This is a genomic window from Streptomyces pratensis, from assembly GCF_037137275.1.
Classification (GTDB): Bacteria; Actinomycetota; Actinomycetes; order Streptomycetales; family Streptomycetaceae; genus Streptomyces; species Streptomyces pratensis_B.
This window is the reverse complement of record NZ_JBBBEN010000095.1, coordinates 1-56,568: the sequence shown is the minus strand read 5'-3', so window position 1 is coordinate 56,568 and position 56,568 is coordinate 1. Positions and strand designations below refer to the sequence as shown.

The 56,568-nt window shown below is 72.3% G+C and carries 49 protein-coding genes (1 of these 49 only partly in view); 29 read left to right on the top strand and 20 right to left on the bottom strand.

Features of this window, described 5'->3' with window-relative positions; translation table 11 throughout:
- Positions 1-822 carry the 3' portion of a polysaccharide deacetylase family protein gene (locus V9U70_RS21665; RefSeq protein WP_336677669.1) on the top strand. It extends 27 nt beyond the left edge of the window, so 822 of the gene's 849 nt are visible here — the last part of the coding sequence; its start codon lies beyond the left edge, outside the window; it ends in the stop codon at positions 820-822.
- Between the two features lie 84 nt (positions 823-906).
- Here the strand turns inward: V9U70_RS21665 and V9U70_RS21660 are convergent, their stop codons facing one another.
- Positions 907-1,569, bottom strand: coding sequence for a class F sortase (locus tag V9U70_RS21660; RefSeq protein ID WP_336677667.1), 663 nt, complete (start codon positions 1,567-1,569; stop codon positions 907-909).
- 326 nt (positions 1,570-1,895) lie between these two features.
- On the opposite strand from V9U70_RS21660, the gene V9U70_RS21655 reads away from it, so the two are divergent.
- On the top strand, positions 1,896-2,375 hold the full coding sequence (locus V9U70_RS21655; protein ID WP_336677666.1) for a hypothetical protein: 480 nt from the start codon (positions 1,896-1,898) through the stop codon (positions 2,373-2,375).
- 90 nt (positions 2,376-2,465) lie between these two features.
- Here the strand turns inward: V9U70_RS21655 and V9U70_RS21650 are convergent, their stop codons facing one another.
- From V9U70_RS21650 to V9U70_RS21640, 3 genes are all read right to left on the bottom strand, one after another.
- The gene (locus tag V9U70_RS21650) at positions 2,466-3,023 is read right to left on the bottom strand and encodes a hypothetical protein (protein ID WP_336677664.1); all 558 of its coding nucleotides are present in this window, start codon (positions 3,021-3,023) and stop codon (positions 2,466-2,468) included.
- 173 nt (positions 3,024-3,196) lie between these two features.
- On the bottom strand, positions 3,197-3,961 hold the full coding sequence (locus V9U70_RS21645; protein ID WP_336677662.1) for a bestrophin-like domain: 765 nt from the start codon (positions 3,959-3,961) through the stop codon (positions 3,197-3,199).
- Positions 3,962-3,974: 13 nt separating this feature from the next.
- A complete protein-coding gene (locus tag V9U70_RS21640) occupies positions 3,975-4,163 on the bottom strand; it encodes a hypothetical protein (protein WP_336677724.1) in 189 nt (62 codons plus the stop codon).
- 1,051 nt (positions 4,164-5,214) lie between these two features.
- Here V9U70_RS21640 and V9U70_RS21635 point away from each other — a divergent pair.
- Both V9U70_RS21635 and V9U70_RS21630 read left to right on the top strand, forming a co-directional pair.
- Complete coding sequence (locus V9U70_RS21635) at positions 5,215-6,033, top strand: SAM-dependent methyltransferase (RefSeq protein ID WP_336677661.1); 819 nt, start codon at positions 5,215-5,217, stop codon at positions 6,031-6,033.
- On the top strand, positions 6,030-8,204 hold the full coding sequence (locus tag V9U70_RS21630; RefSeq protein WP_336677658.1) for a putative bifunctional diguanylate cyclase/phosphodiesterase: 2,175 nt from the start codon (positions 6,030-6,032) through the stop codon (positions 8,202-8,204). The genes V9U70_RS21635 and V9U70_RS21630 overlap by 4 nt, the downstream gene beginning before the upstream one ends.
- 63 nt (positions 8,205-8,267) lie before the next feature.
- On the opposite strand, the gene V9U70_RS21625 is transcribed toward V9U70_RS21630, so the two are convergent.
- Positions 8,268-9,167, bottom strand: a complete 900-nt coding sequence (locus V9U70_RS21625; protein WP_336677656.1) for a LysR family transcriptional regulator — start codon at positions 9,165-9,167, stop codon at positions 8,268-8,270.
- 131 nt (positions 9,168-9,298) lie between these two features.
- On the opposite strand from V9U70_RS21625, the gene V9U70_RS21620 reads away from it, so the two are divergent.
- From V9U70_RS21620 to V9U70_RS21610, 3 genes are read left to right on the top strand one after another with little or no spacing between them, the layout of a single operon-like run.
- Positions 9,299-9,970: a succinate dehydrogenase gene (locus V9U70_RS21620; RefSeq protein WP_336677718.1), complete on the top strand. Its 672-nt coding sequence runs from the start codon at positions 9,299-9,301 to the stop codon at positions 9,968-9,970.
- A gap of 1 nt (position 9,971) precedes the next feature.
- Positions 9,972-11,921 (top strand): fumarate reductase/succinate dehydrogenase flavoprotein subunit, encoded by a 1,950-nt coding sequence (locus tag V9U70_RS21615; RefSeq protein WP_336677654.1) that lies wholly within the window; start codon positions 9,972-9,974, stop codon positions 11,919-11,921.
- Positions 11,918-12,664: a succinate dehydrogenase/fumarate reductase iron-sulfur subunit gene (locus V9U70_RS21610; RefSeq protein ID WP_336677653.1), complete on the top strand. Its 747-nt coding sequence runs from the start codon at positions 11,918-11,920 to the stop codon at positions 12,662-12,664. The genes V9U70_RS21615 and V9U70_RS21610 overlap by 4 nt, the downstream gene beginning before the upstream one ends.
- 118 nt (positions 12,665-12,782) lie before the next feature.
- On the opposite strand, the gene uvrA is transcribed toward V9U70_RS21610, so the two are convergent.
- From uvrA to V9U70_RS21595, 3 genes are all read right to left on the bottom strand, one after another.
- Positions 12,783-15,206: an excinuclease ABC subunit UvrA gene (gene uvrA / locus V9U70_RS21605; protein ID WP_336677651.1), complete on the bottom strand. Its 2,424-nt coding sequence runs from the start codon at positions 15,204-15,206 to the stop codon at positions 12,783-12,785.
- A gap of 131 nt (positions 15,207-15,337) precedes the next feature.
- Positions 15,338-16,453 (bottom strand): MsnO8 family LLM class oxidoreductase, encoded by a 1,116-nt coding sequence (locus V9U70_RS21600; RefSeq protein WP_336677649.1) that lies wholly within the window; start codon positions 16,451-16,453, stop codon positions 15,338-15,340.
- A 122-nt stretch (positions 16,454-16,575) separates the two neighbouring features.
- A complete protein-coding gene (locus V9U70_RS21595) occupies positions 16,576-16,791 on the bottom strand; it encodes a dodecin (protein WP_336677646.1) in 216 nt (71 codons plus the stop codon).
- A gap of 203 nt (positions 16,792-16,994) precedes the next feature.
- Between V9U70_RS21595 and V9U70_RS21590 the strand changes: the two genes are divergently transcribed.
- The 3 genes from V9U70_RS21590 to V9U70_RS21580 all read left to right on the top strand — a co-directional run bounded on the left by V9U70_RS21590 (position 16,995) and on the right by V9U70_RS21580 (position 20,111).
- Entirely contained in the window at positions 16,995-18,248 is a 1,254-nt protein-coding gene (locus tag V9U70_RS21590; RefSeq protein WP_336677644.1) for an extracellular solute-binding protein, read from the top strand.
- Positions 18,249-18,420: 172 nt separating this feature from the next.
- Positions 18,421-19,212 carry a GNAT family N-acetyltransferase gene (locus V9U70_RS21585; RefSeq protein ID WP_336677642.1) on the top strand — a complete coding sequence of 264 codons (792 nt, stop codon included), beginning with the start codon at positions 18,421-18,423 and terminating at the stop codon, positions 19,210-19,212.
- Entirely contained in the window at positions 19,209-20,111 is a 903-nt protein-coding gene (locus V9U70_RS21580; RefSeq protein ID WP_336677640.1) for a lysophospholipid acyltransferase family protein, read from the top strand. The genes V9U70_RS21585 and V9U70_RS21580 overlap by 4 nt, the downstream gene beginning before the upstream one ends.
- On the opposite strand, the gene egtD is transcribed toward V9U70_RS21580, so the two are convergent.
- The 5 genes from egtD to V9U70_RS21555 all read right to left on the bottom strand — a co-directional run bounded on the left by egtD (position 20,054) and on the right by V9U70_RS21555 (position 25,509).
- The gene (gene egtD / locus V9U70_RS21575) at positions 20,054-21,016 is read right to left on the bottom strand and encodes an L-histidine N(alpha)-methyltransferase (protein ID WP_336677638.1); all 963 of its coding nucleotides are present in this window, start codon (positions 21,014-21,016) and stop codon (positions 20,054-20,056) included. The two genes, V9U70_RS21580 and egtD, sit on opposite strands and share 58 nt — an antisense overlap.
- Positions 21,013-21,768, bottom strand: coding sequence for an ergothioneine biosynthesis protein EgtC (egtC, locus tag V9U70_RS21570; RefSeq protein WP_336677636.1), 756 nt, complete (start codon positions 21,766-21,768; stop codon positions 21,013-21,015). Before egtC ends, egtD begins: the two co-directional genes overlap by 4 nt.
- Positions 21,768-23,159: an ergothioneine biosynthesis protein EgtB gene (gene egtB / locus V9U70_RS21565; RefSeq protein WP_336677634.1), complete on the bottom strand. Its 1,392-nt coding sequence runs from the start codon at positions 23,157-23,159 to the stop codon at positions 21,768-21,770. The genes egtC and egtB overlap by 1 nt, the downstream gene beginning before the upstream one ends.
- Positions 23,156-24,535 (bottom strand): ergothioneine biosynthesis glutamate--cysteine ligase EgtA, encoded by a 1,380-nt coding sequence (egtA, locus tag V9U70_RS21560; protein WP_336677632.1) that lies wholly within the window; start codon positions 24,533-24,535, stop codon positions 23,156-23,158. The genes egtB and egtA overlap by 4 nt, the downstream gene beginning before the upstream one ends.
- A gap of 506 nt (positions 24,536-25,041) precedes the next feature.
- Positions 25,042-25,509: a type II toxin-antitoxin system PemK/MazF family toxin gene (locus V9U70_RS21555; RefSeq protein ID WP_336677630.1), complete on the bottom strand. Its 468-nt coding sequence runs from the start codon at positions 25,507-25,509 to the stop codon at positions 25,042-25,044.
- Positions 25,510-25,655: 146 nt separating this feature from the next.
- Here V9U70_RS21555 and V9U70_RS21550 point away from each other — a divergent pair, with 146 nt between their 5' ends.
- Together V9U70_RS21550 and V9U70_RS21545 are read left to right on the top strand one after the other, a co-directional pair.
- Positions 25,656-26,678 (top strand): LacI family DNA-binding transcriptional regulator, encoded by a 1,023-nt coding sequence (locus V9U70_RS21550; RefSeq protein WP_336677629.1) that lies wholly within the window; start codon positions 25,656-25,658, stop codon positions 26,676-26,678.
- A gap of 51 nt (positions 26,679-26,729) precedes the next feature.
- The gene (locus V9U70_RS21545; protein WP_336677628.1) at positions 26,730-26,996 is read left to right on the top strand and encodes a hypothetical protein; all 267 of its coding nucleotides are present in this window, start codon (positions 26,730-26,732) and stop codon (positions 26,994-26,996) included.
- Between the two features lie 102 nt (positions 26,997-27,098).
- Here the strand turns inward: V9U70_RS21545 and trxA are convergent, their stop codons facing one another.
- The gene (gene trxA, locus V9U70_RS21540; RefSeq protein ID WP_336677627.1) at positions 27,099-27,497 is read right to left on the bottom strand and encodes a thioredoxin; all 399 of its coding nucleotides are present in this window, start codon (positions 27,495-27,497) and stop codon (positions 27,099-27,101) included.
- 116 nt (positions 27,498-27,613) lie between these two features.
- Here trxA and V9U70_RS21535 point away from each other — a divergent pair, with 116 nt between their 5' ends.
- A complete protein-coding gene (locus tag V9U70_RS21535) occupies positions 27,614-29,050 on the top strand; it encodes a dihydrolipoyl dehydrogenase family protein (protein WP_336677626.1) in 1,437 nt (478 codons plus the stop codon).
- Between the two features lie 236 nt (positions 29,051-29,286).
- Positions 29,287-30,615 carry an MraY family glycosyltransferase gene (locus V9U70_RS21530; protein ID WP_336677624.1) on the top strand — a complete coding sequence of 443 codons (1,329 nt, stop codon included), beginning with the start codon at positions 29,287-29,289 and terminating at the stop codon, positions 30,613-30,615.
- Between the two features lie 7 nt (positions 30,616-30,622).
- On the opposite strand, the gene V9U70_RS21525 is transcribed toward V9U70_RS21530, so the two are convergent.
- Positions 30,623-31,510, bottom strand: coding sequence for a glycosyltransferase family 2 protein (locus V9U70_RS21525; RefSeq protein WP_336677623.1), 888 nt, complete (start codon positions 31,508-31,510; stop codon positions 30,623-30,625).
- 107 nt (positions 31,511-31,617) lie between these two features.
- Here V9U70_RS21525 and V9U70_RS21520 point away from each other — a divergent pair, with 107 nt between their 5' ends.
- The 3 genes from V9U70_RS21520 (at position 31,618) to V9U70_RS21510 (ending at position 35,718) form a co-directional block, all read left to right on the top strand.
- The gene (locus tag V9U70_RS21520; RefSeq protein WP_336677716.1) at positions 31,618-33,792 is read left to right on the top strand and encodes a phosphoinositide-specific phospholipase C-related protein; all 2,175 of its coding nucleotides are present in this window, start codon (positions 31,618-31,620) and stop codon (positions 33,790-33,792) included.
- Positions 33,793-34,003: 211 nt separating this feature from the next.
- The gene (locus V9U70_RS21515; RefSeq protein ID WP_336677621.1) at positions 34,004-34,975 is read left to right on the top strand and encodes a metallophosphoesterase family protein; all 972 of its coding nucleotides are present in this window, start codon (positions 34,004-34,006) and stop codon (positions 34,973-34,975) included.
- Positions 34,972-35,718 (top strand): 4'-phosphopantetheinyl transferase family protein, encoded by a 747-nt coding sequence (locus V9U70_RS21510; RefSeq protein ID WP_336677620.1) that lies wholly within the window; start codon positions 34,972-34,974, stop codon positions 35,716-35,718. Before V9U70_RS21515 ends, V9U70_RS21510 begins: the two co-directional genes overlap by 4 nt.
- Before the next feature lie 146 nt (positions 35,719-35,864).
- Here V9U70_RS21510 and V9U70_RS21505 read toward each other — a convergent pair whose 3' ends face one another.
- Positions 35,865-36,224 (bottom strand): tetratricopeptide repeat protein, encoded by a 360-nt coding sequence (locus V9U70_RS21505; RefSeq protein WP_336677618.1) that lies wholly within the window; start codon positions 36,222-36,224, stop codon positions 35,865-35,867.
- A gap of 147 nt (positions 36,225-36,371) precedes the next feature.
- Here V9U70_RS21505 and V9U70_RS21500 point away from each other — a divergent pair, with 147 nt between their 5' ends.
- The gene (locus tag V9U70_RS21500; protein ID WP_336677616.1) at positions 36,372-37,337 is read left to right on the top strand and encodes a pirin family protein; all 966 of its coding nucleotides are present in this window, start codon (positions 36,372-36,374) and stop codon (positions 37,335-37,337) included.
- A 196-nt stretch (positions 37,338-37,533) separates the two neighbouring features.
- On the opposite strand, the gene V9U70_RS21495 is transcribed toward V9U70_RS21500, so the two are convergent.
- Together V9U70_RS21495 and V9U70_RS21490 are read right to left on the bottom strand one after the other, a co-directional pair.
- Positions 37,534-37,800 carry a hypothetical protein gene (locus tag V9U70_RS21495; protein WP_336677614.1) on the bottom strand — a complete coding sequence of 89 codons (267 nt, stop codon included), beginning with the start codon at positions 37,798-37,800 and terminating at the stop codon, positions 37,534-37,536.
- Positions 37,797-38,405 carry a DoxX family membrane protein gene (locus V9U70_RS21490; protein ID WP_336677612.1) on the bottom strand — a complete coding sequence of 203 codons (609 nt, stop codon included), beginning with the start codon at positions 38,403-38,405 and terminating at the stop codon, positions 37,797-37,799. Before V9U70_RS21490 ends, V9U70_RS21495 begins: the two co-directional genes overlap by 4 nt.
- Before the next feature lie 750 nt (positions 38,406-39,155).
- On the opposite strand from V9U70_RS21490, the gene V9U70_RS21485 reads away from it, so the two are divergent.
- The 8 genes from V9U70_RS21485 (at position 39,156) to mnhG (ending at position 46,608) form a co-directional block, all read left to right on the top strand.
- Entirely contained in the window at positions 39,156-39,569 is a 414-nt protein-coding gene (locus V9U70_RS21485) for an SRPBCC family protein (protein ID WP_336677610.1), read from the top strand.
- 359 nt (positions 39,570-39,928) lie between these two features.
- Entirely contained in the window at positions 39,929-40,129 is a 201-nt protein-coding gene (locus V9U70_RS21480) for a hypothetical protein (protein WP_336677608.1), read from the top strand.
- Between the two features lie 436 nt (positions 40,130-40,565).
- Positions 40,566-43,418 (top strand): Na+/H+ antiporter subunit A, encoded by a 2,853-nt coding sequence (locus V9U70_RS21475; protein ID WP_336677605.1) that lies wholly within the window; start codon positions 40,566-40,568, stop codon positions 43,416-43,418.
- Positions 43,415-43,840 (top strand): Na(+)/H(+) antiporter subunit C, encoded by a 426-nt coding sequence (locus V9U70_RS21470; RefSeq protein ID WP_336677604.1) that lies wholly within the window; start codon positions 43,415-43,417, stop codon positions 43,838-43,840. The genes V9U70_RS21475 and V9U70_RS21470 overlap by 4 nt, the downstream gene beginning before the upstream one ends.
- A complete protein-coding gene (locus V9U70_RS21465) occupies positions 43,837-45,369 on the top strand; it encodes a Na+/H+ antiporter subunit D (RefSeq protein ID WP_336677603.1) in 1,533 nt (510 codons plus the stop codon). Before V9U70_RS21470 ends, V9U70_RS21465 begins: the two co-directional genes overlap by 4 nt.
- Positions 45,366-45,959 carry a Na+/H+ antiporter subunit E gene (locus V9U70_RS21460; RefSeq protein ID WP_336677602.1) on the top strand — a complete coding sequence of 198 codons (594 nt, stop codon included), beginning with the start codon at positions 45,366-45,368 and terminating at the stop codon, positions 45,957-45,959. The genes V9U70_RS21465 and V9U70_RS21460 overlap by 4 nt, the downstream gene beginning before the upstream one ends.
- Complete coding sequence (locus tag V9U70_RS21455; RefSeq protein WP_336677600.1) at positions 45,956-46,222, top strand: MrpF/PhaF family protein; 267 nt, start codon at positions 45,956-45,958, stop codon at positions 46,220-46,222. The genes V9U70_RS21460 and V9U70_RS21455 overlap by 4 nt, the downstream gene beginning before the upstream one ends.
- Positions 46,219-46,608, top strand: a complete 390-nt coding sequence (gene mnhG / locus V9U70_RS21450; RefSeq protein WP_336677598.1) for a monovalent cation/H(+) antiporter subunit G — start codon at positions 46,219-46,221, stop codon at positions 46,606-46,608. The genes V9U70_RS21455 and mnhG overlap by 4 nt, the downstream gene beginning before the upstream one ends.
- Positions 46,609-46,762: 154 nt before the next feature.
- Here mnhG and V9U70_RS21445 read toward each other — a convergent pair whose 3' ends face one another.
- Positions 46,763-47,641, bottom strand: a complete 879-nt coding sequence (locus V9U70_RS21445; RefSeq protein WP_336677597.1) for a potassium channel family protein — start codon at positions 47,639-47,641, stop codon at positions 46,763-46,765.
- A gap of 404 nt (positions 47,642-48,045) precedes the next feature.
- On the opposite strand from V9U70_RS21445, the gene V9U70_RS21440 reads away from it, so the two are divergent.
- From V9U70_RS21440 to V9U70_RS21430, 3 genes are all read left to right on the top strand, one after another.
- Positions 48,046-49,530, top strand: a complete 1,485-nt coding sequence (locus V9U70_RS21440) for a serine/threonine-protein kinase (RefSeq protein WP_336677595.1) — start codon at positions 48,046-48,048, stop codon at positions 49,528-49,530.
- Positions 49,531-50,114: 584 nt separating this feature from the next.
- Positions 50,115-52,949 (top strand): PQQ-dependent sugar dehydrogenase, encoded by a 2,835-nt coding sequence (locus V9U70_RS21435; protein ID WP_336677594.1) that lies wholly within the window; start codon positions 50,115-50,117, stop codon positions 52,947-52,949.
- Positions 52,946-54,697, top strand: a complete 1,752-nt coding sequence (locus tag V9U70_RS21430; RefSeq protein ID WP_336677593.1) for a ThuA domain-containing protein — start codon at positions 52,946-52,948, stop codon at positions 54,695-54,697. The genes V9U70_RS21435 and V9U70_RS21430 overlap by 4 nt, the downstream gene beginning before the upstream one ends.
- A 281-nt stretch (positions 54,698-54,978) precedes the next feature.
- On the opposite strand, the gene V9U70_RS21425 is transcribed toward V9U70_RS21430, so the two are convergent.
- Positions 54,979-56,568: catalase (locus tag V9U70_RS21425; protein ID WP_336677592.1), on the bottom strand; the 1,590-nt coding region annotated here is incomplete at its 5' end.

The window sequence follows — 56,568 nt, the reverse complement described above, 5'->3', positions numbered from 1 at the left end:
CGCCGCACGTTGCTGAAGGTCGCCCTCGGCCTCGGGGGCGCCACCGCGCTGCACCTGATCGCCGCGGAGCCTGCGTCCACGCCCACCCGCCCCGCACGGGCCACGGGCACTTCGCCGGCGGCCGCCGGGCCCCCGGCGGGCGTCCGGAGCCGCCCCCTGCCGTACCGGCTGGAACCCATGACCGCGAAGACCCCGCCCCGGTTCAGACCGGCCCGGCCGCCGGTGCGCACCCGGCCCTTCGAGCACCTGCCCGAACTCGGGCACGCGATGGTCCTCAGCTTCGACGACGGCCCCGACCCGCTGTACACCCCGGACATCCTCGCCACTCTCCGCCGCCACCGGGTCCGCGCGATGTTCTTCGTCTGCGGCGAGATGGCCCTGGGCAGCCGGGATCTGCTGCGCGAGATGGCGGACGACGGCCATGTGGTCGGCAACCACTCCTGGTCGCACCCGCTGATCCCGGAGCTCTCCCGCGCCTCGATCCGCGACGAGCTCGGGCGCACCAGCGAGGTCATCGACACGACGCTGGGAGCCCCGCCGCTGTGGTATCGAGCCCCGTACGGCGCGTGGAACCGCAACTCGTTCGAGATCGGGGCCGAGCTGGGCATGGAGCCCATGGCCTGGACCGTGGACACGCTCGACTGGACCACACCGGGCGCCCGCACGATCGTCAGCCGGGTGCTGGACGCGGCGGCGCCCGGCGTCGTCGTCCTCTCGCACGACGCGGGCGGCGACCGCTCGCAGAGTGTCACGGCCCTGGGCCGCTACCTTCCGCGACTGCTGGACGCCGGCTATCGCATCACGGTGCCGCACCGGGTCTGAGCCGGCCGCCGCGCCCGCACGACGGCGCCCGCCGGGATGCGCCCGGCCGCAGAAGGCGCCTCGTGCGGGCGGGCCCGCGAGCTGTCAGCGGGTGCCGACCAGCCGGGCGAAGACCACCACGTTCCCGTCGTAGCCCCCCGCCTTCGAGTAGCCCCCGCCGCAGGTGATGACGCGCAGCTCCGCGTGGCCCGTGTCGCCGTAGACCCGGGGGCCGGGGAAGTCGTTCTTGGAGAAGACCTCCACGCCGTACACCTCGAAGATGCCGACCCGGCCGTCGTAGCGGGCGACCTCGACGCGCTGCTCCTTGCGGAGGGAGCCGAGCCCGTAGAAGACCGCGGGCCCGGACATGTTGTCGACATGGCCGACGATCACGGCGGTCCCGCGCTGGCCGGGGGAGATGCCGTTCTGGTACCAGCCGGCGAGGTTGGGGTCCTCGGCGGGAGGGGCGTCGATCCAGCCGTTGGCGTCCAGGTGCACGTCGACGATCGGGGCGTCCACGTCGATGGCCGGGATCTTCACGCGCGAGGCCGGGGCGTACGGCAGCGGCTGCACCGGCTCGTCCTCGGCAGGCGGGAGCGGCGCGCCCTCGCTCAGGTCCAGGGAAGCGGCGGCCACGGGCTGCGGCGGGCCGGCGTCGCCGAAGCCGGAACCGTTGCGCATGAGGGCGAGGCCGGTGAGCATCACCAGGGCGACCGCGCCCCACGGCATACGTCTGGTCCGCTGGTGGCCGGCGTAGTGACGGCTCATGGTTCTCCCTTCGTCGCGACGCTGTGAACGTTAGGGGCGCTGCGGACGGGCGGCGATCAGAGAAGGGCGAACGGGTGGCGGGGCGGAGGGGGCCGCTTCGGGGCAGTGCCCATCGGAGTAATGAGCGGATAAAACTTCTGATGGCCTGTGACCTGCGGCTCCGTCAGGCGCGCCGGTTTTCGCTCGGCGTGTCGCGTCACCGGGGTGGAGCAGCGCCGAAGTGCGGGTTTTCACCGCGCTGGTGAGTGTTCGTCGTGGGAGGCGTTCTCGTCGATGCATTCCCGGAGGAGCAGCCTCCGGGGCGTTTCCCGCTGGAGGTTCACACGATGCGCGCTTCACGCGTTCTCGCGGTCACCGCGACCGCATTCGCGGCCGTCGGGCTCGCGGCCCCCATGGCCGCCGCCACCAACGGTCCGAGCAACGTCACCGTCAACCCGTACTCGGTCCACCAGGGCGCCACCATGAAGGTCACCGCGCAGGGCTGTGGTCACGGCGGCAAGGTCTGGTCGAACGCGTTCCCGACGACGGAACTCTCCGCGGGCGGTACCGGGTACGCCACGGCTCGCATCCGGCACAACACCACGCCGGGGCACTACCACCTCTCCGTGAAGTGCAGCGACAACGACCGCATCGCGACGCACAAGTTCACCGTGCTCGCCGGTAACGGCGCCCAGGGCGGTCTCGGCGGCTCGATGGGTCCCGACTCCGTGGAGATGCAGGTCGGCGGCGGCCTGGTGGCCGCGGCGGCCGTCGGCGGCGCGGTCTTCCTCGTGCGGCGCCGGCGGACGAGCCATGCGGCGTTCTAGGGCGTCGAACCTCCTGCCCGGCCCGATACGCCCGTCGCCCCGAGTCCTGGTCCAGGAGTCGGGGCGACTGCCGTGCGCCGCACGTGGGCGTCAGTGCCGGCGGCCGCTGCCGCGACGGCGTGCGCGGAAGAGGGCGCCGGCGCCGGCCGCGGCCACCAGGGCCGCCCCCGCCGCGACCTCCACCGTGCCGGGGGCGCCGGAGCCACCGCCGAGGCCGCCGCGTACGCCGCTCGGCGCGAGAGCGGTGGAGCTGACGGTCGGGGCGGTGGTGGGAGCCGCGGTGGGGGTGCTCGTCGCGCCCGCGGTGATCGCCAGGTTGACGTTCCGCGAGGTGCCGGTGGACCCGCAGGTGAAGGTCACGGCGTACACGGCGCCCCGGCGGGCGTTCGCGTCGACCGTCGCGGTCGCCGTGGTGCTGCCGCTCGGGATGACGGCCGTGCCGAAGATGCCCGAGGTGACGGTCGTCTCGCCCGCGCACCCGCCGGAGCCGAGGGTGACCCGGCCGCCCGGAGCGATGACCGAGGGGGCGATCGTCGGGTTGAACGTGCTGACGGCCCCGTCCGGTGCGGCGTGGGCAGCGGGCGGGGCCAGCAGCGCCAGAGTGCCGGCGCCGAGCAGGGCGAACGGTGCGATACGTATCGCGCGCATGGTGATCCTCCGGATTCCCCGAGGGGCAGCTGCGGAATGAATTTCCACATAGCAGGAAAAATGCACCTCGATGCCCGACACGCTAGGAGGGGGGCCCATCACCCGCGATCGGGGTCCGGCGAATGGGTCAGTCGGGTCCCCCGGCCGGCTCACCCGCCCGGGGGCCCGCGGCGTCAGCGCGTCGCCTCCGGGAAGAGGTCGAGGAACGGGGAGGCGGTGGCCGAGAGTCCCCGGCCGAAGGGGGAGTCGAAGTCCCAGATGAGGAAGAGCAGGAAGGCGATCAGCGCACTGAAGAGGCCTGCCAGGAGCAGTTCGCGGGACGTTCTGCGGATCTGGAGGGTGAAGATCAGTCCGACGGTCACCAGGGCGCCGATGATCAGACCGAACCAGACCACCCCGGGCATCGTCGCCCCGGCGTTCTGTGAGCGTGAACTGCGGGCGTCGTCCGCCGCCGCCACCTGGTCGACCAGCGGCTGGTAGGCCTGGCCCTCATGGTCGTTCTTCGGCCGGTAGTCGGTGACGTCGGCCCGAACCCGGTCCAACAGGTGGGCGCCCCGATCGGTGAGCTCCCCCCGCTCGGACATCACCTGCCACTCGTGGTGGACGACGTGGCCGACGTAGGCGTCCACGTCGGCACGGATGCGGTCCCTCACCTCGGCCGGGTAGACGGACGCACGGGACTGCACCTCGTGCAGCGCCTGCGCCTCCAGGCGTACCGACTCCTGGGCAGCGCTGCGGCCCTCCCACACTCCGGCGATGGCCAGGCCCAGCACGATCGCGTAGACCACGCCGATCATCATCGTCATGTACTCGATGACGTCGGGGGTCTGGGACGGGTCGTCGTCATCCCGGACCCGGCGGTTGTTCAGGATGGCGATGGTGAGGACGACCGCGCACGCGGAGGCCATGGCAATGCTCAGTACGAGCCATTCGGACATGTGTCTCTCCTGGTCAGCGGGGCGACCGTGGCCGCAGTACGGCGACGGCGAACACCGCCGGGGCGGTGATCAGCAGGGTCAGTGACACCAGCGAGGGCCCGCTCCGCGGCGCCGTGCGGGAGGGCTTGCGGTACGTGGGCAGCGCGACGGGCCGGGGCTCGGGCGGCTGCGGAAGCACCGTGGGCTTCGGTGAGGGCTTCACCGGGGGTTCGGGTGGCGGAGAGGGTTTCGGAGGCGGAGGCGGAGGCGGAGGGGCGGGTGGCGACGGTGCGGGCGGTTGCGGCGCCGGTGGTGGCGGTGCGGGTGGTGGCGGTGCCGCGACCGGTGGAGGCGGGGGCGCGGGCAGCGGCGGAGGTGGTGGGGGAGGGGGCAAGGGAGAAGGGGAGGGGGGCGGCGGCTCCGGAGGGAGCGGCGGCGGCCAGGGGGGCTCGGGCCAGGAGACCGCCGTGCAGTCGCCGTCACCTGCCACGGCGGTGGCGGTGCCGCCGTCGCCCTGCCCGACCGTGGCCACCGCGCAGCTGTCGGCGCTCGCGGGGAGCGGTACGGCTATCAGCCAGAGAAGTGCGGCGGCTGTCGAGAACCGCGCTATGCGTAATCCGAACACGACGGGCAGCATGAGCCCCGCCGCCGGGGAACACGCGCGAGTTCTGGATGATTCGCCTGATCGTGGGGGGTGGAGGGCGTGCTTGTTTGCGTCGTGTGTTCGGGTAGTCGCATTCTTGGTGACCTTCTTTCGAACGAGGTGCCGTTCGGCGTGCCGTGCCCGGTCGCCGGTCGGCCGGCGGGGCCGAACCGCGGAGTGGCGTGACGTGGCGGTTTACCGCTTCGCGGAAGGCCGTCCGTGGAACGGGAGGGCGACGTGCGCGCGGCGGCCCCTCGTGAAGTGGCCAATAGTCGCCCTCTTGGCCGAAATTCGATGGTCGAGCGAGGGTGTGCCACTCGGCGGAATCGACGGAACGCGGTGCGCCGATTCTCCACGCGCCGCCGCTTTTCCGTCCCATCGCGACAGTGACGCGGAAACGCCCAGGAGCCCCAAGTGGCCCCGAACCGCCGGGAAACGGCGCACGGTGTTCCGGTCCGTCGCGCTGTGCACACGCGCAGCGACGAACCGACGGTACATGCCACCGGAGTGTGACCAATAACGGATCGCTAATTTCCGTTTCGACTCGCTCTCTTGGCGGTCGATCAGTAGCCTCTGGTCAACACTGACCATGAACATGGCCGGATCGCCGTGCCGACTGTTGGAGACATCGATGGAGCGTCCCGCCTGGGCACCGCAGGGCATTGACATTTCAGTGCCGAGCGTGTCCCGCATGTACGACTTCTATCTGGGCGGATCGCACAATTTCGAGGTGGACCGGGAAGCCGCGCGCAAGGCCATGGAGTTCCTCCCGGGTCTCCCCAAGATCATGCAGGCGAATCGGGCCTTCATGCGCCGGGCCGTCCGCTACGCCGTCGGCACGGGCATCAGCCAGTTCCTGGACATCGGCTCCGGCATACCGACCTTCGGCAACGTCCACGAGGTCGCCCAGGCGGCCGACCCGGAGGCCCGGGTGGCGTACGTCGACCACGACCCGGTCGCCGTCGCCCACAGCGAGGCCGTCCTGGCGGACGACGACCGTGCCGTCGCCGTCGCCGCCGACCTGCGCCGGCCCAAGGACATCCTGACGGACCCCCGGATCACCGGCCTGCTCGACCTGGACCGCCCGGTGGCCCTGCTGCTGGTCGCGGTGCTCCACTTCCTCGAGGACGCCGACGATCCGCGTGCCGCGGTCGCCGAGCTGCGCGAGTCGCTCGCCCCCGGCAGCCTGATCGTCCTGACCCACGCCTCGTACGAGGGCATTCCGCGCACCCAGGAGGAGGCGGGCGGGGCGGTGGGCGTCTACCGGACCATTCGCAACCCGCTGGTCATGCGCTCGCGCGAGGAGATCAGCCGTTTCTTCGACGGCTACGAGATGGTCGATCCGGGACTCGTGTCGATGCCCGAATGGCGCCCCGACACCCCCCAGGCGCCGCAGCAGGAGGACCCGTTCGCCTTTTCGGGTTTCGCAGGGGTTGGGCGCAAGGCGTGAGCATTCCCGCCCAGACGTCCGGTGTGCCGGACACGGAACCGGACGGCCCCGAAGACCGGCTCCGCAGATTCGCCAGAATCTGGAGCCGGGCCATCTTCCCCCTGACGGCCACCTCGCTGACCCGGCCGGAGTTCGAAGAGCACCTGCTCCCCCTGGCGCGCGAACTCAACACCGTCCTGCACGCCCACCCGTTCGACGCCTCACCCGCCCAGCGGGTCGGCGCGGCCCTCGTGGACGTGCACTGCACCGATCCCGACGCGCTCAGCGCCACCCTCGGCGTCGTCGACTCCTACCTCGTCCTCTACTGCGGCGGCAGCGGGCCCGGCGCGCTGTCCACCGAGGACGGCCGGGCCCGCTGCGCCCGAATCCAGCACACGCTGGCGGCCGGATTCTGCCTGGCCCTGCGCGAGCGCACCCTTGCCGAGCAGGAGGCCATCGCCCGCTCGGCGCTGACCGCCCGCTCGCACGCGGAAGAGGCCCTGCACGCGACGGAGGCGCGGTTCCGCGCGGTTTTCAAGGACGCCGCCATCGGCATCGGCATCGCGGACCTGGAGGGCAACGTCCTGGAGGTCAACGACACCCTCACCAGGATGTTCGGAGGGCTGGAGCACCACGTCCGCAGCCACAAGGTGAACGAGTGGGTCCACCCCGAGGACTCGCCCCAGGTGTGGAAGTACTACAACGAGCTGGTGCGCGGCGAGCGCGACCACTACCGGGTCGAGAAGGCGTACTACCGCAACGACGGCACCGTCCTGTGGACCAACCTCACCGTCTCGTTGCTCCGCGACTCCGAAGGCCGCCCCGAATACCAGCTGTCCCTGATGGAGGACACCACCGAGCGGCGGCTGCTGAATCTGCGGCTGCGCTACGAGGCCACGCACGACGCGCTCACCGGCCTGCCCAACAGGACCCTGTTCTTCGAGCGGCTGGAGAAGGCGCTCACCGCTCGCAACGGCAGCCGTTTCGGCCTCTGCTACCTCGATCTCGACGGCTTCAAGGCCATCAACGACAGCCTCGGACACGCGGCCGGAGACCGGCTCCTGGTCGAGGTCGCCGACCGGCTCCAGAGCTGCGCCACCGCGCCCGGCGAGATGGTCGCCCGACTCGGCGGCGACGAGTTCGTGGCGCTGACCACCGGCCCCGACACGAGGAAGGAGGTGGACGAACTCGCCGGCCGGATTCTCGGGGCGCTGGCCACCCCCGTCCGCCTCGACGGCCGGGAACTGGTCGTCCGGGGCTCGATCGGCATCGTCGAGGGCCCCTCGGGGGAGCGCAGCGCCGCCGAAGTCCTGCGCAGCGCCGACATCACCATGTACCGGGCCAAGGCGGCGGGCGGCAACCGCTTCGAGTTCGCCGACGCCGAGGCCGACGCCCGTGCCATCACCCGGCACGGGCTGACCACCGCGCTGCCCGCGGCCCTGGACCGGGGCGAGTTCTTCATCGAGTACCAGCCGCTGGTGCACCTGGGCGACGGCTCCGTGCACGGCGCGGAGGCACTGGTGCGCTGGTGCCACCCCCAGCACGGGGTGCTGGGGCCCGACCGGTTCATCCCGCTCGCCGAGCACACCGGCCTCATCGTCCCGCTCGGGCGCTGGGTGCTGGAGGAGTCCGTCCGGCAGGCCAACTTCTGGAAGGAGCGGCACAGCGACGGCGGCCCGCTGCGGATCAACGTCAACCTCTCGCCGGCCCAGTTGCGCCACCCCCGGCTCGTGGCCGAGACGGTCGACGTGCTGGAGCGCTCCGGCCTCGAACCGGGAGCCCTGTGCCTGGAGGTCACCGAGTCCGCGCTGATCGGGGCCGACGACGACGTCCTCAAACCGCTGCGGCAGCTCGCCGAGATGGGCGTCGACATCGCCCTCGACGACTTCGGCACCGGATACTCGAACCTGGCGAACCTGCGTCGTCTGCCGGTGAGCGTGCTCAAGCTGGACCGCTCCTTCACCCAGGGCATGCAGCAGCACCCGGCGGACCCGGTGGACATGAAGATCGTCGAGGGCATCGTGTCGCTGGCCCACAGCCTGGAGCTGGCGGTGACCGTGGAGGGCGTCGAGACGGGGGCCCAGGCCGAGCAGCTGCGCCGGCTGGGCTGTGACACGGCCCAGGGCTGGTACTACGCCCGTCCCGGGGCCCCGGACCGCATCCACTCCCTGCTCCTGGCCGACGCGGTGTGAGCCGCCGCCGGTGTGTCCGGGGGCGGCGGCCCCGGGCACACCGGCCGAGGCGTGGCCCGGCGGTCAGGCGGGCGTCGGGCCGCCGTGCTCCAGCAGCATCCGCTGGAGCTCGCGGGCGGCCCGGGGCGGAGCCACGTCGCTGCGGTGCGCCAGCGCGATCGTGCGCCGCAGCCCCGGCCCCGCCAGCGGCGTCCTCCGCAGGTCGTGCCCCGCCCGGTTCGCGGCCATGCTCGGCACCACGGCGATGCCCAGCCCGGCCCGTACGAAACCGAGCACCGCGTCCATCTCGCCGCCCTCGACGGTGAACGAGGGCTCGAACCCCTCCGCGCGGCACGCGGCCAGTGTCAGCTCCCGCAGGTTGTAGCCGTGCCGGAACATCACCAGCGGCGCCCCCCGGAGATCCGCGATCCGGACCCGGCCGCCACGCCCCGGCGTGGGGCCCGCGGCCGAGGACACCACGACCAGATCCTCGTGGAGCAGCTCGACCGTGGTCAGCGCGGGGGAGGCGGCGGGCAGGGGCAGCACCACGAGGGCCAGGTCGAGAGCGCCGCGGGCCAGCTGACGCACCAGGTCGTGCGAGCCCCCCTCCTCCAACAGCAGCCGCACCCCCGGATGCCGGTCGTTGAAGGCGCGCAGCACGTCCGGCAGGAGGCCCGTGCACAGGCTCGGCGTCGCCCCCAGGCGCACACGGCCGCTGCGCAGCTGGACCAGCTCGGCCACCTCCTGCCGGGCGGTCTCGGCGTCGGCGAGGATGCGCCGGGCCAGGGGCAGCAGGGCCTCGCCCGCGTCGGTGAGGGCGATGTTGCCCCGGGCCCGGCTGAACAGCTCGGCGCCCAATTCGGTCTCCAGGGCCCGGATCTGCTGGGAGAGCGAGGGCTGCGACACGTGCACCGCCTCGGCGGCCCGGGTGAAGTGCCGGCTCTCGGCGACGGCCACGAAGTAGGTGAGCTGCTGGAAATGCATGCGCCGAGCCTAACCTCCCTCGATAGGTCACGCCTATGGACTTGAGCCGGACCATGTCTTGGACTGATCGGCGAGTGCCCCCTAGCGTCGTGTCCATGGCATTGGCAACGCGGACGGACCGACGGCCGTCGATGACGCGTACGCTCTGGGACTCGACCGTCGGCAAGAAGACGATCATGGCGGTGAGCGGCCTGATGATGCTCGGGTTCCTCGTCGCCCATCTGGCGGGCAACCTGAAGATCTTCTTCGGGCCCGGCGAGTTCGACGGCTACGCCCACTGGCTGCGCACCATGGGGGAGCCGGTCCTGCACTACGAGTGGGGGCTGTGGATCGCCCGCGTGGGGCTGATCGCCGCCGTCGTGCTGCACGGCGTCACCGCGTACCAGTTGAGCCGCCGCGACATCAAGGCCCGCCCGGCCAAGTACGTCCACAAGAAGCCCCGTGCCAGCTACGCCACCCGGACCATGCGCTGGGGCGGCGTCATTCTGGGGCTCTTCATCGTCTGGCACATCCTCGACCTGACCACCGGGACCGTGCACAGCGGGGACTTCCAGCCCGCGCACCCGTACCAGAACGTCATCAACACCTTCTCGAACTGGTACGGCAACGTCATCTACATCGTCGCGGTGCTCGCCATGGGCCTGCACGTGCGGCACGGCTTCTGGAGCGCCGCGCAGACGCTCGGCGTCGGCAGCGCGGCCCGCGACCGCATCCTGAAGACCCTCGCCAACCTTCTCGCCGCGCTGCTGACGGTGGGCTTCATCTCCCTGCCCGTCGGCGTCATGACCGGAATCGTGAGCTGACATGACCGCCTACACGCAGTACGTGACGGGCGATCCCGTCGCCGACACCAAGGCCCCAGAGGGACCCGTCGCCGAACGCTGGGACACCCGGCGCTTCCAAGCGAAACTCGTGAACCCCGCCAACCGGCGCAAACACACCGTCATCGTGGTCGGCACCGGCCTGGCCGGCGGAGCGGCCGGGGCCACGCTCGCCGAACAGGGCTACCACGTCGTGCAGTTCTGCTTCCAGGACTCGCCCCGCAGGGCCCACTCGGTCGCCGCCCAGGGCGGCATCAACGCCGCGAAGAACTACCGCAACGACGGCGACTCCATCCGCCGGCTGTTCTACGACACCGTCAAGGGCGGGGACTTCCGCGCCCGGGAGTCCAACGTCCACCGGCTCGCCCAGATCTCCGTCGAGATCATCGACCAGTGCGTCGCCCAGGGCGTGCCCTTCGCCCGCGAGTACGGCGGCCTGCTCGACAACCGCTCCTTCGGCGGCGTCCAGGTCTCGCGCACGTTCTACGCCCGCGGCCAGACCGGACAGCAGCTCCTCCTCGGGGCGTACCAGGCCCTGTCCCGGCAGATCGCCACGGGCAACGTCGAACTCCACGCCCGCACCGAGATGCTGGACCTCGTCGTGGTGGACGGCAGAGCGCGCGGCATCGTCGCCCGCGACCTGGTCACCGGGAAGATCGACACCTACTTCGCCGACGCGGTCGTCCTGGCCACCGGCGGCTACGGCAACGTCTTCTACCTGTCGACCAACGCCATGAACTCCAACGCCACCGCCATCTGGCGGGCCCACCGGCGCGGCGCGTACTTCGCCAACCCTTGCTTCACCCAGATCCACCCCACCTGCATCCCGCGCACCGGCGAACACCAGTCCAAGCTCACCCTGATGAGCGAGTCGCTGCGCAACGACGGGCGCATCTGGGTCCCCACGGCCAAGGGCGACGAACGCCCGCCCAACCGGATTCCCGAGGACGAGCGCGACTACTACCTGGAGCGCCTCTACCCGGCCTTCGGCAACCTCGTCCCCCGCGACATCGCCTCCCGGGCGGCCAAGAACGTCTGCGACGAGGGTCGCGGCGTCGGCCCCGGCGGGCAGGGCGTCTACCTGGACTTCGCCGAGGCCATCGGGCGCATGGGCCGCAAGGCGGTCGAGGCCAAGTACGGCAACCTCTTCGACATGTACCAGCGGATCACCGACGAGGACCCCTACACCGTCCCCATGCGGATCTACCCCGCCGTGCACTACACGATGGGCGGACTGTGGGTCGACTACGACCTCCAGACCACCGTCCCCGGGCTCTTCGCGATCGGCGAGGCGAACTTCTCCGACCACGGGGCCAACCGGCTCGGCGCCTCCGCCCTGATGCAGGGGCTGGCCGACGGATACTTCGTCCTGCCGTCCACGATCAACGACTACCTCGCCCGCCACCCGCTCGCCGACACCGTGGACGCCACCCACCCCGCCGTCGCGGAGGCCGTGGCCCAGACCGAGGACCGCATCGACCGGCTGCTCTCGATCGACGGCGACCGCACCCCCGACTCCTTCCACCGCGAGATCGGCGAACTCATGTGGGAGTACTGCGGAATGGCCCGCACGGAGGACGGCCTGCGCACGGCGCTCGCCCGGATTCCGGAGATCCGCGAGGAGTTCTGGACCCGCATCAAGGTCCCCGGCGCCGGCGCGGAGTTCAACCAGTCGCTGGAGAAGGCGAACCGCATCATCGACTACCTGGAACTGGCCGAGTTGATGTGCCTGGACGCCCTGCACCGCACGGAGTCCTGCGGTGGCCACTTCCGCGAGGAGTCCCAGACCCCGGACGGCGAGGCCGAGCGGCGCGACGAGGAGTTCTCCTACGCCGCGGCCTGGGAGTTCACCGACACCGGCCGGGCCCCCGTCCTGCACAAGGAAGACCTGGTCTTCAGCGACGTCCACCCCACCCAGCGGAGCTACGCATGAAGCTCACCCTGCGCGTCTGGCGCCAGCGACACGCCGAAGCGCCTGGCGCCATGGCCACCTACGAAGTCGACGGCATCTCGCCGGACATGTCCTTCCTGGAGATGCTCGACACCCTCAACGAGGAGCTCACCCTCGCCGGGGACGACCCCGTCGCCTTCGACCACGACTGCCGCGAGGGCATCTGCGGCGCGTGCAGCCTCGTCATCAACGGCGACGCGCACGGTCCGGAGCGCACCACCACCTGCCAGCTCCACATGCGGTCCTTCTCCGACGGCGACACCATCGACATCGAGCCCTGGCGCGCTTCCGCCTTCCCGGTCGTCAAGGACCTGGTCGTGGACCGCTCCTCGTTCGACCGGATCATCCAGTCCGGCGGCTACATCGCCGCCGCCACCGGCACCGCCCCCGACGCCCACGCCACTCCGGTGCCCAAGCCCGACGCCGACTTCGCCTTCGAGCACGCCGAGTGCATCGGCTGCGGAGCCTGCGTCGCCGCCTGCCCCAACGGCTCGGCGATGCTGTTCACTTCGGCGAAGGTCAACCACCTCAACGTCCTGCCGCAGGGCGCCCCGGAACGCGAGACCCGGGTGCTGGACATGGTGGCGCAGATGGACGAGGAGGGCTTCGGCGGCTGCACCCTGGCGGGCGAGTGCGCCACCGTCTGCCCGAAGGGCATCCCGCTGCCGTCGATCACCGCGATGAACAAGGAATGGCTGCGCGCCACCCGGAAGATCCGCCGCTGACGCGGGCGATGAGCGGCACAGGCATTGCCGTGGGGCCCCGGCCACTAAGCGCGGGGCCCCACGGCACCCGGACCGCCGCCCCGGCCGACCCGGGGCCACCGGTGCCGGACCGACGCGGCTACGGCGTGGACCGGCCCCGCCGCAGCGCCTTCGCCAGATACGGCGCCGTACGGCTGCCCGCCTTCCGCGCCACTTCGGCCGGCGGCCCGGAGGCGACGATCCGGCCGCCCCGGTCCCCGCCCTCCGGGCCCAGGTCGATGACATGGTCCGCGCCGGCCGCCACCGCCATGTCGTGCTCCACGACCACGACCGTGCTCCCCGTGTCCACCAGGGAGTGCAACTGCCGCATCAGCACCTCCACATCGGCCGGGTGCAGCCCCGTCGTGGGCTCGTCCAGCAGGTACATCGTGTGCCCGCGGCGGGTGCGCTGGAGCTCGGCGGCGAGCTTGATGCGCTGGGCCTCGCCGCCCGACAGCTCCGTCGCGGGCTGTCCGAGGCGCAGATAGCCGAGCCCCACGTCCGCCAGGGTGGTCAGCGCGCGTTCGACGGCAGGGGTCCCGGCGAAGAAAGCCGCCGCCGACTCCACGGTGAGGTCCAGCACCTGTGCGACCGTCAGCCCGCGGAGGGTGACTTCCAGCGTCTCGGGGTTGTAGCGCGCGCCGCGGCAGTCCGGACAGGGCGCGTAGGTGCTGGGCAGGAACAGCAGCTCCACCGAGACGAAGCCCTCGCCCTGGCAGGTCTCGCACCGGCCGCCCGTCACGTTGAACGAGAACCGGCCCGCCGTGTAGCCGCGTTCCCGGGCCCTCGGCGTCCGGGCGAACAGCTTGCGCACAGCGTCGAACAGACCGGTGTACGTGGCCAGGTTGGACCGGGGCGTACGGCCGATGGGCTTCTGGTCGACCTGGACGAGCCGGTCCACCGCGTCGAGCCCTTCCGCCGTCGCACAGTACCGCTCACCCGGCCCGGCCTCCTCGCCCGTCCGCCGGTCCGCCAATACCCCGGCGAGCACCTGGCCGACCAGGGTCGACTTCCCCGACCCGGACACGCCGGTCACCGCCGTGAACACCCCGAGCGGGAAAGCGGCTTCGACGCCGCGCACGTTGTGCCGTTCCACCCCGGTGAGCCGCAGCCACCCGGTCGGGCTGCGCGGCTCGCGGGCCGGTGCGGCCCCCTCGTCGAACAGGAACCGCCGTGTCGCGGACTCCGGCACCTGGGCGAGGCCCTCGGGCGGCCCGCTGTGCAGCACCCGCCCGCCGTGCTCCCCGGCCAGCGGCCCCACGTCCACCAGCCAGTCCGCGCGTCGCACGACGTCCATCTGGTGCTCCACGACGAACACCGAGTTGCCGGCCTCCTTCAACCGCCCCAGCACCCCGAGCAACGCTTCGGTGTCCACCGGGTGCAGCCCGGCCGACGGTTCGTCCAGGACGTAGACGACGCCGAACAGCCCGGAGCGCAACTGCGTCGCGAGCCGCAGCCGTTGCAGCTCTCCGGAGGAGAGCGTGGGGGCCGTCCGGTCCAGGCTCAGGTACCCGAGGCCCAGCTCCGTCACCGTGCCGATGCGGGCCAGCAGGTCAGCTGTCAGCACCCGGGCCGTCTCCTCGCCGCCCGCCCCGGCCAGCACGTCGGACAGGGCGGACAGCGGCAGCGCGGCCAGCTCCGCGATGGTCCGTCCGGCGAAGGTGACCGCCATCGCCTCCGGCCGCAGCCTGTTCCCGCCGCACACCGGGCACGGGACACTGGTCAAGAAGCGCTCCGCCTTCGCCCGCAGGGTGCGGCTCTTGGTGTCGGCGAACGTGTGCAGCACATAGCGCCGCGCGCTCATGTACGTGCCCCGGTAGGGGCGCTGGATGCGTCCGGCGTCCCGCACCGGATGCACCGTGACGACCGGCTGCTCGTCCGTGAACAGCATCCACTCGCGGTCCCGCGCCTCCAGCTCGCGCCAGGGCCGGTCGACGTCGTAGCCGAGGGCGTCCAGAACGTCGCGCAGGTTCTTGCCCTGCCACGCGCCCGGCCACGCAGCGATCGCCCCCTCCCGGATCGACAGCGAGGGATCGGGTACGAGCAGCTCCTCGTCCGTCCGGTGGACCCGCCCCAGCCCGTGGCACTCGGGGCAGGCCCCGGCGGTCGTGTTCGGGGAGAAGGCGTCGGAGTCGAGGCGCCCGACGCCCGGCGGATAGTCCCCGGCGCGTGAGAAGAGCATGCGCAGCGAGTTGGAGAGCGTCGTGACCGTTCCGACGGACGAGCGGGCCCCGGGGGCCGAGCGCCGCTGCTCCAGTGAGACGGCGGGCGGCAGCCCGGTGATCTCCCTGACGGCGGGTGCGCCGACCTGGTGGATCAGCCGTCGCGCGTAGGGCGCGACGGACTCGAAGTAGCGGCGCTGCGCCTCGGCGTAGATCGTCCCGAACGCCAGCGAGGACTTCCCCGACCCGGACACCCCGGTGAACACGGTCAGGGTGTCGCGCGGAATGTCGACCCGGACATCCTGGAGGTTGTGCTCGCGCGCGCCGCGCACCCGGACGTACGGATCGTGGGGGGAGTGCATGCGGGTCTGCTCCGTGGGGGTGGGGTGACGACGCCTGGGACGAACAGCTCGATTCTAGGAGTCGGCGCAGGTGGCGGCCTTGCGGGAGGCACCCCGCGTCGGCCCTGAGACGCATGCCGGGCGGCGTCGCGTCATCCCTGCGGGCGGCGGGGCGCGCGCTCGGAAGGCGCCCCCGGCTCGGCGAGGACCGCCGACCGCCGGACGCCCGTGCTCCCGTCGGCGCCCGGAGCGCTGTCCCCGGCCCGGAGGCCGGTGATCCGGGCGAGACGTCGCAGGGAGTCGATCAGGGCCTCGCGGTCGTAGGTGCTGGTGGTCACGAGCACCTCGTCCGCCCCGGTCTCCTTGAGGGCCTTCTCCAGTTGCTCGGTCACCTGGGCCTCGGTGCCGTGGACGTGCCCGTCGAGCCCCTGCTCGTAGAGGCGCCGCTCCCTGGCCGGCATGGGGAGCCGCTCGACGCGCTCTGCGGGCGCCAGGGGCGGGAAGACCCCGCGAGTACGGGAGTGGGCCATCGCCCACGCCTCCGGCATCAGCAGCCGGCGGGCCGCCTCCTGAGTGCCCGCGACGGCCACCGTGCCCGCGACGATCACCTCGGGACGCTCGGACCGGGAGGAGGGCCGGAACCCCCGGCGGTAGGTCTCGATGGCGCGCAGCATCTTCTCCCGGCCCCGCAGATCGCCGATGACGAGGGGAAGCCCGGCTGCCGCGGCGACGGACGCGCCCTCGCCGATCGCCAGGACGTACGCGGGGACGGCCAGCCCTTCCGCCGGGTGGGCGCGCACCCCGGGGTGGACCCGCTGGCCGCCGTCGATCCAGCCGAGCAGCTCGGCGAGCCGGCCGGGGAAGTCCTCGGCCTCCTCCTTGCCGTGGCCGAGAGCGCGGCGGACCCCCTCGGTGAAGCCCAGGGAGCGGCCGAGGCCCATGTCGATGCGTCCGGGGAAGAGCGCGGCGAGGACCCCGAACTGCTCGGCGACGACGAAAGGCCGGTGGTTGGGCAGCATGACGCCGCCGGTGCCGACCCGGATGGAGGTGGTCGCGGCGGCCACCGCGGCGGCCAGCACCGTCGGGGCCGATCCGGCGACGCCCGGTACCCCGTGGTGCTCGGAGACCCAGAAGCGGTGGTAACCGAGCCTCTCCGCCTCCTGGGCGAGGCTCACGGTGTCGCGCAGGGCCTGCGGGCCGTCGTGCCCCTCGCGCGTACGGGAACGGTCGAGGACGGAGAACCGCGTGGCGGCGAGGAGAGAACTCACGTTCTCTTCAACACCACCGCGCCCTCAGGATTCCCCTCCCCGCAAGCCGCGTGCCGCAGGGGGCCGGGGCGGGCCGTGGAGGGGTGGCCGTGCTCGCCGGACGGCAGGAGGAGGCACCCTGATCAGGTGGTCTCGTCGAGACGGAAGCCCACCTTCAGGCCCACCTGGTAATGCGCGATCTGGCCATCCTCGATGTGGCCGCGCACTTGGTCAATCTCGAACCAGTCGAGATTGTGCAACGTTTCCGCGGCTCTTGCGATGCCGTTCCGGATGGCCGCGTCGATGCCCTCCTCGGAGGTTCCTACGATCTCGGTGATCCGATAGGTGTGGTTTCCCATGGTTTGTCTCCTCTCGTCTGTCCACGGTGCCTCAATCCGGGACGTCTCGCGAGGGGGCAAGTCGCGCGAACCGGGACGAGCCAACTCCTTGACCTGGTGATTAGTCCATACCAAGATTCGGCCAAACACCCGTGCGAGCGCCGCCCGCAATCCCCCACACCGGGTCCCTGATTCCGTCGTGCCGTTTTGCAGAAGGTGACCACGTGAAGAACCGCATACTGGCCGGAGCCGTCGCGCTCGTCTCGTCCGTCACTCTCAGTGGATGCGGCTACTTCTCGGGGGCGGACGGCGGCGACCGGAAGGTGACCGTCTGGCTGATGAAGAACAGCGTCTCGCCAGGGTTCCTGGACAAGTTCACCCGGTCGTACGAGGAGGAGAACCCCTCGATCGAGCTGGAATTCACGATCCAGGAGTGGAGCGGTATCGGCCCCAAGGTCCTCTCCGCACTGGAGGGCGACGACGCCCCGGACGTGATCGAGGTCGGCAACACGCAGGTCGCGCAGTATGCCGAGAGCGGCGGTCTACGGGATCTGACCCTGGAGTCCATGCGGGACCTGGGCAGTGAGGACTGGCTTCCCGGTCTCGCCCAGCCCGGCAGCATCAACGGCGTGCAGTACGGCATTCCCTGGTACGCGGCCAACCGGGTGGTGATCTACAACAAGGAGCTTTTCGAGGAGGCGGGCATCGACTCCGCCCCGAAGACGCGCGCCGACTGGATCGCCGCCACCGAGAAGCTCAACACACCGGACACCCAGGGCATTTATCTGGCCGGCCAGAACTGGTACGTGCTCGCCGGATTCATCTGGGACGAGGGCGGCGAACTCGCAGACGAGAACGGCGGCGACTGGCAGGGCTCGCTGGACACCCCTGAGGCACTCGCGGGCATGGACTTCTACAAGGAACTCCAGGCGCTCGGCGACGGCCCGACCGACGCCGACGAGGAGAAACCCCCGCAGGCCGACGTGTTCGCCGAGGGTGACGTCGCCCAGATCATCTCCGTACCCGGAAGCGCGGCGCTCATCGAGCAGAAGAATCCCGAACTCAAGGGGAAGCTCGGCTACTTCCCCATTCCCGGCAAGACCTCCAAGGCCCCCGGCGCCGTCTTCACCGGCGGCTCCGACCTCATCGTGCCCAAGAACGCCGACGAGCGCACCGCCGGCATCGACGTCGTCAAGGCGCTGGCCGGCGAGAAGTGGCAGACGGAGCTGGCCCGCAGCATGAGCTACGTCCCCAACAAGCCGAGCCTGGCCCACGTCATCGAGGGCGACGAAGGCACCTCGGCGATGGCGAAGGGGGCCGTCCGCGGACGCGCCACCCCCAACTCGGTCCAATGGGCCAGGGTGGAGGCGGAGAACCCGATCAAGCCGTACATGACGGCGGTGCTCCAGGGCGGCGACCCGAAGGAAGCGGCGAAGACCGCCTCCGAGCGCATCACCGCCATCCTCGCCGGCGGCTGACCCGCCGCCGGTCGACCCGGCGGCGGCCCTGGGGATTCAGCCGTCGCACATCCCCGATCCCCACAGCGGTCATGTCGAATCCAGCCGGTGACGGAAGAAGTAGGGGGGCCGGGCCGTCGCACAGGGCGGCGGCCCGGCAGCGCCCCTAGCCGACCCCTCCCCGGAGACCGCCATGACCGTGCTGCCCAGCGCCCCGCCCCTCGCCTCCTCGCCCCCCGCCGGCCCGGTGGAACCCGCCTACCGCGTCTCCCTCGCGACCGGCCCGCAGGACGTACGCGCCGCCCAGCGCCTGCGTCACCTGGTGTTCGCCGGAGAGCTCGGAGCCCGGCTGGAGGGAACCGAGCCCGGCCTGGACAGCGACGCCTTCGACGCCCACTGCGACCACCTCCTGGTCCGCGAGACGGCCACCGGGGACGTCGTCGCCACCTATCGACTGCTGCCGCCGGACCGCGCCCGTAGAGCCGGACGGCTCTACGCGGAGGGCGAGTTCGACCTCCGGCGGCTCGCGCCGATCCGCCACGACCTCGTCGAGGTCGGCCGCTCCTGCGTCCACCCCGCACACCGCGACGGCGCCGTCATCGCCCTCGTCTGGGCCGGACTCGCCCGTTACATGGAACGCACCGGCCACACCTGGCTCGCCGGCTGCTGCTCGCTGCCGCTGGCCGACGGCGGGGCGCTCGCCGCCCGGAGCTGGAACACCGTCCGCGCCTCCCACCTCGCGCCCGAGGAGTACTGGGTCACCCCGCACCGCCTCTGGGACTCCTCCGGGCACGGTGAGGACGCAGGCACCCGCAAGGAGCTCCCGCCGCTGCTGCGCGGCTACCTCCGTCTCGGCGCCTGGGTCTGCGGAGCCCCGGCCCACGACCCCGACTTCAACGTCGCCGACCTGTACGTCCTGCTCTCGCTGCGCCGTACCGACCCCCGCTATCTGCGCCACTTCCTCTCCCTCGACCCCCTGCGATGAGCGCCCGCCCTCCCGCCGCGCGAAGCGCCTGGCTGCCCGCAGCGCCCTGCACCCCCGGCGGATGCGCCCGGCACGCCGGGGCGGTGCGCGCCCCGCTGCCCGCCGCCCTCCTGCTGCTGGCCGGCTGCACGCTGACCCTGGTCGGCGCGCTCCTCGCCCCGCTCGCCGCGCTGCTCGGGGCCCCCGCGCGCCGATGGCTGGCACGGGGCTGGGCGCGCGCCGTGCTCCGGGCCTTCGGCGTACGCGTGTCCCTACGGGGCCGCCCGGCCCAGCCCCCCACGGGCGGAGAGCTGGTCGTCGCCAACCACGTCTCCTGGCTCGACGTCCCGCTCATCGCCTCCGTGCTGCCCGGCCGCATGCTCGCCAAGAGCGAGATCGGCCGCTGGCCCGTACTCGGTCCGCTGGCCGCGCTCGGCGGCACCCTGTTCATCGACCGCGAACGCCTGCGCGCTCTGCCCACCGCCGTCCGGACCATCGCCGGAGCTCTGCGCTCGGGCTCCCGGGTGGTGGTGTTCCCCGAGGGCAGCACCTGGTGCGGGCGAGGGACCGGGGGCGTTTTCCGGCCCGCCGTGTTCCAGGCCGCCATCGACGCGGGCGCGACCGTACGGCCGGTCCGCATCGCCTACCGCACCGCGTCCGGGGCCGGCCAGCGGCCCGCCCGCGCCGTCGCGTTCGTCGGGGACGATCCGCTGGCCGCCTCCCTGTGGCGGGTGGTGCGGGCCGCCGGGCTCACCGCCGAGGCCGACGTCCTCGCCCCGATCCCCGCCCACGGCGAACCCGGCCGCCGGGCCCTGGCCCGCACCGCCCGCGCGGCCGTCCTGGGAGGCGGCGGCCGACCCGGTCAGACGGCCGTCGCCAGTGACAGGGCGAACCGGTCGGCCGAGTCCGTCCACCACTGAGCCAGCCTCAGCCCCGCCGCGGCCAGCTCCTCGCGCACGTCCTCCTGCCGGAACTTCGCCGACACCTCCGTACGCAGCTCCTCGCCGCTCTCGAACGGCACCACCAGGTCCAGTTCCCGGATCTTCACGTTCAGCGCCCGCCGGGCGCGCAGCCGCATCTCCATCCAGCGCTCCTCCCGGTTCCACACCGCCACGTGGTCGAAGTCGTCCAGAGGGAAGTCCGCTCCCAGCTCACGGTTGACGACGTTCAACACGTTCTTGTTGAAGGCGGCCGTCACGTGGGCCGCGTCGTCGTACGCGGCCACCAGCGTGGCCTCCTCCTTCACCAGGTCCGTGCCGAGGAGCAGCGCGTCGCCGGGGGACAGCAGCGAGCGCACCGATCGCAGGAACGTCGTCCGCTCCCGCGGCAGCAGATTGCCGATCGTGCCGCCCAGGAACACCACCAGCCGCGGCCCGGGCGACCCCGGCAGGGCCAGACCCCCCGTGAAGTCCGCGACCAGTGCGTGCACCGACAGCTCCGGGCGCTCGGCGAGCAGCGCCTCGGCCGCGCCGCTCAACGCGCTCTCGCTCACATCGACGGGCACGTAGGTGTGAAGCTCCGGCAGTGCGTCCAGCAGATGGCGGGTCTTCTCCGACGAGCCCGACCCCAGCTCGATGACGGTCCGCGCTCCGGACGCGGCGGCGATCTCCTCGGCGCGCTCCTGAAGGATCTCCCGCTCCGCGCGGGTCGGGTAGTACTCGGGCAGTCGGGTGATCTCCTCGAACAGCTCGCTGCCGCGGGCGTCGTAGAACCACTTCGGCGGCAGGGTCTTGGGACGACCGGTCAGACCGCTGAGGACGTCGGCGCGCAGCGCCGCGTCGGTCGCGTCCGCCGGCAGGGTGCGGGTCAGCTGGAAGGGACTCACGCTGAGGGCTCCTTGAGCGGGGTGAGCAGGACGTCTGCGGAGGTCGCGACCAGCAGGGTGCGGTCGGGGACCTCGCGCCAGAGCGGGTCGTCGTCGTAGGGCTCCGAGGCGACCGCGGTGGAGCCGCCCGGCGCCGACAGGTACCACAGGCTGTCGCCCCAGGCGGTGGCGGTGATCGTGACGCCGTCCGTGAGCAGCAGGTTGAGCCGGGAGCCGGGCGCAGCCGCCGCGACGTCGCGGACGGTCTCGGCGACGGCACGCGGCACTTCGTCCCCGGCGGCGACCCGGTGGCGCACCAGCGCCCAGACCAGTGCGGAGTCGTTGCGGGCGGCCAGCGACAGGAGTTCCTCCGCGGGCAGCGCGGCGGCGGCCGCCGCGAGCGACCCGGGCCAGCCGCGCACCATGCCGTTGTGGCTGAACAGGAGGCGTCCGGCGGCGAACGGCGCGGCCGCGGCCTCCCCGTCGGCCCCCGCCTCTGTGGCGTCGCGTACGGCGGCGAGCAGGGCGCTGCTGCGCACCACCCGGGCCAGGTCGAGGAACGTCTGGTCGCCCCATACGGGCCCCGGGCGCCGGTACCGCCCGGGTACCGGGTCGCCCTCCGCGTACCAGCCCACGCCGAAGCCGTCCGCGTTGACCGTGCCGTACCGCTGGCGGCGTGGCGCCCATGACTGCCGCACCAGTGAGTGCGCCGGTTCGAGGAGAAGCTCGCCGAGCGCCGTCGGCCTTCCGACGTACGCGATGTGACGGCACATCAGGCATCCCTCGCAGTCCGGAACCCGGCGAAGATCTGCCGGCGCACGGGGAGGTCCCAGTTGCGGAACGTGCCCCTGCACGCGACCCGGTCCACGGCGAACGAGCCGCCCCGCAGGACCTTGTGTCCCGGACCGAAGAAGACGTCCGAGTACTCGCGGTAGGGGAACGCCACGAACCCCGGGTAGGGCAGGAAATCGCTCGCCGTCCACTCCCACACGTCACCGATCAACTGCCCCACGCCCAAGGGGGTCCGGCCCTGCGGATAAGCCCCGGCCCGCGCCGGACGCAGATGGCGCTGGCCCAGGTTGGCCCGCTCGGGCGTCGGGTCCTCGTCGCCCCACGGGTAGCGGCGGGAGCGGCCGGAGACCGGGTCGTGGCGGGCTGCCTTCTCCCACTCGCTCTCCGTGGGCAGCCGCCGCCCCGCCCAGCGGGCGTAGGCGTCCGCCTCGTACCAGCTGACGTGCAGCACCGGCTCGTCGTCCGGCACCGACTCGGTCACCCCGAAGCGGCGACGCAGCCACTGCCCCGCTTCCCGGCGCCAGAACAGCGGTGCGGTCAGGTCGTGTTCACGGACCATGGCCCAGCCCTCCGGCGCCCACCAGCGTGCGTCGGCGTAGCCGCCGTCCTCGACGAAGCGCAGGTACGCCCCGCAGTTGACCGGGGAGGTGTCCAGGTGGAAGGCGGCCACGTCCCGGCGGTGCGCGGGCCGCTCGTTGTCCAGCGCCCACGGCTCGGTGGACGTGCCCATGGTGAAGGGCCCCCCGGGGACGAGGACTTCGGAGGGGAGCGCACCGGTCGCCTCGGGCGGGGGCGGGTCGGCGGCGGTGAGCGCCGCCGGGCCCGCACGGAGTTGGTGGGTGATCAGCATCGTCTCGTCGTGCTGCTGCTCATGCTGGGCGATCATCCCGAAGGCGAACCCGGCCCGCTCCAGCGGCCGTCCGCCTTCGTGCAGCGGCGTGCGCTCCAGGAGGTCCAACGCCCGGCCCCGCACGTCGCGGGCGTAGCGCCGTGCCTCTGCGGGCGCCAGCAGCGGTAGCGAGGGGCGGGAGGCGCGAGGGTGCTCGAAGGCGTCGTACAGCCCGTCGATCTCCGGACGCATGGCCTCCTGGCCGCCGACCGCGCGCAGCAGCCACTGCTCCTCCTGGTTGCCGACGTGCGCCAGGTCCCAGACCAGCGGGGACATCAACGGGGAGTGCTGGGCGGTCAGTTCGTCGTCGTCCACACTGTCGGTGAGCGCGGTCGTGCGTGCGCGTGCCCGCTCCAGGGCATCGAAGGCGCTTCGTCGCAGCGCCTGCGGATCGACGCCGGGTGGGGCCGGCAAGCCCGTGGCTGCGGGCCCCGCGGACCGGGCCGGGTCGAAGGCGTCCGAGTGCTCACGGTGCTCGGTCATGCGGAAGCCGCCTTTCCGGGGTGCGGCGGGCCGGGGGCCGGGCCCGCGGGCCCGGCCTGCGGAACGGGCGGCAGACCGGCGGCGGTCAGCAGCCCTCCGCCGGCCGGTTCGCCCGGTTCGGGCTGGTCGTCGGCCGGACAGCGCCCCCGGGCCACATAGCGGTCGGCGAAGACGGCCACGGCCTGGCGTACGGCCTCGCTCGCGCCCATCCGCTCCAGTGCCGGCAGCGCGGCGTCGAAGCAGGCGGTGGCAGCGGCACGCAGCTCCGGGTCCGTGAGGCCCTCGCGGGCGGCCGCCGTCCAGAGCGGGTTGCGCGGGGCCGCGGACGCCCCCGCCGTCTCGGCCAGCGGTTTCACCGTGCGGTACACGCTCTCGGCGGCCTCCGGGTCGTCGAACAGGGCGGTGGCGACGGCGACCGGCACCAGCCATCCGTCGGGGCCGCTCTGCGCGTCGATCATGCGCAGTTCGAGGTGACCGCGCGGCCGGACCGGGGGGAACAGCGTCGTGAGGTGATAGTCGAGATCGGCCCGGACCGGCGGGCGGGGGACACCGGTGCGCATCCACTCCCGGAAGGTGAGACCCCGCGGCACGTCCCAGGGGCCCTCTTCGCGCCGGATGCACATCACCGGCGTGTCCAGCACATGCGCGGCCCAGGCCTCGCGCGGGGCCCGCCCGCCGGGCGGCGCCAGCGTCCTGACCGGGTCGAGGTCCGTCCACAGGGCCTGCCGGGTGGAGCGCCACCCGCTCCTGCGGCCCTGGCGGAACGGCGAATTCGCGAACGACGCGACCAGCACCGCCCCCAACAGGTGCGCGAGCTGCCAGCGCCGACCGTAGCCCAGCGGCCCCGGCTCCTCCTCGCCCGCGTCCAGGCAGACCTGGACCGACGCGGAGGTGCACATCATGGCCCGTCCGGCCGGGCCCGAACGGTCGAGCGCCGCCTCCATCGCCTCGTACCGGGGCTCTCGCAGCCTGCGGCGGGGCCGCTGCCACGGATCGACGCCGAGCCCCGCCGCCGTGAGCCCCGCCTCCGCCAGCGAGGCCCGGACCGCGGCCAGGTCGGCGGCGGTGGTTCTGACGCACTCCATCAGTGATCCGGCCGGCTGTGAGCTGAGCTCCAACTGCCCGCCGGGCTCGAACGTCAGCGATGCGCTGAGCGGCAGCGCGCGGACCGCCGCGACAGCGCTGTCGAGCCGCTCCTGCGTGATCGGGAGGTCAGGGCGCGCCCGGTCGTGAATGAGCCATTCGAGTTCCACACCGACGCTGCGGGGCGGCCCGGTCTTGAAACAGATGCCGCGCAGTAGATCCTCCGCCGCGCCCTCGGCGAGCGGGGCGGCGTCCGGGCGCGAGCCCGTTGCGCCGGGAATGTCCGGGGGCATGTGGGGCCTCCTTCTCAGCTGCGTACCTACCACCAAAACCCGTACCCCGAGATCGCACAAGGGTGCCGCCGGGGCGGCGAAACCGGCTCGCGCCCCGGCGGGGACACGAGCAGCGTGCCCCGTATGCACCACACGGGGGCGGGCCGGGGAGCGCGCGGCCGCGGGGGATCGCGCGGCAGGTCCCGGACGGGCGTCGAGGCCGGGTGCTGTGGCGACGCCGCAGGTCAGAGCGTGTCCACCGCGGGGTTGCGGCTCCGGCCCCCGCGGAGCTGCTCGCGTCGAACGCGGCGCCTTCCGCACCGACCGGGGTGGCCCGCTCGCCCGTGGCGCCGGCCAACCCAGCGCCGGCCCAGGCCGCTCCCCGGACGCCCCGTGCACGGTGGGCTCCCTCGCCTCGCCGGCGCCGGGGCGGCCCGCCGACAGGCCCCGCAGGACGACCGCCGCATCGCGCCGAGCGGGTGCCTGCGGTCGCGGCCGCACCTTCGTGCGAGCTCCGTCGGCCCCGGTCAGCTCCAGCCGTAGAGCTCCCGCAGCCGCCCGGCCACCCGGTCGAAGCGCTCCCGGTCCAGCGCGCACGCCTCCCGGCGCATCCCGTCCTCGTGAACCCGCATGACCCGCTCCAGGCCGGCCCAGGACGGCCGCCCCGAGCTGTCCCACGGGCCCGCCCCCAGCGGTTCCCACTCGCTGTCCCCCTCGTGCTGCTTGCTGGTGAGCTGGACGGCGAGCAGCGTGCCCGCCGGCTCCCGGGCCACGACCAGCACCGGACGGTCCTTGCCGCGCCCGTCGTCCTCCTCGAACGGCACCCAGGTCCAGACGATCTCGCCCGGGTCCGGGGCGCCGTCGCGGTCGGGGGCGTAGGAGGTGCGGACCGGGCCCACGTCGTGCGGATCGGCCTGCTCGGTGGCCGCCGGACCGCTGCTGCCGGGGATCTCGGGCGGGCTGTCGGAGCGGAATGCGCTGTGGTGGAACGTCATCGCAACACCGTAGAACCTCCACCGGCCGAATCCGGGAGCGGGGCCGACGGAGCCGGCACGCGGGGCGGGGTTCTGGCCACCGCCGCCGGACCCGCGGACCCCGGGCCGCGACCCCGTCCCACCGGTCTGGAAGACTGCCGCACGCCATGAGCCAGTTACCGAAGCAGCCCGCCGAAGTCTCCGTTCCGACCAGCGCCGATGTCGCGCGCCTCGCCGGAGTGTCCCGGGCCACCGTGTCGTACGTACTGAACAACAACGCCTCCGTCCGGATCAGCGAACCCACTCGGCGCCGGGTCAGGGAGGCAGCCCTCCAGCTGGGGTACGTTCCGCACGCGGCCGCCCGCAGCCTGCGTGCCGGACACAGCCGCATGGTGCTGCTGCCCTCCGGACACATACCGGCGGGACCGATGCACCAGTACCTCTTCGAGGAACTCCAGGCGGGGCTGCGCCGTCTGGACTACACCGTCGTCCAGTACGGCAGCGTCGGTCTCAGCGCCGACGAGGCCGCCACGGCCTGGGCCGAACTGCGGCCCGTCGCCGTCGTCGTGCCGCCGGGCATCTCCCTCACCCGGCACGGCACCGGTATCCTCACCCGCTCCGGAGCCAAGGCGGTGATCACCCTGGGCCCCGAACCCGTGGACGGCGCCCACGGCCTGGTCATGGACCAACGCCGGGTCGGCCGCACCGCGGTGGAACACCTGCTGGCCCGCGGTCGCCGACGCATCGGGGTCGTCATGCCCCAGGAGCCCGGCCGTGCGCCGTTCTCCGAACCCCGCCTCGCCGGGGCGCGCCGGGCCGCCGAACCGGCGGGGGCCCGCGTCCGTCCGTTGCCGCTGCGCTACGAGGAGGAGTCCGCCGCCCAGTTGGCGGCCCGCTGGCCGGAGCTGGGGCTGGACGCGGTGTTCGCGTACAACGACGAGTACGCCATGCTGCTGATGCGGGCTCTCCAGGACGCGGGGGTGCCCGTGCCCGCGCACACCGCGGTGATCGGCGCGGACGACTCCCTCCTAGGCAGGCTGCTGCGTCCCCGGCTGAGCACCGTCCGCATGGAACTCGCGGTGCCGCAGCCCCTGGCCGAGACGATCGACCGCATGGTCCAGCACCCGGGCGGGTCGCCGTTCCACCACGACCTGCTCCGCACCAGCGCCGTGCACCGCGAATCCAGCTGAGCGTCCCGGCGCGGCGTGCGGGACGCGCGGCGGATGTCTAGCGTCGGAGGCATGAGCCATCCGCAGAACTACGAACTGCTCCTGATCCCCGACCACAGCAGGACCCGGGCGGGAGCACCCGGCCGGCCGATCCGCTCGGCGGTCGTCGCCGCCACCGGCGAGACGGGCGCCTCGGGGTACCCCCGGTACGCGGGCGACGGCATGGAGGCGGACATCGACCCGCAGACCCGGACGGTGGAGGCCGTGCTCATCGACGGCGAGGAACTGGACTACGGCATGTCCGTACGCGTCGCCGGGGGCGCCGGGCCGGCCTCCTGACAGGGGCCCGCCGCCAGGGGCCCGCGGGCGCGCCGGAAGGCCGGGCACGACTGAGGGGCCCCGGCCGGGGCCCCTCGCCTCGACCGCGTGCCGGTCGTGGGGCTACGGGGTTTCCGGCTGTCCCTGGTCGGCCCCGGCGGCCCGCTGCTGCTCCTCGACGGACTTGCGGACCTCCTCCATGTCCAGGTTCCGGGCCTGTCCGATGACGTCCTCCAGGGCGGACTCGGGCAGTGCGCCCGGCTGTGCGAACACCGCCACGTTCTCGCGGACGATCATCAGCGTCGGGATGGACTGGATCTCGAAGGCCGCCGCCAGCTCCTGCTGTGCCTCGGTGTCGACCTTGGCGAAGACCAGGTCGGGGTGGCGCTCGGAGGCCGCGTCGTAGACCGGCGCGAACTGCCGGCAGGGTCCGCACCAGGAAGCCCAGAAGTCGATCAGGACGAAGTCGTTCTCGCTCACGACCTGATCGAAGTTTTCCTTGGTGAGCTCTACGGTGCTCATACTTCAGATACCTCTTCCTGTGCCCGTACGGATCTGTCCGGCACAACGGTGACTGGCTTTGCGCTATTCCGCCTGCCCATGTGGCCGGTGCGCACACGCGCGAGGACACTGTTTCCATGACTGATGCAGGCAGGACCTCGGAGTACGACGTCGTGGTCATCGGCGCAGGTCCGGTGGGCGAGAACGTGGCCGACCGGGCCCGCGCCGCCGGGCTCTCGGCGGCGGTGGTGGAATCCGAACTGATCGGCGGCGAATGCTCCTACTGGGCGTGCATGCCGAGCAAGGCACTGCTGCGCCCCGTCGTCGCCCGCGCCGACGCCCGCCGCGTCCCCGGGCTGCGGGACGCGGTGCGGGGCCCCCTGGACGTCCAGGCCGTCCTGGCCCACCGGGACGACGAGGCGAGCCACTGGAAGGACGATGGCCAGGTCGCCTGGCTGGAGAGCATCGGCGCGGACGTCCACCGCGGTACGGGACGGCTCACCGGTCCCCGGGAGGTCTCCGTCACCGCGCCCGACGGCACGGAGTACCGGCTCAACGCGCGGCACGCCGTCGCGGTCTGCACCGGCAGCCGGGCCGTCGTCCCCGACCTCCCGGGGATCGCCGGGGCCCGCCCCTGGACCAGCCGCGAGGCCACCAGCGCCAAGGAGGCGCCGGGCCGGCTCGTCGTCGTCGGCGGGGGAGTGGTGGGCGTGGAGATGGCGACCGCCTGGCAGGCGCTGGGCTCGCGGGTGACGTTGCTGGTCCGCAGCGGTCTGCTCCCCCGGATGGAGCCGTTCGCGGGCGAGCTGGTCGCGGAGGCGCTGACGGAGGCCGGGGCCCTCGTCCGCACCGGAGTCTCCGTCACCTCCGTGCACCGCCCGACGCCCGACGGGCCGGTGACCGTGGAACTGGACGACGGCGACCGGATCGAGGCCGACGAGGTCCTCTTCGCCACGGGGCGGGCACCGCGCACCGACGACCTGGGCCTGGAGACGGTCGGCCTGGAACCGGGCGCCTGGATCACCGTGGACGACAGCTGCCGTGTCGAGGGCACGGAGTGGCTGTACGCGGTCGGTGACGTCAACCACCGCGCCCTCCTCACCCACCAGGGCAAGTACCAGGCCCGTATCGCGGGCGCCGCGATCGCCGCCCGCGCCCAGGGGAGGCCGAGCCCGGACACCGGCCGCTGGGGCGCCCACGCGGCCACCGCCGACCAAGTCGCCGTCCCCCAGGTCGTGTTCACCGACCCCGAGGCCGCGTCCGTCGGCCTCACTCTCGCCGAGGCCGAACGGGCGGGCCACCGCGTCCGCGCGGTCGACCACGACCTCGCCTCGGTCGCCGGCGCCGGCCTCTACGCGGACGGCTACCGGGGCCGGGCCAGAATGGTCGTGGACCTGGACCGCGAGATTCTGCTCGGCGTCACCTTCGTCGGCCCGGGCGTCGGCGAGCTCCTGCACTCGGCGACGATCGCGGTGGCGGGCGAGGTCCCGATCGACCGACTGTGGCACGCGGTCCCGGCGTTTCCGACCATCAGCGAGGTCTGGCTGCGGCTGCTGGAGACGTACCGCGGCTGAGAGCCGGCGGCGGGCCGACGCCTGGTCGGGGGCGTTGGAGCACCAGAACAATACGTGTCCCTTTTCGTGTTATTTGGGGTGAATGTGGGCATCGGCCCGTAGGTTGGGGAGAAACGCCACCCGAGTGGCGTCCTGTGCCCCCCGACCCGCCACCGGGCGGGGGCCGGGCGGCCGCCGTAACGCCGCCACCGGCCTCCCCGCGCCGCAGGTCACCACCGAGGAGAAAGGCAGGGCAGGTGAACGTGCTGGGGATCATCGCCACCGGTATGGCCGCGCTGGTCATCACGGTCGTACTCGCCAAGGCCGCCCGCCGTGCGGCGTACCGCCCCCAGGAGCCGCACGGACCCGAAGGGCGCGCGCCGCGAGGCCGAGTGCTGCGCCACGCGGGCGGTGCGGCGGTCGCACTCGGCGTCGGCGCGGCGACCGGCGCCGCCGTGTGGCTCGGCGCGGCCGACGACTCCGCCGGATCGGTCCTTGGGGTGCTCGCCGGGGCCGCGCTCGTCGCCCTCCTCGGGCTCGTCCACGACCTGAAGCCGCTGTGGACCGCCCTGCGCCTCGCCGTTCAGACGGCCGCCGCGGTCCTCGTCGTCTGCTTCGCCGGGCTGTCCCCGGCAGCCGCCGCCCTCGCCGTCGTCTGGATCGTCCTCGTCACGAACGCGTTCGCCCTGCTGGACCACTCCGGCGGGGTCCTGGCCGCCGTCGGCGTCGTCACGGCCGCCGGGCTGTTCGTCTGCGCCACCCTCTACGGCGGCCGCCCGCCCGCCCTGCTCCCGGCCGCACTGGAGGCGAGCCTCGTCGGCCTCCTGCTCCACTGCCGGCGCCCCGCACGCCTGTGCCTGGGTTCCTGCGGGGCCCAGTTCACCGGATTCGTGCTGGCCTCCTCCGGTGCGCTGATCCAGGCGGCGGCTCCGCCCGGACGCGCCGCATGGGCGGCGCTGCCGGTCCTGGCGACCGTGGCCCTGGCCGACGCGGCCCTCGTCGTGGTCTCCCGCCGCCGCGCCGCCCGCCCCCTGCTGCGCGGCGCGGACGACCACATCGCGCACCGGCTGCGCCGCCTCCGTGTGACCGCGCCGGGGACGGCGATCCTCCTGGCGCTGTGGGCCGGTGTGCCCGTGCTGGCCGGGACGCTGGTGTACGCGCAGCTGCTGCACCCCGCGCTGCTCCTCGTGCCGCTGGCGGGCACGGCGGCCGCGGTGTTCGGCCTGCTGAGGGTCCCGGTGTACGCGGCGCCGTCCCGCCCGTCCGCCCGGCGCGCGCCGACGGGGCGACGCACCGGCCCCCCGGACCGGGCGGCGATGTCCAGGCCGGTCGTCGAGCGCCCCGCGTGGAGCAGGCCCTTCGCGCCCCGGGCCGTCGCGCCCGCTGCCGCGGGGCCTGCGAAGGCCGCCCTGCGCAGGACCGGTGCGGGGGGCGGGCGGACCGCGCCCGGCGTCCCGGTCGAGAGGAGCCCCGGCGCGGTGGGCCCCTCCGGCCCGGTCCCCGCGAGGACCGCCGCCGGGCGACCGACGGTGCCACCGCCGCCGACCGGCCGCACCACCGCACCGGTCGCCGCGGAGCGGAGCTGACCTCCGATCACCCGTGCCGGCGGTCGAGAGCGGCACGGGCCGCGGTGCGCGCGTACGGGGAGACCATCAGCCAAGGCGCCCACGGCCAGGTGTGCCGCAGGCAGTAGGACCACCACTGGCGGGGCGGCAGCTCCCGCACGGACGTCACCCGGCGCAGCGCCTCCCGGACCCCGATCCCCGGTTCCCGCGACCGATCAGGGCCCGGCGTGTCCGCGCACACGCCGATGTGCCCGGGGGCGACGAACGCGGGCACGCCGGCCCGCCGGGCGCGCCGCCCGTGGTCGTAGTCGCCCAGCCGGTGCGGGAAGGCCTTGTGCGGGTCCCCGACCCGTTCGTACACGGCACGGGAGAGCAGGACCACCCGCCCGTCGTACGTGTCGCAGGGCTCGAACCGCCGTACGGCGGGCCGCACGAGCGTCAGGGACCTGCCGCGCCGGCCGGAGTACACCGTCTCCCCGTCGGCACCGCGCACCGCACCCACGACGACCGCGTCGGGACCGGCCTCAGCTTCCGTCCGCAACAGCGTCACCAGGGCGTCCGGGACGAGTTCGACGCCGTCGTCGAGCCACAGCTGATGCGTCCACGGGTGGCTCTGCCCGCCGGGCGCGCCGTGGACCGGGCCCCCGCCGCCGCCCCCGCTGCGGCTGTTGCGGCTCGCGACGCGCAGTGCCTGGTCGCGGGTGGTGTCCGGGCCCATTGACATGACTTCGACCGCCGGGTACCACGCCCGGACCGCCTCCGGCGTACCGTCGGTGCTGCCGGTGTCGACCAGATGCACGCCGAGCGTCGCGCCGGCGGGCAGCCCCCGCTGCTCGTCCAGGGCGCGCAGCGCCGACAGCGTGCGCGCGCGGCGGTCGTGGCTCGTCATCAGCACGGCCAGATGGAAGGAGTGCACAGCGGGGCTCCTCGACTCATCACTTCTCATCATTCATGCATAAAGTCTGATATTCCGCATAGGCTGGGTGGGTGAGCGCCCCTCAGAAGACGCAGCCGTTCCGGCCCATGGGCGGCTCCGTCGCCCCGCGCCGGTCCGGCCGTCTCGTGCCGGTGATCGCGTTCCTGCTGGCCGCGCTGAGCGTGACGACGGTCGCGCTGACCGCGACCGCCCGGGGCACCGTCGCCTCGCCCGGCTTCTACCAGGCCGTTCTGGAGGAGGAGTCGGCGTACGACCGGCTCTACAGGGAGGTGCTCGTCGACCCGGAGCTCTCACCCGTCACCCGCGACCTGCTGGCGCACCTGCCGGTGCCCGAGGCGCTGGTGACGTCCAACATCAAGGTCGTGCTGCCGCCCGACACCGTGCGAGCCCTCACCGACCAGCAGATCCACGCGGTGACCGCCTACGTGCGCGGTGAGAGCGACGAGCTGCGGCTGACCGTGGACATGGCCCCGGTGCTGGAGAACCTCGGCGACCTGGCCCGCGTCTACTTCGGCGACCTCGTGGCCAACCTCCAGGGCCGCGAACGGCCGGACTTCGACCGGTTCACCGACGACCTCGACGCCGCGCTCGACGCCCTGGCGGAGGGCCGGGCGCCCACGCTGCCCACCCTGCCGCTCACCGACGACCAGGCAGAGCAGGCCGCCGACGTCCTGCTCGCGGCCGCCCCCGCGCGGGAACGGCCCGCGCTGCGGCCCGAGGTCGAGGTGGCGCTGGCGCAGGGAGACGTGTGGACCGCCCTGGCCGTCACCGTGTCGGCCGTCCTGTCCGACGGGTCACGGGGCGCGGCGGCCGGCCTCCGCGCCACTCTCGAGGGCGGTACGTGGGATCTCACGGACACCCTGCGCCTCGCCGGGAACGACCTCGCCGCCCTGGAGCGCGCCCGCGACTACGTCAGACTCCTCACCCTGCTCCAGACGCTCGCCGCCGCCCTCGCCCTGGCCGCCCTCGCGGTGCTGTGGCACACCGGCCCCGCCGCTTCGGGCCGAGGGCTGATGCGGCTGGGGCAGGCGCTCGCCTGCGGGGGCGTCCTGACCGCCGTCGTCGCCCTGGCGGTGCATCCGGTCACCGGGGGGCGTTTCCTCACCACGCCGGCCTCCTGGCCGCCGAGCGTCACCGCGCTCCTCGACGACCTCCAGCGAAACGCGGTGGACCAGACGGTGGCCACCGGCCTGGGAGCCGCCCTCACGGCCCTCGCCGGAGGCGCGCTCCTCGCCTGCGTCGGGTGGGTGATCCTGGTACGCCCCGGTCTGCCGCCGGCCCCGGCCGCCGTGCGCGCGGTGGGCGCGGGCGTGGTCTGCGCCGCACTGGCGGGCGTGCTGATCGTCCCGCCCGTGTTCGGGCCCTCCGCGCCCCGCCCCTGCCTGGGCAGCAGCCGGCTGTGCGACCTGCGCTACGACGAAGCCGCCTACCTCACCTCGCACAACGCCATGGCCACCACCGCCGACCGGTTCATCGGCCCCCTCCAGGACCCCGACATCACCGCCCAGCTCAACACCGGCGTCCGGGCCCTCCAACTCGACACCTACCGCTGGGAGAGCCCCCAGGAGATCGCCGCGCGGCTCGACAGCCCGGAGTTCACCCCCGAGCAGCGCCGCCTGATCTCCGGAGCCGTCGACCGGGCCAACCCCCCGCGTGAGGGCCTCTGGCTCTGCCACAGCGTCTGCCGCGCCGGGGCGATCGAGCTGGTCCCGGCCCTGGAGGAGATCGGCGACTGGCTGCGCGCGCACCCCACCGAGATCGTCACGCTCATCATCCAGGACGACATCAGCCCCGAGGACACCGAGAAGGCGTTCCACGCGGCGGGCCTCGACGCACTCCTGCACGCTCCGCCCGACGATCCGCACCAGCCCTGGCCCACGTTGGAGGAGATGATCGACAGCGGACGCCGACTCGTGGTGTTCGCGGAGAAGGCCGACGGCCCGGCTCCCTGGTACCGCAACTTCTACCGGTACGCGATGGAGACCCCGTTCACGTTCCGGACCCCGTCCGAGATGACCTGCGAGCCGAACCGGGGCGGCGGGGGCAAACAGCTCTTCCTGCTCAACCACTTCATCACGAACGGAGGTGGCAGCCGTCTGGACGCGGGCCGCGTCAACGCCCGGGACTGGGTCCTGGACCGGGCCCTCACCTGCGAGGAGCGACGCGGCAGCCCGGTCAACTTCATCGCCGTCGACTACTCGACGGTCGGGGACGTGCTCGGGGCGGTGAACGAACTGAACGCCCGCCGGACGGAGAAGTGACGCCCCGCAGCGGCTGCCCGAGAGGCGACCGCTCGCAAGGGGCCTGCCCCCGGCGGGCGTTCGGGCGCGACCGGCCGGGGCGGGCTGTGCCGAGAGGCCCCTGAGCCGACCGGAGGCAGCCCGGCCCGGCCGTGAGAGGCTACGGTTCCCAGCGGCTCCGCACCGCGCGGACGGAGCCGGACGACTGCCGACAGATCGGGAACCAGCGCCCATGACTGCTCCGAGAGACCCGGCACCGCAGGGTGTTCCCGCCGTTCCGTCCCCCGGGCGCCGGCCGCGGGACGCGGGCCGCCTGCTGGCCGTGAGCGATCTGCACGCGGCGGTCACCGACAACCGGCCCCTCGTGGAGTCCCTGCGGCCCGGCGGCGACGCGGACTGGCTGATCGTCGCGGGCGACGTGGCCGAGCGTCCCGAGGACATCCGCTGGGCGCTCGGACTCCTCGCGGAACGCTTCGCCCATGTGATCTGGACCCCCGGCAACCACGAGCTGTGGGCCCTGGACAAGGACCCGGTCAAGCTGCGCGGACAAGCCCGCTACACCCACCTCGTGGAGATGTGCCGCGGCCTGGGAGTGACCACTCCGGAGGACCCCTTCCCGCTCTGGCCGGGCCCCGGAGGACCGGTGGCGGTGGCGCCGCTCTTCCTCCTGTACGACTACACCTTCCGTGCCCCGGGCACCCGCACGAAGGAGGAGTCCCTGGCCGTCGCGCACACGTCGGGCATCGTCTGCAACGACGAGTACCTCCTGCACCCGGACCCCTATCCCACCCGCGACGACTGGTGTCGTGCCCGGGTCGCCCTCACCGAGCGCAGGCTCATGGAGCACGACCCGAAGATCCCCCTCGTCCTCGCCGGACACTGGCCGCTCGTACGGGAGCCCACGTCGATCATGTGGTACCCGGAGTTCGCCCAGTGGTGCGGCACCGAGCTCACCGCTGACTGGCACCGCCGCTTCAACGTCGAGGCCGTGGTCTACGGCCACCTCCACATCCCCCGCACGACCTGGTACGACGGGGTGCGCTTCGAGGAGGTCTCCATCGGGTACCCCCGGGAGTGGCGCGAGCGGGGACACCCGCGCGGCCTGCTGCGTCAGATCCTGCCGTACGAGGGCGAGCCCGCCCCGCCGGACCCGGCCGGCACCGCGTCGGCCGCGCGGCCGCACACCACCGGAGGTGACGCGTGATCGAGCGGCTGCTGCCCTCCGACGTCTCCTGTGCGGCCACCCGCGCCGAGAGCGTGCCGGACGGAAGCCTCTTCCCCGAGGAGGAGGCGCTCATAGCCAACAGCGTGGCCAAGCGCAGGAACGAGTTCGCGACAGCGCGCGCCTGCGCCCGCCGGGCCATGGCCGGGCTCGGCCTGCCCCCGGTCGCCGTGCTCCGCGGCCACCGGGGGAGACCGCTGTGGCCCGAGGGCGTCGTGGGCAGCATCACCCACTGCGACGGCTACCGGGCGGCCGCGCTGGCCCGTGCCGAGGACGTGCTGTCGCTCGGCATCGACGCCGAGCCGCACGCACCGCTCCCCGCCGGCGTGAGGGAGTTGGTGACGCTGCCCGCCGAACGCGATCGGATCGGCCCGCCCGCGCCGGAGGAGCCGGGCGCGATCCACTGGGACCGCGTCCTGTTCAGCGCCAAGGAGAGCGTCTTCAAGACCTGGTACCCGCTCACCCGCACCGAACTCGCCTTCGTCGAGGCGGAGGTGGCCTTCTGCCGGGCCGACGGCGGCGCGGCGGGCGACGGGCGGCCGGACAGCCCGGCCGGCCCCGGCGGCCAGGCGGCCGAGGCGATCCAGGGGACCTTCACCGCCCGGCTGCTGCGCACAGACCCCAGGGCGCCGACGACGTTGGAGGGCCGTTGGCGGATCGAGGGGGGCACGGTGGCCACGGCCGTGCTGGTCCGGCCCGACCGGCGCGACGTCCTCGCCGGGTGACGGCCGGCCGCGTTCCCTCCTGACGCGGTAGCCGTGACGGGTGGGCCGGCCCCTCGCGCCCGCGGGCCGTGGCGCCGAGCTTCCAGCACCTTCCCGCGCAGCTCACAGCCCGGCGCGGCCGGTCGCCCTGCGGAGGGGCGGGCTGCTCAGGAGCGGCCGGCGTCCGGCCCGAAGTCACCGGCGAAGGCGGCGGCCATCCGCAGGTGCGGCGCCGCGTCGGCGCCCCGTCCCTGGCGCTCCAGCGTCCGGCCCAGCATGAGCCGCGCATAGCTCTCCACCGGGTCCAGCTCCAGGATGGCGCGCAGCTCCTGCTCCGCCTTGCCCAGCCGGGCCGAGTGGTAGTAGGAGCGCGCCAGCAGCAGCCGGGGCGCGACCTGCCGCGGGGCCTCCTCGACGAGCCCGCCCGCGATCCGGGCGGCCGTCAGGTACTCCTTGGCCTCGAAGAACATCTGCGCCCGCTCCCAACGCTCGGCGGCCGTGCCGAACTCGTAGTAGGTCTCGTCCACGTCTCCTCCTTCATGGGGCGCGGGCTGCCACCGGCCCGCCCTGCTGGCTGTCCAGCCGCGACAACACCGCATAGTGGTTGAACATTCCAGTAAACCGTGGGCGTGGGGCCCGGCATTCCACGACCTCACCGCCGTAGGTTGAGCACCATGAGCAATCTCGATCCCCGGGCCACGCCTTCCCTCTGCGGAGGGCGAGGTTTCGTCGTCGCCGAGCCGGTCCGTGAACTACTCGCCCCCCGCCGCGTCCAGCTGGGAGAGTCCACCGAGGTCCGCCGGCTCCTCCCCAACCTGGGCCGGCGCATGGTCGGGGCCTGGGCCTTCGTCGACCACTACGGTCCTGACGACATCGCCGACGAACCCGGGATGCAGGTGCCGCCGCACCCCCACATGGGCCTCCAGACCGTCAGCTGGCTCCACGACGGGGAGGTCCTCCACCGGGACAGCCTGGGCAGCCTGCAGACGGTGCGCCCCCGCGAGCTGGGCCTGATGACGTCGGGCCGCGCCATCAGCCACTCCGAGGAGAGCCCGAAGCCGCACGCCCGCCTGCTGCACGGCGCCCAGCTCTGGGTCGCCCTCCCCGACGCGCACCGGGACGTCGAACCGCACTTCCAGCACCACACGGACCTGCCCACCGTCACCGCACCCGGCCTCACGGCCACCGTCATCCTCGGAGAACTGGACGGAACGGCCTCGCCCGGCACCGCGTACACCCCCATCGTCGGGGCGGATGTGGAGCTGGCCGCCGGCGCGGGGGCCCGCCTGCCGCTGGACCCCGACCACGAGTACGCCGTCCTGTCGATGTCGGGCGAGACCGAGGTCGACGGCGTCCCCGTCCTGCCCGGCTCGATGCTGTACCTCGGCTGCGGCCGTACCGAGCTGCCGCTCCGTGGCGTCTCCGACGCCGGCCTGATGCTTCTGGGCGGCGAACCGTTCGAGGAGGAGATCGTGATGTTCTGGAACTTCATCGGGCGGTCCCACGAGGAGATCGCCCAGGCCCGGGAGGACTGGACGAGCGGGACCAGGTTCGGCGAGGTGAAAGGTTACGACGGAGGCCGCCTGCCCGCCCCCGCACTGCCGCCCACGGCGTTGAAACCGCGGGGTCGGGTGCGCTGAGCTGGGGATGCAGGTCGCACTGACGTAGGCGTGCCGCCGCGGTGGCAGCTCCCTTCCTGTCGTTTCGCACCCGCTTCCTCGGCGTTTGTGGAGCGCTGCGGACCTTGGTCGCGTCTCCCGTCCAGCGCGAAATGCGGTGACCCTCGGCACAACGAGACTGGCTCGGCGTCGCCGTCGCTGACATCCGGCCAGTGCGTCACCGGGCCGCCGGGGAGCAGTTCTTAGGACGGTGAGGGTCGTCGCCGGGTTCGAGGTGCGCACGGAGATCGTCAACCTGAAGCGGGACCGCGTGGTGGAGGCCGATCCGCCGGGCTCCGTCGCCGAGGTCGATGGGGACGGTACAAGGGCCTCCCGCGGCGGTGAAGACGGTCAGCCGGGTCGCCCGGTCGGTGCGCACCCCGGCCCACCTCCTTCTGGCGGCGTGCGATGCGGGGTCGGAGGCGGCGCCCGCGTGCAGGATCATGGGGCCTGGTCCTGACGTGGCGAACGGTGGGCCGGCCTGTTGGAGGAGTGGCTACCCGAGGATCTGATGGGTGACCGCGACGGGGGCGTTCGCGTGGTGGCCGCACGGGTACGCTCGTCGGCCGCCACCACGAGACAGGCCGCGATCAGGACGACGTTCTTGATGATGTACTGGCCCTCCAGGGTGGGAACCGGTCCGCCGCCCTGCCACATGTCCCCGGCGAGCAGCAGGAGTGTGGAGAAGACGCCGGCCATGTGGACGAAGAACGCCATCAGGGCCACGCGGAGCAGTACCCCCGTGACGAGGCCGAGGCCGATGGCCGTCTCGGACGTCGCCAGCGCCCGGAGCACCACGTCCGGCGACAACAGGCCGAAAGTGAGTTTCGTCGCGGCCCGGACGGCGACCTGCTCGGCGGGGCTGGCCGCGGGGAAGAACTTGAGGACGCCGAACCAGAGGAAAACGGCGCCCACGCAGATCCGCAGGAGCCCCGGGCCGCGTCGCTGGACCCGGGCAGCCAGGGACCGGTCCGCTCTGCCTTCGTCCCCGGTCTCCTTGGGGGTGAGTCCTTGAGGGGGGCCGAGGCCGGGCTCGTCGGCTCTCTTCATCGCCGTGTTCACCCTTTCGTGCGTGCTCGCACGCGGTCGTCCGACGGCTCCCGGTCGCGGATCGGCCGGGAGGGAGATACGCGCCCGCTGCGGACGCTGGGACGCCGACCGGCACGAGAGGTCGGGCTCGTCTCCGGGAAGGCCCCGGCGGTACGCACCGGGTCAACTCATCTGCGCGTCCACGCAGGCACAGAAGGCGTTGGCGGTGTCGGCGGTGTTCCACACGGCCAGCGGTCGTGCGCGCTCTCATTGCCGGTGGGCGGGCCGACGGCCAGAAGCGGTGTGATCACCGCGCCGATGGCGACGGCCGGCATCTCCCTGCTCTTCATGACAACTCCTCTGTGGCGTCGGGGCTCCCAGCCACCCATGGGCAACATGAACATGTCAATGAACGCATCCGCGGCCTCGGGGTCGGCTGTGGGCGGCGAGGGAAGCGTACCCCGCCTGGTCTAGACCAAGCTAGTAGGCGGGTGTGGCCGCCGTGCCCGGCGAACGACTCCGATCGCGGACGTCCAGGCCGGGGTGCGGCGGCCTGTTCCCCGATGCCGAGGTCGCTCGCCGGGCACCTCTCGATGCGGCTCCGGGGGAGTGTCGAGGTGGCCGAGGAGCGCGCCTCACCGAATCGCCCGGGCTGTCCCCCCGCCCTGTCGCCCGTTCGTGCGAACGGGTGGAATCGAGGTGTCTCGGCTTCGGTCCCCGTAGGCCGGGCAAGCGTTCGGTGGACGCCCCCATCCGAGAAACGGTAACCCGATGACTGAGTACGAGCGCTCACGCACGCTGCCCGCATTGCCCGAGCACGTGTTCGATCTCGCCGCTGATGCCGACCAACTGGACACGTGGCTGCCGCAGAGCCTGCATGTGCACGCCGGGGACCCACCGGCGGTCACCGTGCACGAGGACCGCACCGATGAGGACGTCTCCGCCCTGCTGCGGGCGCGGCCCGACCAGATGCGGCTCGAGTGGGGCACCCGGGATCATGGCGGTTACACCGGCTGGCTCCAGATCGCCGGCATCGGCAGCGGAGCCAGTGAGGTGACGGTGCACCTGTCATTCTTCGACGCCGGCCACGACCCGGGCGAGCAGGCGGTGTGCGCCGCCCTCGACAGCAGCCTTCGACGACTGGAGGAACAGGTGCGGCTGCGCGTCGACAACGTGGCCGGCTGAGCGATGCGGCGCGGCGGCCCCCGCCTCGTACGCACGACGCCCGTAGAGGTGTTCACACCGTCACGTCCACCGGGGTCCCGCCGTTCCGCCCTTCTGCCGTGGGTTGTACGTCCGTAGAACAGCGTGCAGGCTTGGAACCTGGTCTCGTACGCGGCACCCGGCCGGTCCCACGCCGGGTGCCGCGTACGAGACATCCGGTCCCGGCCGCCCCAGGATTCGCGGCGCGTGCGCGTCGGGAGGCCATCGGCGTGGACACCGGCCCGAGCGGCCGTCGGCAGGCCGAACGAGGCCTGGGAACCCATGGCCGACGACGTGTAGCCGGGCTCTTTCCGGAAACCCCTCTAGCGGAGGTGATGACCATGCCCGAACCAGGAAGCAAGAAGTACGACACCCGCCGCGCCCGGTTGCGCAAGGACGCCGAGCAGTCGGGAATTTCCGACCAGGACGCCAACGAGGTCGCCAACGACGCCCTCCAGAGCGACACCGACTGGCAGAGTCGGGGCCCGCGGACGGAGCGGGGACGGGGGCCGAAGGGCGAGCGAAGCGAGAGTGGCGACTGACCCGCGTGCCGTCTACGGGGGCGGACTGCCGATAAGGGCCCCGATCCCCTCGTGACCGGATTTCGTCGGTCCAGGCCCCGGTGGCGCCCCGGGGCCGTGCCGCGGGGGGCTTCACCGATCAGGGCGTACTGGAGTTCACCGTCGCGGCTGCCGGTTGCGCGCCGCCGTGTGCGCTTCTTCCCCGGCCGGTCTTCCTCTCCGACGTGGACACGTCGCCGGGCCGTTCGCGCTCGACCCGAAGCCTCGGCCGGGGACGAACGCGTCGCACGTCCCCTGACGCCTTCTCCGGCCTGAGGCCGGCGGTGCGCCCGTCTGCCGCACCGGGGGATTGATCGCCGCTTCTCAGGGCACTTATGGGCGTCGACCGGGCGCAAGTCCCGGACCGGACAGGACGGCTCGGGTGCGGTGGGGTGACGTCCGGAGAGGAGTCGGTGCGGTGCTGTTCCTGCTGGCCGCCCATGCCGCGGTCGCGGTGGCGATCCTGTGGGGGCAGCGGTGGCTCGGCCGTGCGGTGTGGACAGTGGCAGCCCTGACGCCGTTGGCGACGGTGGCCTGGGCCGCCACACGGACGGCGGGCGTCCTGGAGGGGGCGGAATACCAGGAGACTTTCTCCTGGGCCCCGTCGCTCGGACTGACGGTCGGCTTCCGACTGGACGCGTTGTCGCTGCTGATGCTGTGGATCGTCGCCGGTGTCGGAGCGCTGGTGCTGCTGTACTGCCGGTACTACATCGAACGGGACGCCGGCCGTCAGGCCGCTCTGCTGCTGGCCTTCGCGGGAGCGATGACAGGGCTGGTCCTGGCCGACAACGTCTTCGTCCTGTACGTCTTCTGGGAGTTGACGACGATTGCGTCCTTCCTGCTGATCGCCGGGCGCGGAAAGCGGGAAGAGGAGCGGCGTGCGGCCCGGCAGGCCCTGGTGGTCACGGCGGCCGGTGGTCTGGCCATGCTGCTGGGGCTGGTCCTGCTCGGACAGTCGGCCGGCACCTACCGGATCTCCGTGATGCTCACCGACCCGCCGCGGGGCGGTGGGGTGTCCGCCGCCGTGGTGCTCATCCTGCTGGGGGCGTTCGCCAAATCCGCGCAAATGCCGTTGCACGGCTGGTTGCCGGCGGCCATGGTGGCGCCCACACCGGTGAGCGCCTATCTGCACGCGGCCGCGATGGTCAAGGCCGGAATCTACCTGGTCGCCCGGCTGGCGCCCGCTCTCGCCGAGGTGGCTCCGTGGCGTCCGATGGTGCTCCTGGTGGGTCTGACCACGATGGTGCTGGCCGCCTGGCACGCGCTGCGCGCCACCGACCTGAAGCTGCTGCTGGCCTACGGCACCATCAGCGAACTGGGCCTCCTCCTCACCTTGCTGGGGGTCGGTACGCGGAACGCCGCTCTGGCCGGCGCGGTGATGCTGCTCGCGCACGCGGCCTTCAAGGCGGCCCTGTTCCTGGCGGTCGGCATCCTGGACCACCGGATGAAGACGCGGGACATGCGGGAACTGTCGGGCGTGGGGCGCCGCATGCCCGTGCTGTGCACGGTCACCGTGATCGCCGCCGCGTCGATGGCCGGTCTTCCGCCACTGGTCGGCTACCTCGGCAAGGAGGCGTACTTCGAGGCGTTCCTGCACGGCGATCGGATCGACGGCCACCGGCAGCTGACCGCGGTGCTCGTCCTTGGCTCTGCGCTGACCGTGGCGTATGCGGCACGCTTCGTGAAAGGGGCCTTCTGGGGGCCTCCTCACGAGACGGTGCGCCGGGCGAAGCCCCCAGAAGCCGGCTTCGTCGCACCGGTGGCCGTCCTGGCGGGCGTGGGTCTTGCTCTGGGCGTGGGCTACACCTGGACCGGGGCTCTGGCGAGCGCCTACGCCGACGCCTACCCGTCCGCGCCCGACGGCCCGTACGAACTGTCCTTGTGGCACGGTCTCACCCCCGTGCTCGGCCTGTCGGCGCTGACGCTGGCGCTGGGTGGGCTGGTGCACCTGGGCAGGGACCATCTGTCCATCGCCCCGCGCCTGCCCGATGTGCAACGGGCGTTCGACCGTACGGTCGCGGCTGCCGACCGGGTGGCCTTGTCCGTGACCGGGCGCACACAGGTCGGCTCGCTGCCGCTCTACATGACGGTGCTGCTGACGACCGTGGTGGTGGTGCCCGGTGCGGCGCTGGCGGCTGGAGCACCGTCGCTGGGCTCCCCGCTGCCGTGGAAATCCCCCGTCGAGCCGTTTCTGGCCGCGGGGGTGCTGACGGCGACCGCCGCTGTGGTGGCGACGCGACACCGGCTGACCGGCATCCTGCTGGTCGGTGCCGTCGGCTACGGAGTGGCAGGGGTGTTCCTGGTGCGAGGGGCGCCGGATCTGGCTCTGACCCAGTTCCTTGTGGAAACCATGACACTGGTCGTGGTGGTTCTGGTGCTGCGCCGAATGCCGTCCCGGTTCAGCCCCGGTCGGACGATGACCCGGGTACGTGTGGTGCGGGCCACGGCGGCCTGCGCGCTCGGAATTTTCGTCACCTGCTTCGCGCTGGTGGCATCGGCCGCGCGCACGGCTCCGGCGGTCTCGTCGCAATACGCGCATCGCGTGGGGGAGACGGGCGCCCACAACATCGTCAACGCGATCCTGGTCGACTTTCGCGCGCTGGACACACTGGGTGAGATTTCGGTGCTGCTGGTGGCCGCGGTCGGCGTCGTCAGCCTGACCCGCGCCGGCGGCCGCGGCGAGGCGAGGACTTCCGACGGACAGAGGGACGTCCCGTTCCCGACAGCACACTGGGATGAGCCGGTGCGGACATGGCTGCCCGGCGCGGGGGAGCGGCCGGGAGGCGAGCGGTCGGTTCTGCTGGAGGTGGCTGCCCGGCTGCTGTTCCCCTCGATCCTGGCGTTGTCGCTGTTCCTGCTGTTCTCCGGGCACTACCGTCCCGGCGGCGGATTCGCGGGCGGCCTGGTGGCGGGTCAGGCGTTCGTGCTGCGGTACCTGGTGGGCGGGCGGAGCGACCTGGGAGTCGCCGTCCGGGCGCCCGCGGGTGCGGTCGCGGGCGCCGGTCTGCTGCTCGCCGCCCTTTCCGGGCTGCTGCCTGTCCTCGTCGGCGGCGCACCCCTGGAGAGTGCTGTGGTGACGTTTCATCCGCCGGTGGTGGGCACGGTGAAGTTCGCGACCAGTCTGTTCTTCGACTGCGGCGTCTACCTGCTCGTCATCGGCGTCATCCTCAAGCTGCTGTCAGCGGTGGGCGTCTCGCTCGATCAGAGCCCGGCTGCGGTGGAGACGGCCCCGATCCGGGCCGGCGGCGAGAAGGAAGGCGGTACCCAGTGAACACGGTCGACGTGACCATGGCCGTCGTGGTCGGCGCTCTGTTCGCGGCCGGCTTCTACCTCATGCTGCAACGGTCGCTGATGAGGATCGTCCTCGGCTTCGTCCTCCTGGGCCACGGCACCAATCTGCTGCTGTTGACCGCCGGGGGCACGCCCGGCCGGCCTCCCCTGGTGGACGGGAAGAGCGACGCGCGCATCGCCGACCCGCTGCCCCAGGCCATGGCCCTCACGGCGATCGTGATCACCTTCGGCCTCACCGCCTTCCTCGCAGCCCTTGCCTACCGGTCCTGGCGCCTGTCCGGCCACGACGAGGTACACGACGACGTCGAGGACCGGCGCATCGGCACCGTCCGCGAGCGCACAGAGACGGACCCCGCCCCGGGCCGGGACGAGGACAACGCCGTGCCGGGGGAAGACCGATGACCGGGGTGCTGACGGCGCTGCCCGTCCTACTGCCGGCCCTCGGCGCCGGTACGTCCCTGTTGCGCCCACCGCGCTCGGTGATGCGTGGACTCAGCATCGGCGTGCTCACGGGAGTCGTCGTCTGCGGCGCGGCACTCCTGGTACTGGCCGATCAGCGCGGTCCGCAGGTCCTGCACGTCGGAGGGTGGCCGGCGCCGCTGGGCGTCACTCTCGTGGCAGACCGGCTGGCGGCCCTGCTGCTGACCGTTTCCGCGCTGGTGGCTCTGGCGGTGCTGGTCTTCGCCGTCGGCCAGGGAACGGCGGAGGGGCGCGGCAACTCGGCGGCGGTCTTCCACCCCGCCTACCTGGTCCTCGTGACCGGCGTGGGCCTGGCGTTCCTCACCGGTGACCTGTTCAACCTCTTCGTCGCCTTCGAGGTGATGCTGGCCGCCTCCTACGTCCTGATCACTCTGGACGCCGACGAGAACCGCGTCCGTGCCGGCATGACGTACACGATCGTCAGTCTGACGTCGTCGTTGCTGTTCCTCTCCCTCGTCGCGCTGGTGTACGCGGCGACCGGCACGGTCACCCTGGCGCAGCTCGGGCCCCGGCTCGCGGAGCTGCCGGACGGCCTGCGCTCCGGCCTGGCCCTGCTGCTCCTGGCGGTCCTCGGCATCAAGGCCTCGATCGTCCCCCTGCACTTCTGGCTGCCGGACAGCTACCCCACCGCCCCCGCGCCGATCACCGCGGTGTTCGCCGCCCTGCTGACCAAGGTCGGCGTCTACGCCCTGCTGCGCACCCAGACGCTGCTCTTCCCCCGCAGCGATGTATGGACACTGCTGGCCTGCGCGGCGATCGTCACCATGGTGGTGGGGATTCTGGGCGCCCTCGCTCAGGACGACCTCAACCGGGTGCTGTCGTTCGCCCTCGTCAGTCACATCGGTTTCATGCTCTTCGGAATCGCCCTGTTCGACGTCCAGGGACTGACCGGCACCATTCTCTACGTCGTCCACCACATCGTCGTGCAGGCTGCCCTGTTCCTCGCGGCCGGTCTCGTCGTGCGCCGCACGGGGACCGCCTCCCTGCACCGCATGGCGGCGCTGCCACCTCCCGGTCCGCTGATCGCCACGCTGTTCGTCGTCCCGGCTCTCAGCCTGTCCGGCATTCCGCCGCTCTCCGGCTTCGTGGCCAAGCTGGCGCTGCTGCGGGCAGCCGCCGCGCAGGGAACGACGGCCGCCTACGCCCTCGCCGCAGCCGCCCTGTTCACCAGCCTCCTGACTCTGTCCACCATGGCCCGCGCGGGGATGGCGGCCTTCATGGAACGGGCGCCGGGCCCTGCGGAACCAAGTCCGAAGAGGCCTCACGGCACCGGACGAGTCCGTTCTGGCGGAATGCGGCTCATGCTCGCCGCCGCGGCAGGGACGACGGCGACCGGGGTGGCGGTCGCCGTGTGCGCGGGCCCCCTCGTCGGTCTCGCGGGGCGAGCCGCTGAGGACCTGCTGCACCCGCGTGAGTACCGGTCCGTCGTGCTGGAGGGGAGCGAGCGATGACCCGTCCCCCGAGCCGGTTGCTGCGCGTTCTGCACCACATGCCGATGGTCCTGTGGCTGTGGCTGCTGTGGGTCCTGTTGTGGGGTTCCACCAGCGCGGTAGTCATCGGCGGGGGTCTGCTCGTCGCCGTCGGCGTTGTCCTGGCCTTCCCTCTGCCGAGCCCGCTGCCGGGCACCGTTCTCAGACCGCTGCACGCCGGTCGACTCCTGGGCCATCTGCTCACGGACCTGGTCAAGTCGGGATGCACTGTCGCCTGGCAGGTCGTCCGGCATGGCAGGAGAACACCCTTCGCGATCGTCGAAGTGCCCCTGAAGGTCGACAGCGACCTGCTGCTCGCTGCCGTCGCCCGACTCACCACCATGACCCCCGGCACCGTCGTCATCGAGATCGACCGGCGCCGCAAACGCCTCTACGTGCACGCCCTGCCGGTCCGTGACCGGCAGGACATCGCACGTCGTCGCGAAGGCGTCCAGGCCGTGGAGCGCCGCGTCGCGCGAGCGGTCGGGCACCCCTACCGTGCTGACGGTCCCGGGCCGGCTTCCGGTCGGCCGAACGACACCCGACGTCACTCCCGAGGAGGGGAACCATGACCATCCTGTACGGTGCCACGCTGGCCGTCCTCGCGGCGGCCGGCCTGCTCACCCTGCTGCGCCTCGTCCGCGGCCCTCTCGGCCTCGACCGCATCATGGCGCTCGACGTCCTCGTGACCATGGCCATCGCCGCGATCGCCGTGGGCGGCGTGGCGCGCGACGAGACGACAGGCGTGCCCGTGCTCGTCGTTCTCGCCCTGCTGGCCTTCGTCGGATCGGTGACGGCGGCTCACCTGATCGAGAAGCGGGCGGGCATGCGATGACCACCGTGCTGAACGCGGTCACCGCCATTCTGTTCCCCGCGGGCGCGGTCTTCTGCCTGCTAGGAGCCCTGGGGCTCCTCCGCTTCCCCGATACGGCCAGCCGTCTCCACGCGGCCGCCAAGGCGCAGACCCTCGGCCTGCTGCTCATCCTCGTCGGGGCGGCCGCGCAGACGCCGGGACGCCATGCCCCGGTCCTGCTGCTCGTGGCCCTCTTCCAACTGTTCACCGCCCCGATCAGCAGCCAGATCATCGGCCGTACCGCCTACCGAACCCATGGCCTCGACCGCGACCTGTTGTTCGGCGATGAACTCGCGAACCGTCTCGAACGCGACGGCACTCCCTTGCCCGGACGCGGCTGTCCGCAGGGGGACGACGCCGAACGCTGAGCCACCCGACGAGGCCAGGAGCCTGCGGCCTCCGGCAGTGGACAGCGGAGCACATCGGAGACGGCCCCGCAGCGCCGACGGCGGCTCTGAGACGTCGAGGTGGGCTCGCCGGTCGGCGGAACGTGGCTTCCCCCTCGTGCTTCTCGGGGCGGGTTCACCCGCCTGCTTGGGGGGCGTGGCCGTGGTCGGCCGCGTACGCGGCGAAGATCTCCCAGGCATCGCCGTCCCTGCGCAGGAACGGCCCCAGGCTCTTGGCGAGGCCTTCCAGGGACCTGCCGAGCATGGCGGCGCTCATGCGGACGGCCGCTTCGCGGGAGCGCTGGCCCTGGACGGCGAGGCCCGCGGCGTAGCCGGCCATCGCCGCCAGGGAGGCGTCCGGTTCACCGTCGTGGAAGTAGTACGTCTCCGCGTGCTGGTCGAGATCGAGACGGACGTGGTTCACCGCATCGGCCAGCTGCTGGAGCAGGACCGCGGTGGCCGCCGTCCTGGGCGGGGACGGGAGGCCGCCCGCGGCGCGCAGGGAGGCCAGACGCAGAGCCAGGAGCCGTCGACGCGTCAGGGCGGGGTAGACCTGGCTGATCCAGGAGACGGCGGCCGTCAGCAGGGCGAAGCCGATCAGGGCTTCGAACGGGGCGGCGAGGCGGAGCCAGGCGTCGGTGGGGGTGATGTCGCCCAGGCCGAGGGTGGCGACCATCACCAGTGACAGGTACAGGCCGTCGACGAGGTCGGCGCGCTCCGCGGGATCGAGTCCGGGAGCGTAGGAGAAGCTGTCGGGCATATGGGGCCAGTAGACGAGAGTCCATCCGGCCACGACGAGCAGCGTCCACATGAGGATCACCATGATGACCGACAGGGGGCCGGAGAGCGCGGCGATCGTCCCCCGGGGGCCGAAACGGCGGGTGGACCGCCACACTGCTGTCATCATCGCTGTGCTGAGGCCGCCCCGGCCGGTGGGGTGCCACAGCGTATGGAACACATCGCGCAGGCCGACCAGCACCAGCACCGCCCCCGCGGCCGTGATCAACCACTCCACCCCGGCGTCTCCTTCTCTCTCCTGTGCGGACCCGTGCACCGCGCCGCGGTGGGCTCGCTGTTCAACGCCCTCAACGACCGTGCCCGCGTCGCTCTGGCGAGTCCCGCGGCGTTCCGGACACGGGCGGGCTCGGACGACCTCCTCGTCGGCCCGGCTCTTCGTCGTCAGACCTGCCGACCCTGCTGGCCCTCGACTTCCCCGCCTGCCGCCGCCCATACCCGGCCTCCCACGGTGGGAGGACAGGCGTCGCCTCTTCCCGGCCCCGGCGGCCCACCTGCTCCTCCTTTGCCCGCCTCTGTCTGTGAGGGTATGGGGGTACTCCGGGCTCTCGCGGGTACCTGCGTTCCAGGCGCGTCGGCAACGGCTCGCCACGGCCCAGGGCTTTCGATGCAGTGGGAGAGGGAATGAGGCTTCGCGACGTCGCTCGAGCCACGGCTCCCCGGTGCTCCGCAGAGGTGCTGAGCGGCCGGTACCGTCTGGAGGAGCACTTGGGCTCAGGAGGTGCCGCGGAAGTCCACAGAGGATTCGATCTTCGGCTGAGACGACCCGTGGCGGTCAAGATCTTCCGGCCGGGCGCGGGCTTCGACGACGACGAGAGCCTGCACAACGAAGCCATGATCCTGGCTCGTCTGCACCATCCCGGACTGGTCACCGCCTACGACGCCGGGCAGCACGACGGGCGCGACTTCCTGGTCATGCAACTCATCGAAGGCGACACGCTGAAGAGCCGTATCGCCGAGGGCCCGCTGACCGCCGAGAGCACCGCCGAGCTCGGGGCCGGCCTCGCCCATGCGCTGAGCCACGCACACGAGGCGGGAATCGTCCACCGAGACGTCAAGCCGTCGAACATCCTCCTGGACGCCGACCACGGGCCCCATCTGGCCGACTTCGGCATCTCCCGCCTCGTGGACGGCGCCACGCGCACCGCCACCGGGACGCTCGTCGGCACCGCCGCCTACCTCTCTCCCGAGCAGGTCCGGGGCCGGCCGGCCGGCCGCCCCGCCGACGTGTACGCCCTCGGTCTCGTGCTCCTCGAGTGCCTCACGGGCAGGCGCGAGTACGAGGGCGGCCCCATAGAGGCCGCGATCGCACGACTGCACCGGCAGCCCGTTCTGCCGGACGGGCTGCCGGACGGGCTGAGCACGCTGCTGAAGGACATGACGGCCGTCCAGGAGGGTGACCGTCCGACGGCCCCGGAGTGCGCGTGTGTTCTGACGGCGTTGACCGACGGGGCCGGCCCGGCATCCGAGGGCTCCCCGAGCCTCACGAGCCTCACGAGCCTCATCGCCGGCTCAGGGCCTTCGCCGGCGTCCCAGGACAGCACGCATCCGGCCCCCGACGGAGCGCGGACCGTCTCCCGGACCGCCCCCGTGCGGGCGCGCGCCTTCATGGCCGGTGCTGCCGTCGCGCTCGCCGCGGTCACGGCGACCGGCCTCGCCGCCACCGACAGCTCCACGCCCCAGAACGGCGACCGGGGCTCGACCACCGCTTCCGGCGCGTCCCCCGGGAAGTCGGAGCAGCCGGGCAGCGAGGAACAGCGGAAGCCCGCGCCGACATCCGCGGCGGAGTCCCGTCCTGGGCCCGGCGCCTCCGCCGGCACATCCCCCGAGCACGCCGTCGGCCAGAGCCCCGGCTCCGACGCGCGAGACGCCACCGGCGAACCGGCCGCCCCCGCGGACGCCCCCGACTCAGCAGCGGCCACGGCAGCACGAGAAGCCCCCAGCGGCCGGAACGCCTCCGCGGCGGCAGGGCGAGGAGCCTCGACGGCCGAGCCCCCGCAACGCCCGCCCGGTCAGGCCAAGAAGGACCGGCAGGCTGAGAACAAGGTCCGGCAGGCGGAGAACAAGGGCCGGCAGAAGAAGGCCGACAAGGCGGCTTCGCACCGCTGAGAGCGCGACAGGATCGCCGTTGACGTCGTCGGACCCATGGCAGGGCGACGGCAGGGCGCTCTTCGCGACCTGACGGTCCGACCGGCCGTCTGCCCCCCTGACCGCTCCGACGCAACACCGACCTGAACGGGTCCGTGCCCGCACAGGTCCCTGGCTGCCCCTGCACGGGCGTGCTGATCCCCCTCGCCCTGGCCGGGCAGCGCCGTACGGGCCTGTTCCACCTCGCGGGCCGCCTCCCGGCTCGGCTTCCCACCAGCGGCGCCCCCAGCCGTGCCGCCGACGGGGCACCGGCCGTTCTGCGCAGTGCTCCGCCGCTGCGAGGCACGCTCCCTCCTCTCGTGGCAGTCACCGCCCGTCAGCCCGCGGGCTCCCCTCCAGCGGCTTTGTCCCGCCGCTAGAGAAAGTTGGGGTCATGTGCGTCAAAGGGGTTTCTGGTGCGTGGAAAAGCCATTACCTTCCTGGTCTGTACCGAACGACAAAGGACGGGGCGTCCTTCCCTCCCAAAGGGCGTCCGCGTCCCCCGGCGCGACGGCGCGCGCCTGTGCTCCAGACCCCCACACCCCGTCACCACACGGAGGATGCGCGTGCACAGGAGACTCACCCGACCCCTCGCGGCGCTCGCCTGCGCCCTGCTGGCCGCCGCGGGCGCCCTCACCGCCCAGCAAGCGCCCGCCGAAGCGGTTCCCCGGCCCGCGGCGGCGGCCGCGGCCGAGAATTTCCAACAGGTCACCCTGGCCAAGGGGGTGGCCGAGACCGGCGAGCCCATGACGCTCGCCGTGCTGCCCGACAGGTCTGTCCTGCACACCTCACGGGACGGCACCCTGCGCCGCACCGACGCCACCGGAACCACCGAGGTCGCCGGAAAGCTGGACGTCTACTCGCACGACGAAGAGGGTCTGCAAGGCGTGGGCGTGGACCCGGAGTTCACCGCCAACCGCTTCGTCTACCTCTACTACGCACCGAAACTGGCGACCCCCTCCGGCGACGCGCCCGCAACCGGCTCCGCTGCGGACTTCGCCCCCTTCGACGGCGTCAACCGGCTCTCGCGGTTCGTCCTCAGGACCGACGGCACGCTCGACACCGCCAGTGAGAAGAAGATCCTCGACGTCCCCGCCAGCCGCGGACTGTGCTGCCACGTCGGCGGCGACATCGACTTCGACGCCCAGGGCAACCTGTACCTCTCCACCGGCGACGACAGCAACCCCTTCGCGTCCGACGGCTACACCCCCATCGACGAGCGGCCGAACCGCAACCCCGGGTACGACGCCCAGCGTTCCTCCGGCAACACCAACGACCTGCGCGGCAAGGTGCTGCGGATCAAGGTCGCCGCCGACGGAAGCTACTCCATCCCCTCCGGCAACCTCTTCGCCCCCGGAACCGCGAAGACCAGGCCGGAGATCTACGCCATGGGCTTCCGCAACCCCTTCCGCATGAGCGTCGACAAGCCCACGGGCATCGTCTACCTCGGCGACTACGGCCCCGACGCGGGCACGGCGAACGCGGGCCGAGGGCCCGCCGGGCAGGTCGAGTTCAACCGGATCACCCGAGCCGGCAACTACGGCTGGCCCTACTGCACCGGCAGGAACAGCCCGTACGTCGACTACGACTTCGCCACCTCGACCTCGGGCGCCGCCTTCTCCTGCGCCGCCCCCAGGAACACCTCGCCGAACAACACCGGCCTGACCGAACTCCCCCCGGCCCAACCCGCGTGGGTGCCGTACGACGGCGGATCGGTCCCCGAGTTCGGCAGCGGCTCCGAGTCGCCCATGGGCGGGCCCGTCTACCGCTACGACGCGGCCTCGACCTCCACGGTCAAGTTCCCGCAGAGCTTCGACGGCGACTACTTCGCCGGCGAGTTCGGCCGTAAGTGGATCAAGCGGATCGAGCAGGGTCCCGACGGCGCCGTGCAGTCGATCAACGCGTTCCCCTGGCAGGGCACTCAGGTCATGGACATGGCCTTCGGCCCGGACGGCGCGCTGTACGTGCTCGACTACGGCACCGGCTACTTCAACGGAGACGAGAACAGCGCCGTCTACCGCATCGAGCACGTCACCGACGGCCGCGCCCCGCTTGCCAAGGCCGCGGTCGACCGCACCTCGGGCACAGCCCCGCTCACGGTGAAGTTCTCCTCGGCCGGGACCTCCGACCCCGATGGCGACCCCCTCACCTACGCCTGGAAGTTCGGTGACGGCGCCTCCTCCACAGCCGCCGACCCCTCGCACACCTACACCTCCAACGGCCGCTACACCGCCGAGCTCACCGTCTCCGACGACACCGGCAACACCGCGACGGCCTCCGTCACCATCACCGTCGGCAACACCGCCCCCACCGTCACGCTCGATCTGCCCGCCGACGGCTCCATCATCGACCCGGGCGCGGCCGTACCCTTCAAGGTCACCGTCACCGACCCCGAGGACGGCGAGATCGACTGCTCCAGGGTGAAGGTCACGTTCATCATCGGCCACGACAACCACGGCCACCCGCAGACCTCGGCGACCGGCTGTTCCGGCACCGTGCACACCATCGCCGACGGTGAGCACGACCCCAACGCGAACATCTTCGGCGTCTGGGACGCCGAGTACACCGACAAGGGGGCCGGGGGCCAGCCCGCCCTGACGACGCACGACCAGAACATCAGCCAGGGAAGCAAGCGGCAGGCCGAGCACTTCGGCGGCTCCACCGGAGTCACGATCGTCGACAAGGCGACGGCGAACGGCGGCAGGACGGTCGGGCACATCGACAACGGCGACTGGATCTCCTTCACGCCGTACATCCTCCGCAACGCCACCACCCTGACCGCCCGGGTCTCCTCCGGCGGCGTGGGAGGCACCCTGGAGGTGCGGGCCGGCTCGCCCACCGGCGTGCTGCTCGGCTCGGCGGCGGTCCCCGTCACCGGAGGCTGGGACACGTTCCGGAACGTGAGCGCGAACCTCACCGACCGCCCGGCCGGCACCACCACCCTGTACCTGGTCTTCAAGGGCGCGAGCGGTTCCCTCTTCGACCTCGACGACTTCACCCTCACCACCGGGGCCACCGCGCCCAGCGGCGAGATCAAGGGCATCGGCGGCAAGTGTGTCGATGTGGCCGGTGGGGTGAGTGCGGACGGTACGCAGATCCAGTTGTGGACGTGCAACGGGTCGGCCGCGCAGAAGTGGACGGTGGGTGCGGGTGACACGTTGCGGGCGCTCGGCAAGTGCATGGACGTCAGTGGTGGTGGTACGGCCGACGGGACGAAGGTGCAGCTCTACGGTTGTAACGGCACCGGTGCCCAGAAGTGGGTGCCGCAGGCTGACGGCACGTTGAAGAATCCGGCGTCCGGTAAGTGTCTGGACGCTGCCGGGGTCTCCTCGGCGGACGGCACCAAGCTCCATCTGTGGAGCTGCCACACCGGCGCCAACCAGAAGTGGAGCCTGTCATGAGCCGACGACTCACCCGTCTCGCCCGCTGGGCCGCCTGCGGCCTGCTCGCCGCCGCGGCCCTGCCCGCGGCGGTGTCCACGGCCTCGGAACCCGGCCCCGCCGCCCCGGCCACGGGGTCGGCGGCCGCCGACCCGGCGTACGACGTGCTGGTCTTCTCCAAGACCGCCGGCTTCCGCCATTCCTCCATCGACGAAGGCATCACCGCGCTGCGCCAACTCGGCGCCGCCAACAACTTCACCGTCACCGCGACCGAGGACGCCGCCGCCTTCACCCCCGGCAACCTGGCCGCCTACGAGGCCGTCGTCTTCCTCTCCACCACGGGCGACATCCTCAACGCCTCCCAGCAGACCGCCTTCGAGGGGTACATCGGGGCAGGCGGCGGCTACGTCGGCATCCACGCGGCGGCCGACACCGAGTACGACTGGACCTGGTACGGGGGACTGGCGGGCGCCCTGTTCAGATCCCACCCGCACATCCAGCCGGCCGCTGTCACCGTGGAGGACCGCGCGCACGACGCCACCGCGCATCTCGGCCCCACCTGGCAGCGGACCGACGAATGGTACGACTACCGCACCAATCCTCGCAGTACGGCCCATGTCCTGGCCTCGCTGGACGAGTCCACCTACAGCGGCGGCGCCATGGGTGACCACCCCATCGCCTGGTGCAAGGACTACGAGGGCGGACGGGCCTTCTACACCGGCGGCGGACACACCGAGGACTCCTACGCCGACCCCGTCTTCCGCCGTCACCTCCTCGGCGGCATTCGCTGGGCCGCCGAGATGACAGAAGCGGACTGCCGCCCGGAGACCGGCTACACCACCCTGTTCGGCACCACCGGGACCACCGGCTGGAAGCAGGCCGGTCCAGGCTCCTTCGCCCACGACGACAGCACTCTGACCTCCCGGGGCGGCCTCGGGCTGTTCTGGTACCAGGCGAAGGAGTACGCCTCCTACTCGCTGAAGCTCGACTGGCGGCAGGCCGGTGACGACAACTCCGGGGTGTTCGTGGGCTTCCCCGCCTCCGACGACCCGTGGTCGGCCGTCGACAAGGGGTACGAGATCCAGATCGACGCCACGGATGCTCCGGACCGCACCACGGGCGCCGTCTACGGTCACAGGTCCGCCGACCTCGCCGCCCGCGACGCGGCTCTGAACCCGCCGGGGGAGTGGAACACCTACGAGATCCGGGTCGAGGGCGAGCGCCTCCAGGTCTTCCTCAACGGCCGCAGGATCAACGACTTCACCAACACCGACCCCGTCCGCAGCCTCCAGCAGGGTCACATCGGCCTGCAGAACCACGGCGACGGTGACGACGTCTCCTTCCGCAACGTGCGGATCAAGGAACTGGGAGACGCGGTCGACCCCGGTCAGGGAGCGGTCACCGGCATCGGCGGCAAGTGTGTCGATGTGGCCGGTGGGGTGAGTGCGGACGGTACGCAGATCCAGTTGTGGACGTGCAACGGGTCGGCCGCGCAGAAGTGGACGGTGGGTGCGGGTGACACGTTGCGGGCGCTCGGCAAGTGCATGGACGTCAGTGGTGGTGGTACGGCCGACGGGACGAAGGTGCAGCTCTACGGTTGTAACGGCACCGGTGCCCAGAAGTGGGTGCCGCAGGCTGACGGCACGTTGAAGAATCCGGCGTCCGGTAAGTGTCTGGACGCTGCCGGGGTCTCCTCGGCGGACGGCACCAAGCTCCATCTGTGGAGCTGCCACACCGGCGCCAACCAGAAGTGGGTCCTCCCCGGCTGAGCGACCCCCACGACTCCGCGGTCACCGCGGGAGGCGGTGACCGCGGAACCGGCCCCCACCCGGGGCCGGCGACGGGGGCGGGGTGCGACGCCGAAGCACCCCGTCCCCGTCTCCGTTCCTCCGGAGCGACGCTGCGGCCGAGCGACACGGAGGCATCGCAACGGAACACCGTGCGGAACCCCGTAGGTCGCTGAACAGATCACCGCGGAAGGGGCACGACGGACGCGGGCCGGGCACCTCCTCCCGAGCCTGGCCCGCGAGCCCCTCTCCCGCTCGGGCGATCAGCCGGTGACGACGTGTCGTTCGTTGGGAACGCAGTGCGTCATCGTCAGTCCCTCGACGTCGCGCGGGGGGTTGTCGCCGAGCCGGGCGAGACGCTCGCGGTCGTCCTCCGAGAGATCCTGGCTCGCCAGAGGCCGCAGTCCCGCCACATCGCGAGGGGCGATGCCCAGGCCGTCCCCGACCCGGCGGCCGAGGTCGTTCTCGACGAGGAGGAAGTGCCAGACCATCCGTTCCTGCACCGCTCGCTCGCACTCCGAGAGCATGCCGACGAGGTTGGTCACCAGGTCGTCCCGCTCCCAGTCCTCCATGAGGAGGTAGCGCTGCCCGGCCTGCTGGTAGTCATTGGTCCGGGGGAGGCGCTTGCGGGTGAGGCGGCCGCGGATCTCCGGCCCCTGCTCGTCGTGCGTCGGATACCGCGCCTCACGCAGCCCGCCGGTGATTGACGGCTCGTAGTTCACCTCGTAGTTCACCTCGGGGTTCTTCCCGTGGTGCCCGTTGTCGTACGCCATCAGCCCGTCGCGCTGGTTGGTGGCCACATGGGCGTTCTTCGCCTGGTTGACCGGGAGTTGCAGGTAGTTCGGGCCCACCCGGTAGCGCTGGGTGTCACTGTAGGAGAAGGTCCGCCCGACCAGCATCTTGTCGTCGGAGAAGTCCAGCCCGTCCACCAGCACGCCGGTGCCGAAGGACGCCTGCTCGTTCTCCGCGAAGTAGTTGTCCGGAACGCGGTTCAGCACCATCCGGCCCACCGCCTTCGGCGGGAAGTCCTGCTCCGGCCAGGTCTTCGTGTCATCCAGCGGATCGAAGTCCAGCTCGGGATGGTCGTCGTCGGACATCATCTGCACGACCAGCTCCCACTCGGGATGGTCCCCCCGCCGGATCGCGTCGTAGAGGTCCTTCGTGGCGTGCCCCAGATCATCCGCCTGGACGTTCGCCGCGTCCTCTGCGGTCATGCTGCGGACGCCCTGCTTCGGCAGCCAGTGGTACTTGACCAGCACTGACTCCCCCTGGTCGTTCACCCACTTGTACGTGTTGACGCCGAAGCCCTGCATGTGCCGGTAGTCGGACGGGATGCCCCGGGGGCTGAACAGGTTCACGAGCATGTGCATGCTCTCCGGCGTCTGCGACATGAAGTCGAAGATGCGTCCAGGCTTCTGCTCGTGGGAGACCGGGTCGGGCTTGAGGGCGTGGATCACGTCGGGGAACTTGATCGCGTCGCGGATGAAGAAGATGCCGAGATTGTTGCCCACGAGGTCCCAGTTGCCGTCCTCGGTGTAGAACTTGACGGCGAACCCGCGGGGATCGCGCGCCGCCTCCGAGGAGTCACGGCCGCCGATCACCGTGGAGAAGCGGACCGCGACGTCCGTGCGCTTGCCCGCCTCCTGGAACAGCTTGGCGCGGGTGTAGCGGGAGATGGGCTCTTCGCCCCACTTCCCGTACGCCTCGAAGTGGCCGTAGGTCGTCACGCCCCGCGCGTGCACCACTCGCTCGGGGATGCGCTCCCGGTCGAAGTGGCTGATCTTCTCCAGGAACTGGTAGTTCTCCAGAGTGGCCGGGCCCCGGGCCCCCACGGTGCGCTGGTTCTGGTTGTC

Excerpts from the sequence above, each read along its gene's own strand:
- V9U70_RS21485 (WP_336677610.1), top strand. The coding sequence starts at position 39,156 with ATGACTGAGTACGAGCGCTCACGCACGCTGCCCGCATTGCCCGAGCAC.
- V9U70_RS21585 (WP_336677642.1), top strand. The coding sequence starts at position 18,421 with ATGACCGTGCTGCCCAGCGCCCCGCCCCTCGCCTCCTCGCCCCCCGCC.
- V9U70_RS21460 (WP_336677602.1), top strand. The coding sequence starts at position 45,366 with ATGACCCGTCCCCCGAGCCGGTTGCTGCGCGTTCTGCACCACATGCCG.
- V9U70_RS21500 (WP_336677616.1), top strand. The coding sequence starts at position 36,372 with ATGAGCAATCTCGATCCCCGGGCCACGCCTTCCCTCTGCGGAGGGCGA.
- V9U70_RS21515 (WP_336677621.1), top strand. The coding sequence starts at position 34,004 with ATGACTGCTCCGAGAGACCCGGCACCGCAGGGTGTTCCCGCCGTTCCG.
- V9U70_RS21650 (WP_336677664.1), bottom strand. The coding sequence starts at position 3,023 with ATGCGCGCGATACGTATCGCACCGTTCGCCCTGCTCGGCGCCGGCACT.
- V9U70_RS21480 (WP_336677608.1), top strand. The coding sequence starts at position 39,929 with ATGCCCGAACCAGGAAGCAAGAAGTACGACACCCGCCGCGCCCGGTTG.
- V9U70_RS21555 (WP_336677630.1), bottom strand. The coding sequence starts at position 25,509 with ATGACGTTCCACCACAGCGCATTCCGCTCCGACAGCCCGCCCGAGATC.
- V9U70_RS21655 (WP_336677666.1), top strand. The coding sequence starts at position 1,896 with ATGCGCGCTTCACGCGTTCTCGCGGTCACCGCGACCGCATTCGCGGCC.
- egtA (WP_336677632.1), bottom strand. The coding sequence starts at position 24,535 with ATGCCCCCGGACATTCCCGGCGCAACGGGCTCGCGCCCGGACGCCGCC.
- V9U70_RS21495 (WP_336677614.1), bottom strand. The coding sequence starts at position 37,800 with ATGATCCTGCACGCGGGCGCCGCCTCCGACCCCGCATCGCACGCCGCC.
- V9U70_RS21645 (WP_336677662.1), bottom strand. The coding sequence starts at position 3,961 with ATGTCCGAATGGCTCGTACTGAGCATTGCCATGGCCTCCGCGTGCGCG.
- mnhG (WP_336677598.1), top strand. The coding sequence starts at position 46,219 with ATGACCACCGTGCTGAACGCGGTCACCGCCATTCTGTTCCCCGCGGGC.
- V9U70_RS21440 (WP_336677595.1), top strand. The coding sequence starts at position 48,046 with ATGAGGCTTCGCGACGTCGCTCGAGCCACGGCTCCCCGGTGCTCCGCA.
- V9U70_RS21520 (WP_336677716.1), top strand. The coding sequence starts at position 31,618 with ATGGGCGGCTCCGTCGCCCCGCGCCGGTCCGGCCGTCTCGTGCCGGTG.
- V9U70_RS21490 (WP_336677612.1), bottom strand. The coding sequence starts at position 38,405 with ATGAAGAGAGCCGACGAGCCCGGCCTCGGCCCCCCTCAAGGACTCACC.
- V9U70_RS21465 (WP_336677603.1), top strand. The coding sequence starts at position 43,837 with ATGACCGGGGTGCTGACGGCGCTGCCCGTCCTACTGCCGGCCCTCGGC.
- V9U70_RS21625 (WP_336677656.1), bottom strand. The coding sequence starts at position 9,167 with ATGCATTTCCAGCAGCTCACCTACTTCGTGGCCGTCGCCGAGAGCCGG.
- egtC (WP_336677636.1), bottom strand. The coding sequence starts at position 21,768 with ATGTGCCGTCACATCGCGTACGTCGGAAGGCCGACGGCGCTCGGCGAG.
- V9U70_RS21550 (WP_336677629.1), top strand. The coding sequence starts at position 25,656 with ATGAGCCAGTTACCGAAGCAGCCCGCCGAAGTCTCCGTTCCGACCAGC.
- V9U70_RS21635 (WP_336677661.1), top strand. The coding sequence starts at position 5,215 with ATGGAGCGTCCCGCCTGGGCACCGCAGGGCATTGACATTTCAGTGCCG.
- trxA (WP_336677627.1), bottom strand. The coding sequence starts at position 27,497 with ATGAGCACCGTAGAGCTCACCAAGGAAAACTTCGATCAGGTCGTGAGC.
- V9U70_RS21455 (WP_336677600.1), top strand. The coding sequence starts at position 45,956 with ATGACCATCCTGTACGGTGCCACGCTGGCCGTCCTCGCGGCGGCCGGC.
- V9U70_RS21580 (WP_336677640.1), top strand. The coding sequence starts at position 19,209 with ATGAGCGCCCGCCCTCCCGCCGCGCGAAGCGCCTGGCTGCCCGCAGCG.
- V9U70_RS21535 (WP_336677626.1), top strand. The coding sequence starts at position 27,614 with ATGACTGATGCAGGCAGGACCTCGGAGTACGACGTCGTGGTCATCGGC.
- V9U70_RS21620 (WP_336677718.1), top strand. The coding sequence starts at position 9,299 with ATGACGCGTACGCTCTGGGACTCGACCGTCGGCAAGAAGACGATCATG.
- uvrA (WP_336677651.1), bottom strand. The coding sequence starts at position 15,206 with ATGCACTCCCCCCACGATCCGTACGTCCGGGTGCGCGGCGCGCGCGAG.
- egtB (WP_336677634.1), bottom strand. The coding sequence starts at position 23,159 with ATGACCGAGCACCGTGAGCACTCGGACGCCTTCGACCCGGCCCGGTCC.
- V9U70_RS21545 (WP_336677628.1), top strand. The coding sequence starts at position 26,730 with ATGAGCCATCCGCAGAACTACGAACTGCTCCTGATCCCCGACCACAGC.
- V9U70_RS21610 (WP_336677653.1), top strand. The coding sequence starts at position 11,918 with ATGAAGCTCACCCTGCGCGTCTGGCGCCAGCGACACGCCGAAGCGCCT.
- V9U70_RS21430 (WP_336677593.1), top strand. The coding sequence starts at position 52,946 with ATGAGCCGACGACTCACCCGTCTCGCCCGCTGGGCCGCCTGCGGCCTG.
- V9U70_RS21660 (WP_336677667.1), bottom strand. The coding sequence starts at position 1,569 with ATGAGCCGTCACTACGCCGGCCACCAGCGGACCAGACGTATGCCGTGG.
- V9U70_RS21615 (WP_336677654.1), top strand. The coding sequence starts at position 9,972 with ATGACCGCCTACACGCAGTACGTGACGGGCGATCCCGTCGCCGACACC.
- V9U70_RS21595 (WP_336677646.1), bottom strand. The coding sequence starts at position 16,791 with ATGGGAAACCACACCTATCGGATCACCGAGATCGTAGGAACCTCCGAG.